Source organism: Neobacillus niacini, from assembly GCF_000759675.1.
In the GTDB taxonomy this organism is placed as follows: domain Bacteria; phylum Bacillota; class Bacilli; order Bacillales; family Cytobacillaceae; genus Neobacillus; species Neobacillus niacini_A.
This window is the reverse complement of sequence record NZ_BAWM01000003.1, coordinates 1-57,671: the sequence shown is the minus strand read 5'-3', so window position 1 is coordinate 57,671 and position 57,671 is coordinate 1. Positions and strand designations below refer to the sequence as shown.

Sequence of the window (57,671 nt, the reverse complement as noted above, 5' to 3'; positions counted from 1 at the left end):
GCGGCAGTATCTTCATACATTTTCTTTTCATCAATAAAGATGCCTTTTTTCGGATATCTTCCAAGCCAGATATTATCCATAACATTTTGCTGACGGACTTGGTTAAGTTCCTGATGGACCATCGAAACTCCATTTTCAAGTGCTTGCTTTGAATTCGCAAATGAAACCTCTTTCCCGTCCAACAGGATTTTTCCTTCATCCATGGAATATATCCCGAATAAGCACTTCATTAAGGTTGATTTTCCTGCACCATTCTCACCCATTAAGGCATGTACTGTCCCTGCCTTCACTTTTAGGGAAACGTTATTAAGAGCGATTACGCCAGGAAATCTTTTTGTTAAATTAATCATTTCAAGTAAATTGGTCGAACTAGCCTCTGACATGCTTAAACCTCCTTGCCTAACCATTTAACGTGCGTTTTTATATAGTAAGATTTTGATTTTATCAGTCCTGCTTCAAATGAAACCTTGAAACATTGCCCCGAACGAAGGAAAAGAATATCATCCTTTTCCTTCGTTCGAAGAGCGCCATAGGGGTCATCCCTGGACTTGGCGCTTCCACCTTGCTTACTGTCTGGCTCCAGGGCCTAGGGGCTCGGGGTCATAAGCTTGTCTAGTTTCGGCAATCCGCCAAGAAGGTTAAAGTGCAACCTTCTCGCCGGCTCGTCTTATGCCTGTCGCCCCTAGGAAAAATTGAACTGCATTTTTCCCTGTCCAAGGCGCTTCCGCTTTTCTTACTTGTCTAGCTACAGCGCCTAGGGGCTCGGGGTCATAAGCCAATCCGTCAAAAAGGTTAAAGAACAACCTTTCTGCCGGCTCGTCTTATGCCTGTCGCCCCTGTGCAAGGCGCTTCCGCTTTTCTATTTATAAGCGTCTTTACCAACTTGGATATTGTCTTTTGTGATTTCAACATAAGGAACACGAACTGCTTTTTTATCGTCTAGCTTCCATTCAGTTCCGTCTAATACATCCTTACCGTTCGCAGCATTTGCAGTTAGTTGAACGGTTGCTGCACCTTGGTTTTTTGCGTCGTTCAAGACTGTACCAACCATTTTTCCTTTTTCAATCATTTCAAGAGCTTCTGGAATCGCGTCTACCCCTACAACCGGCATAAATTTGTCACCAGAGAAATATCCTGCTTTTTCAAGAGAAGCAATCGCACCTAACGCCATACCATCGTTATTTGCAATAACAAATTCGATATCTTCATTGTATTTTGCAATCCAAGCATCCATTTTTTCGGTTGCTTTTGTCGCGTCCCACATACCAGTATCTAAAGCTAATTCTTCTACTTCAATTCCTTTTTCCTTTACTGTATCAACAGCAAACTTCGTACGAGCTTCAGCATCTGGGTGACCTGGTTCACCTTTTAATAGAACATATTGAAGCTTGCCATCACCGTTTTTATCATACTTATCTTTATTTGCTTCCCAAGCCTTGGCAATTAATTCACCTTGGATTACACCTGATTCGGATGAAGTGGTTCCAACATAGTAAGCTTTTTCATAGCCTTTTAATACACTTGCGTCTGGCTCTTTGTTAAAGAAGATAACCGTAATATCCTTCACTTTAGCTTTATCAATAATCGTTTGTGCTGCTTTAGGGTCTACAAGGTTGATTGCAAGCGATTTTGCTCCTTTTGCAATAAGGGTGTCGACTTGTTCAACCTGTTTTGCTTGGTCATTTTGAGAGTCATTCAGCATTAGGTTCACTTTTCCTTCTGCAGCCGTCTCCATAGCACGACGAACATAAGACATGAAGTTGTCATCAAATTTATAAATGGTAGCACCTACTGCTGGAAGGTCGCCGTCCTTGTCTTTTCCAGAATCTCCAGAACTGCTCGTTGTACCTCCACAGCCAGTTGCTAATAGAATGCTAGACGCAACTGTTAATGATAGAACTAACCCTTTTTTCTTTTTAAACATGTCATCCTTCTCCTTTTGCTAGTTAGTAAAGACTCTGGTAAACTCCGCTTACCTTCACCTATTCGAAAGCCCTTACAACTATGTTAGCATCGGGAGTTTTCGTTCAATAGTTCTAACCTATAGCACATATTTGCGATTTTCTAGACATTTTTGTACACAGAAAAAAGACCGATCCATTTACGAATCAGTCTTAAAAAATTTATTTCTATTAACTTACTGTTTCCCTGCGAAATTCGGTCGGTGATAAGCCTGTCTGTTTTTTAAACACACGGCTAAAATAATTCGGATCTTTATAGCCGACAGAATAGCATATTTCCTTTAAGCTCTTTGAAGCATCAATCATTTCTATTTTTGCCTGCTTGATCCTTATTTCAGTTACATAATCAATAAAGGTCATCCCAAATCGTTCTTTAAATAATTTACTTAAATAAAAGGGACTTAGTTCCACATAGTCTGCAACCTGTTCCAACGTAATGGAATCCGCATAATGGTTTTCAATATATTCCTTTGCCTTATGTAGCATTCCCTTGGCATGACTGTTTCTCCAAACTTGAATATGCTGAACGACGGACAGTAAATGGGATTTGCACATATCAAACATATCACTAGTATCCTTTGATTCTTTGATTTCTAAGGATTTTTCATAATGAATTCCTAAGTCATGAAGCATTCTCGAAATAAGGATGAACAATTCATCAAATGACTTTTTTACCATAGGAGCTTTTAAACCATCGTTGACTGCAAGCTTTGCTGAAAACGAATCAAAAATAAACATGACCTGATTTAGATCTCCTTGACGTACAGCATCTAGTAGTTTTTTCTCAACTTCTCGAACATCTGATGCTGTTGGTAATTCTGCTGCACCTTGTTTACTGGCAAATAAATATTTTCGATTAGGCGTTTTCAAGAGCAGATTTAGTGCGGATACTGCTTCATGATAGGACTTATTAAACTCATGTCCATGACTATATGGAAGACCCACCCCTATTCTTAATTCTGCATTTATATGACTCTTTTGGAATTGGGCAAGCAGATGGTCAATCACTCCCTGTGCAAGCGTCTTAAAATGTACTGTTTCTGGTGTCTGTTTGCATAAGAACAAAACAGGTACCTGGGTTTCCGTCATAGGTCCCATCAATACTTCCTGATTTTTAAAGTCGGATTTAAAAAAATTCTTTAGCCACCTATACCAGTTTTGCTTATCATTCAGTTGGAAATCGTCCTTTTCCAGCGGCAAGAGGGAAAGAATCATAATATAACCAGAGGTAATTTCGACCCCTAACAGCTGACTCCATTCATCAAACGTAATATCCTGAACTTGGTTCAAAATGAGTGATGATACCCATTCTTTTTGGGCAATTGAAACAGCACGTTCCAGGTTTTCTTTTAAGCTCTTCTGTTCTTCTATCTGTTTGCGTTCCTCTATAATTTCAGAAGAAACCCGTAGTAAGCTGTCAAAAATGTCTTGTTTCCTGCTAGGTTTTAAGATGTACTCTTTAACTCCCTGCTGCATAACCTCTTTGGCATATTCGAACGTATTAAAAGCAGACACCATGATAATTCGAATACCAGGGTCGCTTTTTTTAATTTCCTTAACCGCTTGAACACCATCAATTCCAGGCATTTTTATATCCATAAAAATGATATCAGGCTTATGTTCTCTGGCCATTTCTATCGCTTTTCTTCCATTCGGGGCTTCTCCGATTACCGTTACGTTCCCAAACGAGCTGTTAATCATTTTTGTCAATGCTTTTCGTTCTAGAACTTCATCATCCACAATTAGTATTTTCAACAAGCTCACTTCCCCCTTTTGCCGCGTCAGGTATCGTCAATCTAAACTTCGTTCCCTTGCCCAACTCTGATTCGATTTCAATAATGTCCATTCGGTTGTAAAAAAGCTGGAGCCTTCGAATCACATTTTTTACTCCGATCCCTGTTGAGTGACCATTTGATTTGTCAGGTTGAAAGGACTCTTCCATTTCTGTGCCTTTCATATAATTGAGCAATCTATTTTGAGTGATTTCATCCATTCCTTCACCATTATCCGCAATTTCCACATTTATTCTGTCATTATGTTTATATATATGGAGTCGGATCTCTGCATTTTCTTCATATGATTCCACTCCATGAATGAAGGCATTTTCGATTATTGGCTGCATCGTTAAACTAGGTATTTCAATATCTAAACATTCCTCGTTTATTTCTGTAAAAAATTCTATCCGATCCCCGAACCTTGTTTGTTGGATGAAAAAATATTCCTTAACAATGGAAACTTCATCCCGAAGTGTTACTGCTTTATTTAAATCGCCTAGGTTGTATCGTAGTAAAGCTGCCACAGATTCAATTAATCTTGAAGTATCCTCCGCTTCCTCAAGGTAAGCCATCTTTGAAACCGTATTCAAAGTATTGAATAGAAAATGTGGATTGATTTGATTTTGAAGACTCCTTAACTCTAATTCTTTTAAAAGTTTATCTAGTTCCGACTTTTGTTTAATCTCTTTTACTAATTGCCGTAGATTTGAACGCATTTGATTAAAGGTTTCTGTTAATAGCTTTAATTCATCTTTGGTCGTTATTTGAATATCGTCTCCTGAAAGATTACCTTTTGAAATTTGCTTAGCCGCCTGTGAAAGCAGCGTAATTGGTTTAGTAATTCCCCCAGAGATCCAAAGAGCAATCAATGTACTAAGGAAAAAAGCCGCAGAAAAAAGGGAAAGTGACAATAATTTATAATAATGAATTTGCCTATCCATTTGATCATAAAAATTTTGATAGTCTGTAAGTTTATTATTTAAAAGTTCAAGTGTACTTTCCTGAAGGAAACCTGCAATTTTTAGAACTTCATTAAAATGGGTTGAGTAGTCGTTAATATCGTCTCTATGAAAGGCAGCGACAGTTTCATCACATTCCTCTAGGTAGCTGTCTATCATATTTTTATAATTAATTACCGTTATATCATTAGAATTCATTTTTTTCAGAATAAGCCTTTGGTCATTCAGCAACTTGGCCTTTTCCCTGTTAAAATCTTTTAAGTAGGAGATTTCCTTATCTACTAGATACCCCTGTAGTTTTTCAGTTATCAGATTAGTTCTTTGAGAGATATCATTTAACAAAAGAAATCGTTCAAAACTGTCATCATATTCATTTACCAGGTTTTCACAACTTTTATAAAAAAATAACCCCACGGAAGTTAACAATACGACAAGGATAATGAAATACAGCAGTAATTTTGATCGGATTCGAAATAACATTATCGGTAAGCCTCCCACTCGTCCTGATTATTTTCAGGTAAATCTTCTGCTCTCATAATTCGAGTATCCGTATGAACAACGGGAGGAACCTTTTTTCCTTCAATCAGATCAATCATCATTTTTACCGCACGATATCCCATTTCGTACGGCTCCTGTACTACGGTTGCATTGATGGTACCTTTTCGAAGGTACTCAAGTGTCTCAGGTAAGGTATCAAATCCGATAATATACACGGGACCTGGCTTAATAACCTTATCTACCACTTGTGCAATTCCAATTCCATCAAGGGCACTGGTCCCAAAAAATGCATTGACCTCGGGGTGATCCTGTAAAATTTTGTATGCCTTTTCTGCTGCTCGGACTCTGCTTATTCCAGATTCTTCTACAGTGATAATCTTTATTCCTGTTTCGGCTTTTACTGCATCTTTAAAACCCTCTACACGCTGCAGCTGATGGTTAGCATAAAAGTTTCCTGTAATGATGGCAACATTGGCTTGTCCCTTTGTATCTGCGATCAAAGCCTTACCTGCCAAATAACCCGAATAATAATTGTCCGTTCCGATATAGGCCATACGGTTACTATTGGCAGCATCTGTATCAACTGTAATCACAGGGAGTTTCTCTACCACTCTATTAATGAGCGGAGTAAATTGCTCGTCACTCAAGCCTTGAGTCAAGATTCCATCCACTTTTGAAGCGAATGCCATTTCAATCGTTTTCAAATGCTCCTCAATATCAGCTTGCTTAGGACCCGAATACTCCAAGAAAACACCATACTCATTTGCTGCCGTCTGTGCCCCTTTCTCTACAAGCCGCCAATACGCATTGTCGAGTTCTTCCGTAACCAGCACAAAATGATAGTTATACTTTTCTACTGTTCTACCTTCTGCAGATAAATCATGAGTTAGGACCTTATAACCATAAAAAACCGAAAAAGCAAAGCTCACAAGAAAAAACAAACCCCCAACCACATACGCCAGCAAAGAAAGCCTTTTCATAAAACAACTCCATTGTCCTATCAGATTAGATAACAAATATTATACGTAAAACACCAAAATCCGACAATATAAATAGTGGTGCCTGTCACCATAAAAACACAAATGTCCGCCTGAGGTGGACATTTGTGTTTTATGTGATGTTTTTTTTAGGAGCTGCTGTCTCTTATGATGAGTTCGGTGGAGATGGTGATTTTTTTGGCTGTTTTTCTGCCTTCTATTCTTTCTGCCAGGGTGTTGACAGCTGTTTCTCCCATTAGTTCGGTATAGACTTTGACGGTGCTTAATGATGGAAAGACATATTTGGAGATGCTGATGTCGTTCACCCCAATGATGTTTACACGACCCGGAACGGAAATCCCTTCCTCCAATAATGCTCTAAGGGCGCCAACTGCCAGAGAATCATTTGCTGCAAAAAAAGCTGTCGGCAAGTTTTCTCCCTGTTCGCGAATCGCCTTTTTCATAAGTGAATGTCCATCAGCAACGGAGAATTGTCCTACGTACATTAACGCTTCATTCAAAAGCCCTTTCTCTGCTAAATAGGATTTGAAAGTCACCTCTCTAGGGTCCTCGATGGTCGATGTTTTATCTTTGAAGACCTCTCTGCCGCCAATATAACCAATATTCTCATGACCGTGCTCCAAATAATGATCGATGACTTTTTTAGTGGCTTTTTCAAAATCAATCACAATCGAGTCAAACTGTTCTTCATCAGGAGTGGTATCCACAAAAACAATATTATTTGTGATGGAGATCATATCTTGGATTTGCTTATCACTAAATTTTCCAATTGCAATAAGACCTTGGATTTCACCCTGTTTTAAATCCTCGTAATTGTCTTGAAAGTACTTTGAAACAGAAAAGCCCATTTGTCTGGATTGATTTTCGACACCCAAACGAATCGACATATAATATAAATCTTCTAGTTCTTCCTTTTCTGTATACCACTGTAAAAGCGCTATTTTCCCTGTCTCTAGTTTCCTAGCTGGTTTCTTTTTATAAGAAAGCTGCTCCGCCACCTCAAATATTCTCTTTTTTGTTTCATCACCAACAGATAAGGTACTATCATAATTCAATACTCGGGATACCGTTGCGATCGAAACTCCTGCTAATTCTGCAATATCCTTTATCGTAGCCATTTATCAAACTCCTATTGTATTAGAAAAAAAACGATACTTTGTTGTAGCACTGTATACTTCCTTTGGGTTTAAAACGATCGATGGAAAATTAGGCTGGTTAATGGCATCAGGCAGCCCTTGCGTTTCAAGGCACACACCCAAGTGGTTCCTCGCTCGAACACCAGATATGGAATAAGGACCTTCTAAATGATTCCCCGTATAAAGAACCACGCAGGGTTGATCGGTCGTAACTAACAATGTTCTTCCACTTTCTTTTTCACTTAACACCACTGTATTTTCTCCCTTTTTTGTAAAAAGAAGCGGGTGGTCGTAACCATTGCCAGCCAGTACATTTTGCGGATGGGAGGATTTCATTCCTGACTTCAACAAATGGCCATGCTTAAAATCAAAAGGCGTATTGCTAGAATCAATCATTTTTCCGGTAGGTATCTTATCTAATCCAAGCTCTAAAAAGCGTTCACTTTCTAATTGAAGAATGTGCTCAGAACAATCTCTTTTTAAATCTCCGCTTAAATTAAAATAAGAATGATTGGTTAAATTAACAATTGTTTTTTGATCCGTACGGGCTTCATAAGTAATGCTAAGCTCATTTTGATTATTTAATAAATAGATAATCGTCGTATCCAAATTTCCTGGATAGCCTTCTTCTCCATTTGGGCTGTGATAGAAAAATTTCAATCCAACTGCATTCTCAGCTTCAATACATTCCGTTTTCCAAATAACTGAATTAAAACCCTTCTTACCGCCATGCAGATGGTTAGGAACCTCATTCGCTGTTAGCCGGTATACTTCTCCATCTAGCTCAAACTCTGCATGCTTAATTCTTCCGGCCACCCGTCCGACAACTGATCCAAAATACGGAGACAAATCAAGGTAATCACCAAAGTTTTCAAAACCAAGCACGACATTTTCAATCTTTCCATTGCGGTCAGGGACCAAGATTTTTGTAATGGTACACCCGTAATTCAGACATGAAACGGACATCCCTGAATCATTAACAAGTGTATACTCAATCACAGACTCATCATTATAATGACCGAATAATTTATCTATTATTTTCATTTATTTACCACTCCATTACTTCATCTCAAAAAATATGAGCCATTCCGCCTTTCTCCATGCCATAAGCTTAAGGATTTATGATAGTGACAAGATAAAGCGGTTGAACCCTGCTTTGCCTTCTTCATTTCGCTTAAAAACACCTGCATCTTCTAATGTCTTTAAAAACTTTTTCCCTGTCTCTTCTCTAACTAGTGCTTCAACATTTGACGGTGTTACAACAGATTGATAGGCTGCTTTTAGGCTTTTAGCCCATTCCCTATGATAATCTGCAACTAAATCTGTTTTTCCAAGAATGAAATTTTCAACTTCTTCAAGTTCATTTTTTAATCGTGCCGGCAAAACGGCCAGCCCCATTACTTCGATTAGCCCGATGTTTTCCCTCTTAATATGATGAACATCTTGATGAGGGTGAAATATTCCAAGTGGATGTTCCTCGCTCGTCCGGTTGTTCCGAAGGACTAAATCTAATTCATAGAATTCCTGGTTTTTGCGTGCAATCGGTGTAATCGTATTGTGAGGGATATCGCCCGTTTTTGCACGGATTCCTACTGTTTCGTCACTGTAACTTTTCCATTTAGATAGAATATGCTCTCCAGCTTCGACAAGTTGTCTAATTTCTACTGAACGCAATCGTATGACAGACATTGGCCATTTGACGACGGAACCAACTACATTAGGGAACTCTGCTAATTCAAATGTCCAATCATCCTCTGCTTTTGCCATCGCAAAGTCATAATGACCACCTTGATAATGATCATGTGACAGGATTGAACCACCGACAATCGGTAAATCAGCATTAGACCCGACAAAATAATGGGGAAACTGCTCAACAAAACTCAATAACCGCTGGAACGTGACTGGTGAAATTTTCATATCCGTATGTTGCTCTGACAAAACAATACAATGTTCATTGTAATACACGTAGGGTGAATATTGTAATAGCCACTTCTTTTCTAAAAGGTTTAACCTAATCATACGGTGATTAGACCGTGCAGGGTGACCTATTCTTCCCGCATAGCCTTCATTTTCAACACAAAGCAAGCATTTAGGATAATCTGTTTTTTCTACAGCACGTTCGCGTTCAATACTTCTAGGATCCTTTTCTGGCTTTGATAAATTAATGGTAATATCAAGTTCACCATATCCCGTACTAACCTTATACTCGATATTATTACGAATTCGCTTCATCTGAATATAGTTGCTATTTTTGCTTAACTCATAAAAGTACTCTGTGGCTGCTTGTGGATTCTGATTATACTTATCGTAAAATATCTGATTAACGGTTGATGGACGTGCCATAAAGCAGTTCATGATCTTACTTGAAAAAATCTCTTTTTCATCAAAAATATCCTCAATAATACCTTGTTCACAAGCGTACTCAACAATCTGCTCAAGTAAATCAGGTATCTCTAAATCACGCTCTACCTCACATTCCTTAAAATCGATTAAATGTAAGAGTGAGAGAATTTGATTGCGGGAATAGATTTCATCCTCAGGCTCGATTAATTGAGCTGCAATGGCTTGATTAATTAATTGTTGGATTCGTTGATTGATCATACCCTTCACCTCTCATATCCATTTGGATGATGTTGATGCCAGTTCCATGCGTCGCTAATGATTCGTTGAATTGAGGTCCTTGTTGGATTCCAGCCCAGCACACTTCTGGCTTTTTCTGATGAAGCAATTAATGTACTAGGGTCCCCAGCACGACGCTCGCCGAATTGGACAGGAATATCAATCCCCGTTACTTCTTTTGCCGTCTCGATAATTTCTTTTACTGAAAACCCCTTGCTGCTTCCAAGATTGAAAACATTACTCTCTCCGCCATTTTGCAAAAACGCGAGTGCTAGAAGGTGAGCATCAATCAAATCCTCAACATGGATATAATCACGAACACAGGTCCCGTCTGTAGTATCATAATCTTGTCCAAAGACCGTCACAGCTGGTCTTTTTCCTAAAGCAGCTTCCAATACAACAGGAATCAAGTGGGTTTCAGGATTATGGTCCTCGCCAATCTGCCCATCACTCCTTGCTGAGGCGACGTTAAAATAACGGAGCGATACATAGTTAATATCGAATGCCATTTCACACCAGGCAATCATTTTTTCCATCGTGAGCTTTGTTTCACCATAGGTGTTTGTCGGTACTGTTGCCGCATTTTCCTTAATCGGCATCACCTTCTGTTCGCCATATACTGCTGCTGTCGATGAAAAGACGATGTGCTTAACGTTATATTCCTTCATCATTTCGAGGACAATTTGTGTCCCGTACACATTGTTATCAAAGTATTTTAGGGGCTCCGTCATTGATTCACCTACAAGAGAGTTGGCTGCAAAATGGAGAATTGCTTCAATGTTTTCTTTTTCAAAAACTGAACGCATAAACTCACGGCTGCGGATATCACCTTTATAGAATTGAGCCTTGTGATGTATTGCGTCGCGATGACCTGTTTGCAAATTATCAATAACCACAACTTCAGAACCCTGATCAATTAACTGGTAAACGGCATGCGAACCAACATAACCCGCTCCGCCTAAAACTAGTATACTCATTCAAACGCCTCCATTTGGATTTCTTTTGCACCATCACCAATACTTGCAACATAGAAATCTGCTTGATAGCCAATTTTGCCCTGATAAACTGCACCAACATTGGCTATAAAGCTCTCAACCTCTTCATTTTCAACAACTGCAATCGCGCAGCCCCCGAATCCCGCTCCGGTCATACGAGCACCTATGACCCCTGGCTGGTTCCATGCTGCATCTACTAAACTATCAAGTTCGACTCCTGTTACTTCATAATCGTCTCGTAACGAGATGTGTGATTGATTCATAAGCTGCCCAAACGCCTCTAGGTTCCCTGCCTTTAGTTCTTGAAGGGCTTTTAGCGTTCTCCTATTTTCATAGACAGCATGCTTTGCACGCTTACGGACGGTTTCATTAGCTATTAAGGTTTGATTTTCATCAAACTCCGCTTCGGTAAGCTGTCCAAGCGCTTCAATCGGAAGTTTTTGCTGGAGCTGAGATAATGCTTCTTCACATTCTCCCCGGCGCTCATTATATTTCGAATCTGCCAGCTCCCTGCGTTTGTTCGTGTTCATAATTAATATTTTGTAGCCCTCAAGCTGAATCGGTGCGTATTCATATTTTAATGTTTGGCAATCCAGTAAAATCCCTGCATCCTTTTTACCCATTCCGATGGCAAACTGGTCCATAATACCACTGTTGACACCAATGAACTCATTTTCAACTTTTTTACCAAGCTTAATCATATCAAGGCGAGGAATTCCTAATTCAAATATTCCGTTCAGCAACACTCCTGTTAATAACTCTATGGATGCTGAAGAGGAGAGCCCGGCACCATTTGGAATATTCCCTTCAATTAAGCACTCAAATCCAGATGGAATAACAAATCCAGCCTCCTTAATGTAACGGATCATCCCCTTCGGATAATTAGCCCAATTATGTTTTTTTTCATAATCCAACTGTGTCAAGTCAAATTCGATGATTCCCTTATCCGGAAAGTTTACCGAGTAAAGCCTGATTAAATTGTCCTCTCTTTTCCTTGCGACCGCATATGTACCATATGTAATTGCACATGGAAAAACATGACCACCGTTGTAATCCGTATGTTCGCCAATCAAATTAATTCTCCCTGGAGCAAAGAATGCTCGCTCGGGCTGGGTGTCAAATATTTCTCTGAATGCATTAGTTAACTTTGTGATATTCATTGTCGTCCCTCCAACTATTTATGCTATATGTTTAGTTTAATCCATTCAGTAAAAGAAATCTATTAGTTTTTACTAAAAGTTTTACTAAAAAAAATAAAAAGCAGTGTATACCTATACACACTGCTTTTTTACGAGCTTAGTTCACATTTTCATTCGTACATTTTAAATAAAATATGTTAGATTGGAAGTCGCCTCTTCGTTTCGACGATTTCAAGTTTACTCCGTTAAACTCTGTTGGAAGCTGAAGTCCCACTTGCATTAGCTCATCGCCATAATAGGTTCGCCCATCCAATACATATGCTTTATCTTCTGATAGTCCACTCAGACGTAATGTTTGCTGTTTTTGAGAGTTTGGCGTTGCCAATACCTTATAGTAAATCAGTTTCTCCCTTTATCCATTTACGCATGATTGTGAACATGGCTGCTGTAGAAGGAGCAGCCCCGAAAACAAACAAACCAACGCTCATAAAAAACAGCCATAAGAGGTTAATATAAGCTAGTCGGGTAATCCATTGGCAAATACCTAATAATTTTCCCATCCAATCAGTTGATTCCATAACTGGTTTTCTCCCCCTTGTTACTACATGTTCCTATATTTTAATAGAAAAATTTTTATTTGTTTAAACACTTTTTTGACCACATTGGCAATAATCTTTACATATTTTTTTGTGGGTATAAAAAAAGAACAGCTTCCGCTTTGGAAGCTGCCTTCAAATTCAATAAATATCATGTATTTTGCATTTCTCGTAAAATCTAGTTTTTCCTATTTCAAGTAACCTTGCCGCTTCCTGCTTATTTCCATTGGTAACGGAAAGGGCATTTAAGATTGCTTGTTTTTCCACTTGTGCAAGTGTTTCTTTTAACGACTGAACAGGCATGTCAGCAATGTTTACTGACTCATTCTCATTTGACTTTTCAGGAATAATTACTGCCTCATAATCTCGTAAATATAATGGAAGATGCGCTAATTCTATTGTATCTCCGTCTAAAACATTGATAGACCTCTCAAGAACATTCTCGAGCTCTCGAATATTCCCTTGCCATTTATGCTGATTGAGTCTCTCTACTACTTCAGCAGATAGCTTAATACCTTTACGATAGAATTTTCTTTCTAATTTTTCTAATAAATTAATGGCTATTAACTCGACATCGCCATTACGCTCTCTAAGTGGGGGAATTTCTATTTTAATCACATTTAACCGGTAATATAAATCTTGACGAAATGTTCCTTCTTCCACCATTTTCTCTAAATTCCGATGTGTAGCTGCAATGATGCGAACGTCCACTGCAATTGACTTTTGACCGCCGACTGGCAGTATTTCACGCTCCTGCAAGACTCTTAGCAGCTTACTTTGCATCGCAAGCGGCATATCACCAATTTCATCAAGAAAAATAGTTCCACGATTGGCTCTTTGAAAATGTCCTTTCTTTCCGCCCTTTTTGGCACCAGTAAAGGCGCCATCATCATAACCAAACAATTCCGACTCAAGTAAATGCTCCGGAATAGACGCACAATTTATTGGCACGAAAGGGAAAGATGCACGGGTGCTGTTATTGTGAATGGCAGAAGCAAACAATTCCTTACCCGTACCAGATTCACCAAGTAATAAAACGGCTGATTGACTGCTGGAAACTCTTTCAGCTAATTTTTTTACTGCAGTGAAGGAAGGACTATTCCCAATTAGGTTACTGAAGTAATATTTACTCTTAACATCTTTTTCAGCTTTTGTTTTATAATATTTCACTTCTTCAACCAGATGCTGAATTTTATTTTTGTATACCATCCAATCCTCGGGATTGCGAAACATCACAGTTCCGACTGCTCCTACTAGTTCACCATCAATGATAAGAGGATATCGGTTTGCAATCATATCACTTCCGTTAATGGGCTGCAGGGCGGCCAGCTCTTTTTGTCCGGTTTTGGCGACGATATGCATCCTTGAATTCTCAATTACATCTTGAACAGGCTTTCCTATAGCTTTTTCAACAGTGGTGCCTAGAAATTCACAATAAGCTGCATTGATATAAAGAATAGTACCCTCACGATCAACAACAACAATCCGTTCACCCGCAAGATTAATAATTTCTTCTATCCAATGATGTGGGATTTTTTCCATTCCTAGTTTCATATCTTTTCACCCTAATAGATTTGTTTACGTTCATTATATCAAAGAGGTTTGGGGTTAATCACCATGGTAGAGCTTTCCAGTAATAAAAGAATCCTGTTCGGGTAACCCGAGCAGGATCTCTTTACTATTGAATAGTGTAACCGCCATCAAGAATAACGGCTTGACCTGTGATTCCTCTAGCTTTATCACTAGCCAAGAAAGCAGCGTAATCGGCGATTTCCGATACCGCTAACAGCCTCTTTTGAGGTACAAGCGAAAGTAGTACATCATCGATTACACGTTCCAAGCTGACATTCCTTGTAATAGACAAGTCTTTGAGCTGGTTTCTAACTAGTGGTGTATCAACATAACCTGGGCATAGAGCATTTACAGTGATCCCATGTGTAGCGCCCTCTAATGCAGCAACCTTTGTTAGTCCAATCACTCCATGCTTCGCACTATTGTAGGCTGCCTTTCCAGCAAAACCAATAACACCGTTAATCGATGCCATATTGATGACTCTTCCAAAGCCCTGTTCTTTCATGATAGGGAATACATGTTTAATCCCAATAAACGGAGCCGTGAGCATAACTTTTACTAAGAACTCAAACTTTTCAGTAGGGAAATCCTCAATTGGAGAAACATACTGCAGTCCAGCATTATTTACTAAAATATCGATTCTTCCAAATCTGCTATGTGCAGATTCTATAGCATTCTTGAATGCTTCCTCATCAGTGACATCACAAGGAGCAGAAAATGCTTCATACCCTTGCTCTCTTAGTTCACTCGCAACAATTTCACTTTTTTCTTTATTCAAATCAGAAATAACCACTTTTGCTCCCTCTTGTGCAAAAGTCTTTGCGATTTCTAAACCTATTCCACTTGCAGATCCAGTAATAAATGCTACTTTACCTACTAACATATTGACCCTCCTAAAATATCTATTTATTAATCTAACGTATGTTTCTAAATTTTATACAAGACCTAAGAAAGTATAGATGGCAATAACGAAGAAAACAGCTATTGTTTTGATAATTGTAATCGCAAAAATATCACGATAGGATTGTTTATGAGTTAATCCTGTAACGGCTAAAAGTGTAATAACCGCACCATTGTGAGGAAGTGTATCCATACCGCCTGACGCCATCGCAACAACACGGTGCATAACTTCAGGTGGAATATTTGCTGCTGCAATTGCCTGATTGTATTTATCAGCCATTGCCCCTAATGCTATCCCCATACCACCAGATGCCGAACCAGTAACACCTGCAAGAGTACTAGTTGTAACAGCACCGTTTACAAGTGGATTTGTAAATGTTGTCGAAATTCCATCACTAATTTTTGCAAAGCCAGGAAGTGCAGCAATAACTCCGCCAAATCCATATTCAGCACCAGTATTCATGGTAGCTAGTAATGAACCGCCGATACTTTGGTTGAGTCCTTCTTTAAAATTATGAGTTACCCGCTTCCAGTCATATAGAAGGGATGTGACAATCCCGACAACCAATGCCATTTCAATAGCCCAGATAGCAGCACTCGCTGCGACGTCTACTGTGTATGGTAAACCTATCGCTTTAAAGTCAAATCCATTTGGATACCATTTTGGTATAAACGTAATGAATAGTTTATTGGTAACACCTACAAGAATAAGTGGAACAAATGCTAAAACTTGTCTTAAAACAGATTGATTAGAAGTTAAATCAGGTGCTCCCTCTTCTTTTTCTTCAATTAAGTCTTTTGCTAAAGCAGCTGCATTCTCAGCACCGAAGCCATAATAGCCTTCTCCAGCCTTTTCTGCCTTTTTCCTTCTCATTTCCAAGTACAATAAGCCAAGCGTTAAGACGAAAATAGCTCCTATGATACCTAGTATAGGTGCAGCATAAATATCGGTTTTAAAGAAAGCAATTGGAATAACGTTTTGAATTTGTGGCGTTCCTGGTAAGGCATCCATGGTGAATGTGAAAGCACCAAGCGCAATTGTACCGGGAATAAGTCTTTTAGGAATATTGGCTTCTCTAAACATTTGAGCTGCAAACGGATAAATGGCGAATACAGCAACGAATAAACTTACACCGCTATATGTTAAGATAGCGCCCAGTAAAACAATGGTAAGCATGGCACGTTTCGCACCTAATATGCGAACAATGGTCTTCGCAATAGATTCCGCAATTCCTGACATTTCAACTACCTTCCCGAAGATAGCTCCTAATAAGAAGACTGGGAAGTAGGATTTGATGAATCCAACCATTTTTTCCATAAATACTCCAGAGAAAAACGGTAAAACTTGACTCGGATCAATAAATAAAACAGCTAAAATTGCACATAATGGAGCGAATAAAATTACAGAAAAACCACGGTAGGCGGCGAACATAAGCAGTCCAAGCGCCAGAAGAATAACAATTAAATCCATTTAAATCCCCCTATACCTTTTTTTGCAAGCTTCAAACAAAATACCCCTTAGTAAACGTTTTCATCTAATGCCTACGTTTATATTAATGCAAGTTCTATGCCAAGTTTACTTAATGTCTAAATAATCGTAAAATTCTCTCTTATTATACTAATATCTAGGTATTTAATATAATAAAACTAGCAAACATTCTTCGGTGGTTTTTCCGGAAATACGGAATTTTGATGATTGTTGATTCCGCAATTCCGGAATTTTCCGTTTTTACGGAATCAACTTTCTTATCAATTATTTTTCCATTTCTACAATTGTTGCTATTCCTTGACCGCCGCCGATACATAAGGCTGCCAATCCATAACGGGAACCCTGACGTTTCATTTCATGCAGCAAAGTTACCAGAACACGGGCTCCGCTTGCACCGATAGGATGTCCCAATGCCACTGCTCCACCATTAACATTTAGTTTGTCATTTGGAATCTGAAGATCACGTCCCACTGCAAGTGATTGGGCAGCAAATGCTTCATTTGCCTCAATTAAATCCATATCTTCAATCGAAAGCCCGGCTTTCTCTAGTGCCTTTTTAGTTGCTGGAACAGGCCCAATGCCCATTATTTCCGGGTCTACTCCTGCTGTTCCATTTGCACGGATTACCGCAATTGGTTTGATCCCAAGTTCAGCTGCTTTCTCCCTGCTCATAAGCACTAATGCAGCTGCGCCATCATTTATACCTGAGGCATTCCCAGCCGTAACAGTTCCGTCCTTTTTAAATGCAGGTTTCAGTTTTCCAAGTTTTTCTGCCGTTACTCCTGCTCGTGGAAACTCATCGGTATCAAATATAATAGGGTCACCTTTACGCTGCGGTATTTCCACAGGCACGATTTCTTCCTTGAACTTTCCTTCTTTTATTGCGTTCTCAGCTTTTTGCTGGCTCCATGCTGCAAACTCATCCTGTTCTTCCCTCGTTAATCCATATTGTTCAGCAATATTCTCTGCCGTAACACCCATATGGTATGAGTTCAAGGCACATTGCAAACCATCCTGTATCATGCTGTCGATAACCTTTCCATCTCCCATTCGGTAGCCAGTGCGTCCTTTTGGCAGCAGGTAAGGAGCTAAGCTCATGTTTTCCATTCCGCCTGCAACAACAATTTCAGCTTCCCCCGTCTGGATTGCCTGCGCTGCTAAGTGAACAGCCTTTAAGCCTGAACCGCAGAGCTTATTAATCGCCATCGATGATACTACATTTGGAAGATCTGCTTTTATCGCGGCCTGACGTGCTGGTCCCTGACCAATACCAGCCTGGAGAACGTTACCCATGATGACTTCATCTACTTGTTCACCTTTAACTCCCGCACGCTTTAAAGCTTCCTTAATCACAACTGCACCTAACACAGTTGCAGGTGTATCACATAAGGTCCCCATAAAATTCCCAATTGCTGTACGAACAGCACTAATAATTACAACTTCACGCATACTTTTGTCCTCCTAATCTTATCTACTGCTTTTCTATGAATCTTGTGAAAAATTGAGTGCAATTATACTCAGGAAACTAAGTCTAATACTACTTTCGGGCCAATTTTAAAGGAAGCTTCCGTTTTTTCCTTTACCGTTTCAAGGTCGACGCCATCTTGAAGTTCTTCTAAAACAAGTCCTTCTTCAGTTACACGAAAAACGGCTAGTTCCGTCACGATCAGGTCTACTACACCTTTTCCAGTCAAGGGCAAGCGGCACTCTTCTAAAATTTTTGAGGAGCCATTCTTCGCTGTATGTTCCATTGCAACGATTACTTTCTTTGCTCCGGTCACTAAATCCATCGCCCCCCCCATTCCAGGGACCATTTTCCCTGGGACCATCCAGTTAGCTAGGTTTCCCTTAGCATCTGCTTCAAGCCCTCCAAGGACGGTTACATCAACATGTCCTCCGCGAATTAACTCAAAGGAGAATACGCTGTCAAAGAATGCACCACCAGGAAGAATCCCAGAAGGCTGTCCTCCCGCATTGACCAAATCCGGATCAATCTCACCTTCTAAAGGACCAAGTCCGACATAGCCATTTTCGGATTGTAAAATAACATTTACATTATCAGGCAGATAGTTTGGCATCATTGTTGGTAAGCCGATACCAAGGTTAACCACATCTCCGTCTCTCATTTCCTTTGCCACACGTGCAGCGATAATTTGTTTTGGATTGACTAATGTTTGTACCATTATTTACTACCTCCCTGAACATAAATTTTATCCACGAGAATCCCTGGAGTCATAACTTCATCGGGATCAATTTCTCCTACTTCAACCAACTTTTCTACTTGAACAATTACATGATCAGCTGCTAACGCCATGAATGGATTGAAGTTACGGGCTGAGCGATGATAGACCAAATTCCCGGATTTGTCCGCTTTATATGCTTTAAGAAGAGCAACTTCCGCACGTAGTGGTTTTTCGAGCAAATATTCTCGTCCATCTACTGTCAGCTTTTCTTTTCCTTCTTCTACAACCGTTCCGACACCGGTTGGAGTTAAAATTCCACCAAGACCCGCTCCGCCTGCACGAACACGTTCTGCAAGTGTCCCTTGGGGTACCAATTCTACTTCCATTTCACCCGCAATCATTTGCCGTCCTGTTTCTGGATTCGTACCAATATGTGAAGCAATTACTTTCTTAACTCTATGGTTTACAATTAAAGGTCCTACTCCACTTTCAGTGAAAGCGGTATCATTCGCGATCAAAGTAATATCTTTCACGTCTGCTTCAAGTAAAGCGGATACAAGATCTTCTGGTGTCCCAACCCCCATAAAGCCACCTGCCATAATAGTCATTCCATCTTTAAAAAACGATGTAGCTTCATCCAAAGAAATAATTTTATTCACGTAACAGCACCTCCTAAAAAATAGGTGAGTTTATTGCTCACACCTTTTTAATATGCAAGAAGCGTGCCAAAAAGAAATGCGGAAGCGCCTTCGGAACAAGCACAGCTTGTTCCTGCGAGGATTATTCTAGGAATCATTCCTTAGTGCACAGGGGCGACAGGCATAAGACGAGCCGGCGAGAAGGTCGGTCTTTACCTTCTTGACGGATTGTCTGAAGTGTGGAGGCGACTGTTCTGGGACGAAGGAATAAGACGAACCATGCAAGAAGGCGCTTTTTACCTTCTTCATGTGGTGGCTTATTCCTCGAGTCCCAAGGAGCCGCAACTAGACAACCTTATGACCCCGAGCCCCTAGGCGCTGAAGCTAGACAAAAAAAAAGAGGAGCACTTCCCTTGCTGGGAAGTGCTTCTCTTTTTTAACTTGCCAATGGTAATTTAATTTCAACCAAAGTACCCTGTTGTTCTTTACTTTGATACGTAATACTTCCTTGGTGCTGTTTAATGATTTTATTACATATCATTAAACCCAGTCCGGTTCCCTTTTCCTTTAAACTATAGAAAGGTTCACCTAAACGCGGCAGAAGTTCTTCAGGTATTCCACAGCCTTCATCCTGGACTGAAAGAACACATTCACCGTTTTCACTTTTTTGAAGATTAATGTGTATATTACCTCCATCAGGCATTGCCTCGATTGCATTCTTGAGAATATTAAGGAATACCTGCTTTAATTGATTCTTCTCCCCTGTAATAAAAAATGATGATTCCTCCACACATAGTTTGAATTGAATATTCTCCAAATGTGCTTGCGGTGAGAGAAGTTCAAGGGTATTTTCTACTAGTTCCTGTAAATTCGTCCGATGATGCTGAACAGCCTGTGGTTTTCCTAAAGAAAGCATTTCGCTTGTTATCGTTTCAATACGTGCAAGTTCACTCAGGAGCAATTCATTTATTTCATTTGCTCCATTTTCCCACTGATAAAGCTGTAAAAAGCCTTTAATCGTGGTAAGGGGATTCCGGATTTCATGCGCTACGCCTGCAGCTAGCTCCCCAACAATTGATAGTTTCTCAGATTGTAATAGAATTTCCTCTGCCTTTTTACGTTCAGAAATATCACGACTTATGATGACAATATGCTCGATTTCATCATTTTCACCATTTACAGGCACACAGCGGGATTCAAATTCAATCCATTGACCTTGTTTATGTTTGAGGCGAAATTCAATCAATAGTGATTCTTTATTTTCAAACATCCTATCTAATGTACTTTTAAACATTTCAACATCATTAGGATGGATAAACCTGCATAATTTAACCTCTTCCAATTCACTCCCTTGATACCCTAAAACGATTTCATGGGAAGGCGAGAAGTAAGTAAGGGTATGCTCTTTATCCATCACCATAATAAGATCAGATGTATTTTCAGCGATTAGCCTGTATTTAGATTCACTCGCTTCTACCATTCTGTACATGTCCGATAATCTGTTATTTAATCTGTGGAGCTTTACATAGGACTCAATTAGTAATAGACCTAGAATAACTCCTAACATCACAAACAGGATATATTGAACATGAAAGAATGGTTTATCTCTAAATACGTTAAAAATGATCGGTACAGTTATAACATAAATGATCATATAAGAACCACATAAAATAATAGATTTCATTAATGGTGTAAATCTTTTAACATAATAATTTATGATTGTAAACCAAATCATCAGAGCTGCCCAGCCGGTAATAGCTATATCCCAATGACCGCCAGAGAACAATCTTGCGAGTAATCCAATTGATCCGGTGATAATTCCTGCGAATGGTCCAAGGTAGGCAAAAATCAGAATAACTGGAGCATAGCGAATGTCGTAAGGATACCCCTGCTCATGTATGGATAGCATGATGAGAATGATTGAAACAATTCCTCCATAGACACCAATCCAAAGACGAGCATGTTTTATGGGCTTATGATTAAAAAACGAGCGGATGACTAGAGGAGTACTAACCAAAAGTAAAAAAATTGACAGATTTACTATATAATCTATTAAAAACAATAAACTCCCACCCAAAAAAAATCATACTTTTCACTCTATCATAAACTAGAATATTCACTATTACCATATTTAATACTTTATTTTAATAGGAGTTACATCCATTAAAAAAGAAGCAGCAAAGATATAAATCTTTGACACTTCTTTTTTAAAAAATTAATATTATTGAACGTTCTTTTCTACTTCTGGTTTATCTTTTTCAAATAATACGATTAATGCCGGTAAAAGGATTCCTCGAATGAGGAAGGTATCTAATAAAATACCCACTGCAACGATGAAGCCAAATACGAACAATAATTGGATTGGCTGGGTCATCAACACTGCAAAGGTTGCCGCTAGAATGATTCCTGCAGATGAAATCACACCGCCAGTATTGGCAACAGCAATCCCTACTGCCTTTTTCACAGAGTGTTTTTTCCTTTCTTCCATAAATCTTGAAATTAAAATGATATTGTAATCAATACCAAGTGCGACTAAAAAGACAAATGAATAGAGCGGAACACGGTTGCTTATGGTGTCAATATCAAAGAATAGACTGCTTAAGAACATTCCTAGACCGACTGCCGCCAGGAAGGAAATTAGGATGGTTCCCATCATATAGATCGGCATTTTAAATGATTTTGTCATGATTATCAACATGGCAAAAATCAAGAGTGATTCGAGTAGAACAATAACGATTAAATCCCTGTCATTCGTTGCGCGGTCATCCACTTTTTTGGCCGTTTCTCCTGCAAAATAAAGCTCTCCATCCAGATTACTTTCTGCCACTAGTTGATCTGCATTGTCACGCATTTTCTCCAATGCATCCATTGTTTCTACTGCGTATGGACTTTCCTTAAATGTGAGACTATATTGGATCACTTTTTTATCTGATGTGCTGCCATTTAAACGAACATTACTGACAAGATTTTGATCCTGAAGCTTTTCAAGCATTGCTGCTTGCTGTTCAGGTGTAACCTCTTCTTTCGCTTCTAACAATACAGTCGTTTGAGCTAGATCACCTTTTTCAAACTTCTCTTCTAAAATTTCATAGCCTTGCCTTGACGGCATATCCTTCGGAAACGACTTCATCGTATCGAATTCATAATTCAGATTCAGCATGTTAAGGGCTGATGCTAGAAGGATGAACCCTATAACGGAAGCTGAAACCACTGGTTTTTTCACGACAAATTGACCAATTTTACTCCATGCCGAACTGGATTGAACGGTTTCCTCACCCACTCTTGGAATCTTAGGCCAGAAGGACTTTCTTCCAAACAAAGTAAACAAGGCAGGTACAAGTGTAATGGAAGCCAGCATGATAACAAGCATGGCTGCAGCGAAAACTGGGGCAAAATTACGATAATCTCCAAACTCAGCAAAAAACAGGACCAGCATTGCCGCTAAAACAGTTCCCCCTGAGAAGAAAACAGGCATTCCAGTTTCTCTCATCGCCTGTTTCATCGCGTCAAATTTGCTGTCAAATCTCTTCAACTCCTCACGGTAACGCGAGAAGACAAATAAGGAGTAATCGATGACTGCTGCAAACAAAAGAATCGTCATAATTGAAAATGTTTGATTGCTTATCACCAATCCAGCCATCCCCATCAAGCCTAGTACCTGGTTCACTACCTCATAAACAAATGCAGCAGCTAACAGTGGGATCAGAGCTAATAATGGGGAACGGTATATCACAATTAATAAGATTAAGATTAATCCAACTGTTGAAAATAACAAGACAAAATCAGCACGGGAAAAGAGATTAAGAGAATCGACCGCAATTCCTGCCGGACCAGTAGTATATAATGTTAAGTCTGTGTTTTTCTCAACTATATCATCAATTTGCTCTAGCGAGGTCCTGATTTCCTTTGACTCTAAAGAAGATTCAAAGGTTATGGGAAGGATCAGTGTACTTTGATCTTTGGAGAAGAAATTTGTAGTCGCTTGTGGGGGTATGTTTGTTAACGGAACATATTCCTTTATCCCCTCTATCTGATCCATTTTTTCAAGTAATGGTTTCAAGTCTGATACGTCTACTTTATTACCTTCGTTTTGAAAAACCAGTATGGCTGGTATTCCTTCATTATTTTTAAAATAGTCATCTTGCTTTTTCTGGGCAATGGTAGATTTAGCATCTGCAGGAATAGAGTCAATACTTGATACCTCGTATTCCTTAGCACTTGGGGCAAGAACAGCCAACAGCATGGTTACTAATAGCCAGATTCCAAGCGTAATCCACATTCCCTTTTTTGAGGTAACTCGATCAGTTACCGACTGTAAGAATGAATTCATACTTTTGCACTCCTTTTTTCATCATATAAGTGACACAAATGTAACTTTGGACAAAAAAAATAACTGACACCAATACACTTTTATTATCTTTCAAAGTGACACTTGTGTCAATTATTGTTCATGAACATTCCCTGGCTAATAATTTCTTTAATTGAATGAATCCATTCTGCTTTCGGTATCCCAAAATGATTGGGAATCGCAACTGTTTGAAGAATAAATCCAATAATTAATCCATCTGGGAGATGTTGTTTTAATTTTCCTTCTTCCTTACCTAGTAGGATAAAGCTTTGCAAAAAGTTGTACATATCTAATGGCAGCTTTTCCAGCTTGTTTTTATTTGTAATGGCATCCTCCATTCGTTCCATAACTTGTTGGGCAGCTCTAATTAATTCGTGTACTTCTGTCTTTTTAAAAATAAGATCGATCAGAAAGTCGAATTGCTGTTCAAACCCTTCAAGTTTTTCAATTTCTTTTAATTCATGAAGAAATTCTTCCATTTCGTAAATCATAAAGTCTGTAATTAACTTTTCTTTATTGTCGTAATATTTATATAGAGCTGCCCTCGATATTTCCATCCGGTCAGCCAAAAGACTGAAGGTAAATCCGTCATATCCATGCTGAAGGAGCAGCTGCTTCGCCTCATGAAATAGCTCTACTGTATTAAATTTCCGTTCCCGTGCCATTCATTCACCCCCCCGAGTTACTATGTGAGAATAGTATATCATATTGGATAGAAATTTTTAGCAAAGTCCAGTATGAAGCCTATTGACCTAAGGTATATCTTTGTTATAATTGAAGTGAGTAATCACTCATTTTTAGAGGGGATTGATTAACGATGTTATCAACGATAGTTATAAATGAAGTGAGTAAAAGCTTTGGAAAAAAGTTAGTCCTGAATCAGATCAACTTAACCGTGGAATCCGGACAAATTTATGGGCTAATCGGTCCTTCTGGTTCAGGTAAAACAACCTTGGTAAAGATTATCGTGGGCATGGATTCTCCCAACCAAGGTAATGTTCAGGTATTGAATACAGTAGTTCCTAATTTAAAACTTTTGCAGAAAATAGGCTATATGGCGCAAGCTGACGCCTTATACTCCGATTTAACTGGAGAGGAAAATCTCTCTTTCTTTGCCTCCCTTTTTAAACTTAAAAAAGATGTCCAAAAAGAACGGATTGCCTATGCAGCAGATTTAGTGAATCTAACAGCTGATTTAAAAAAGAAGGTCCAAAACTATTCTGGAGGTATGAAGCGTCGGTTATCACTAGCTGTTGCCTTAATACAAGACCCAGATGTGCTTATTCTAGATGAGCCGACGGTTGGAATTGATCCAGAGTTAAGACAGTCGATATGGGCTGAGCTATTTCGCTTAAAAAAGACAGGGAAAACGATTTTAGTGACTACTCATGTCATGGATGAAGCTGAGAAATGTGATCGCCTTTCTATGGTACGTGATGGAGAAATCATCACAAGCGGATCCCCGGCAGAATTGAAGAATCAGTATGGAATTACAAGTTTAGAAGAGGTATTTTTAAAAGCAGGAGGTAAACAGCAATGAGAATACTAGCCCTGGTAAAACGGATATTTCATCAAATGTTACGAGATAAACGGGCCTTGGCATTAATGATGGTTGCTCCCTTGCTCGTTTTAACCCTCCTGAATTATCTGCTTTCTGGAAATACTGTTGATCCCAGACTTGGTGTAATCAAAGCAGATGATAACCTGGTAGAAAGATTAAAAGATAACGACATTACTGTGTTACAAGTTGAAGAAAACACAAAAGACCTTTTACTCGATAAAGACTTAGATGGAGTTCTTCAATTTGATGGTGAAAATATCTCTTTGACCCTTACAAACGACCAGCCCAATGCAGCAAAGGCTTTACAGGTAAAAGTTCAACAGGCCATTGCCGCAGAAAAAGCTAAAGAGCAGGCAGCTACTTTGTCCGCATTTATGGAAAGTATTCAAAGTAAACTGCCAGGAATTCCAGTTAAGATGGAGCAAGTAAAAGCTCCTGAAATAAATACTTCTTATCTATATGGAAATAAAGATACAATCTTTTTTGATCAGTTAAGCCCCATCCTAGTTGGATTCTTTGTATTCTTCTTCGTATTCTTAATATCAGGGATTGCTTTGCTGCGGGAACGTACCACTGGTACCCTCGAACGATTACTGGCGACCCCTATCCTTAGAAGAGATATTGTTTTTGGCTATTTGATGGGTTATGGATTATTTGCAGTGGTTCAAACCATTATTGTGGTTACGTATGCTGTAAAAGTATTAGATATTACGCTGGTAGGTTCATTCTGGAATGTTGTCATCATTAATTTAACTCTTGCTTTAGTTGCATTATCACTCGGTATTCTTTTATCAGCATTCGCCAATTCCGAGTTCCAGATGATGCAATTTATTCCGATTGCCATCATCCCTCAGGTCTTTTTTGCTGGTATTTTCCCGTTTGAATCTATGGCTGGCTGGATGCAGATTCTTGCTAAATGTATGCCGATGTATTATGGCGGCAACGCCTTAGTGGAGGTCATGTATAAAGGGTCAGGATTAAGTGAAATCACGAACGACCTTTTGGTGTTGTTGGGCTTTGCTCTTGTCTTCATTGTTTTAAATGTAGTAGCATTGAAGAAATATAGGAAGATTTAATGAGGAGTTGCCACAATCTATTCGCTCTTGGCGAGTAAATTAGTAAAACCCGCGAGTAAATGCTATTTTTTCGCGAGTAAATTCTGTTATTCCGCGAGTAAAAGGAGTTAACAATGACTGAAGAAGAATTAATGCTCCAGCAGTTATTTGATGAAGATAAATTAACCGATAAGCAAAAGAAAATCATTGTAGCCGCTATTGAAACCTTTTCTGAAAAAGGCTATGCCGCTTCTTCTACAAGTGAGATCGCCAAAAAGGCGGGTGTAGCTGAAGGAACAATCTTTCGGCATTATAAAACGAAGAAGGAATTGTTGGTTTCCATTGTTGCCCCGCTGATGACAAAGTTCATTGCTCCGTTAGTGGTAAAGGACTTTAATAAAGTACTCGACCGAGAATTTGAAACTGTCGAAGAGTTTTTGCGAGCAATGATAGAAAATAGAAGAGACCTTCTCATCCGGATGTTACCTGTAGTGAAAATCATGTTTCAAGAAATTCCTTTCCAGCCGGAATTGCGTGAACAATTTCTTGAACTGGTTGTAAAAAATATTTTTAATCGTGTAGAAAAAGTAATCAAGGGCTATCAGGAAAAAGGGCTATTAATTGATATGCCTCCAGAAAGTATAGCAAGGTTAACGATTACTAATATTCTCGGCTTCTTATTTTCCCGCTATATCCTATTCCCTCATTTGGAGTGGGATGATGAACTTGAAATTGAGCGGACTATTCAATTTATCATGCACGGAGTCGGAAAAAAGGATTAATTAGTAAGGTAGCCCCCTCAATGAACAGGTCATTGAGGAGGCTACTTTTTTAATGAAATATTGGAGGTTTACCCTTTCAATAAAAATTCATTACCGTCTTCATCACTGAACTGGACAAAGGTTCCCCATTGCATTTCCTGTGGCTCACCCTTGAAATTCACACCGTTTGCTTTCATTTTTTCATAGGCTTCTAACACATTATCACATGCAAAAACAATCGACGCCTTCATGTTTTCATGTCCCAGCATCACTGATTTAGGATAAATGACGAGATGTGACTGTGCATTTTGTGGTCCTACTTCAAGCCATGATGCATTTGGTCCCATAGGAAACTCCGCATATACCTCAAAACCCACCTTGTTTGTCCAAAAATCCTTTGCCTTTTGCTGATCATCCACATATACCGCTACAGTTGCAACATTTGTAATCATTTGTATATCCTCCCTTGAATTCTTTACAACTATAATTATAATTTACCTTTATAAATCAAGGCTTCAACCTCTTTTAATCAAACGCTTAATTAGTTTATCACCCGATTTAATCAAACGTTTGATTAGTTTGTACCCATGAAAGTAATCTCAAACAAAATCCACTAATATCAAGGGTTCAATCCTATTTAATCAAACGTTTGATTAGTTTGACAGCCGAACTAATCAAACGTTTAATTAGTTTTTCCTTAGATGTTTTCCTTTAAAAATTGTACGATTTGTCTTTTGTGGTAGTTATCGTGATCAATAAACTCCTTAATAATATGTAGAAGAGAATATGGTGTTCCTGTATGTGGGCAATGAGTTACACCATTCGCTGTTAATGGTTTATTTAACTTTTCAATCGGCATTTCATAAAGTTCTTTTACAAGTAGTTCCCTTGTATCTTTTGCTTCTTCAAAAAGTTTTGATTGTGATATTCCTGATTTTGCGTGTTCAGAAGCCTTTTTATTATAGGTATCAAAATCAGGAAACTCCATCCCCTTTTCCTCTCGTACTGATGGAAGAACTTCTGATAAAAGATGTTTATCCCAATTGGTGATATGGGCAATTATCTCACTTATAGACCATCTATCTTGGGCAATTGGTTTAAACCATAATGTTTCGCCCATATATTCTATTGTGCTTAACCACGACGAATATTGTTTAAAATTACTGATTACATTATTTACCTCACTCAATTTAATCCCTCACTTAAGTGCATTTAAGAATAGTATAACACAAAAACAAACATACGTTCTATATAATTTTGTTGATTTAACCAAAACAAAAAAACTGGATAGCCGATTTCGACTATCCAGTAAATTCCAAAGTGTCCATACCACATGGACTGTGTCCACGAGTGGTGCCTGTCACCATATTTCAACTATTTTTATGCTTCTACAATATTTGGTTGTTGATATACTTCTTTTTCGAATTCACCTGTTGCTTTGCTTGTTAGGACTCCGGATGTCATGGATCCACTTACGTTTAGAGCTGTACGTCCCATGTCAATTAAAGGCTCTACTGAGATCAGGAGACCCACAATTGCAATTGGAAGGTTCATGACAGATAGAACGATTAGGGCTGCGAACGTCGCACCGCCACCAACACCTGCTACTCCGAATGAACTAATGGCAACTACAAGAATCAATGAAATAATAAATCCTGGGCTAAGTGGGTCAATACCAGCTGCTGGTGCTACCATAACCGCTAGCATCGCTGGATACACACCTGCACATCCGTTTTGACCGATTGTAAGTCCAAAGGAACCTGCAAAGTTAGCAATCCCTTCGGAAACACCTAAGTCTTTCGTTTGTGTTTTTATCGTTAAAGGTAATGTTCCTGCACTTGAACGAGAAGTAAAGGCAAATGTTAAGGTTGGTAAAGCTTTTTTCACATAATTAACTGGGTTGATTTTTGCGATTGATAATAATAATAAATGAACGATAAACACAAGGATAAGTGCTACGTAAGAAGCAATAACAAACTTTCCTAATTTTACAATCGCTTCATAGTTACTTGTTGCAGCAACCTTAGTGATAATTGCTAAAATACCATATGGTGTTAAACGAAGAATCAGTGTAACAACCCTCATAATTACTGCGTATAAAGAATCAATAATTTTTGCAAATAGTTCAGCGTGATCAGGATCTTTACGCTTAACACCAAGGTAAGCAATCCCAATAAATGCCGCAAAAATTACTACGGCAATCGTAGATGTTGCACGTGCACCTGTTAAATCTAAAAACGGATTAGCTGGGAATAATTCTAGAATTTGCTGTGGTGCAGTCATTGCTTCAACACCAGCTGCTCTTTCTTCCAATGCAGCATTACGGGCTGCTTCTGCCTCACCCTCTGTTAATTCAATACCATCAAGACCAAATCCTAAAGCAGTTCCAATACCAATCGCTGCAGAAATAGCAGTTGTTCCTAGTAACAAACCAATTACGAGGACACTGATTTTCCCGATGTTTTTTGTTAGTTTTAACTTTGTAAAAGCCCCTACAATGGAAATGAATACAAGCGGCATAACCACCATTTGTAATAGCTTAACGTAACCTGATCCTACAATGTTAAACCACTCGATTGTATTTGTAGTAACCTCAGAATCAGTACCATAAATTAAATGAATAATAAAACCAAAGATAAGTCCTAAACCTAAACCAGTGAATACACGTTTTGAGAATGACACATGTTTCTTTGCCATCATGCGCAAACCGACAATGAGTAAAAGCAATACTGCAACATTCACAATAATAAGAAATGCATTCATCTTATTTCCCCCCTTATGTTAAATATATTTCGCGTTGCGTAAATTAGTCTATGAAAATATTATTATATATATTCCTATCAGTCAAGTAGGAATAATGCGTTTTTTATTCTAAAAATTTGAATAAAATGTTTTTCTCAAGTAGTTATTATAAACCCAGCTGGTTTGACCATCGGTCCGAGGACACCACTGCTTTTAGTGCCATCTATTATTTAATTGCCAGCCTATTCTACGTATGGATAGCGAAACATCATTGGAAGGTTAAATGGTTGAAATATATTTTTTGCTTTCCTTCTAACCCATCTCACTATTAGAACTAAAGCGACTAGTCCAATAATGAGAAATAATAGAAGTCCAAACCAAGAAAATTCTCCTCCGTGATGTGGACCATTCATAAACTGGTGAGGCCCCATACCGCCATGATGGCGTCTTCCTTCTGGGCGAAAGCCGTAAACCACAACCACTTTGTTATGAAATCCTCCTAAAAGATGTAGTGAAAAGTTAATCACAAGCAATATAGAAGTGATGATTACAGCCCAGATAATCGCTAGTTTGACTCTAGTATTCATCGCTATCTTTCCTCCTTTCATTCTTGATAGTTAGAAGTTTAGAGGACATTGGTGAAAACTTGGTGAAAGAAGGACAAGAACTAAAATATTTTTAAAAGTAATTGTTCCTTCTCACCTCTGTAAAAGTAGTTATTCTAATCTATTAACAATTAGATTATTATAGTGATTGGATGAAAATTACTTTAAATGATTGAGAGGCCAGCTTATGTGGAAAAACAGAAATGTTTGGATTATTTTAACGGGGGAATTTATCGCTGGTCTTGGGTTATGGCTTGGAATTATTGGAAATTTAGAGTTCATGCAGGAGAAGGTACCTTCTGATTTCTTAAAATCACTCCTTATGGCTACTGGGCTAGTAGCAGGTATTGTCGTTGGACCTAACGCAGGCAAAATAACTGACCAAAAAAGCAAAAAAACGGTCATGCTATGGTCAGGGTTATTGCGTACTGTAAGTGTCGTCTTCATGCTGATTGCGATAGCCACAGGTTCAGTTTGGTGGATGGTCGTATTTTTCGTTACCATTCAGATTTCTGCTGCTTTCTACTTTCCAGCCTTGCAAGCCACGATACCTCTTATTGTCAAAGATAAGGACTTGCTCCAGCTAAATGGAGTTCATATGAATGTTGCCACCCTTTCACGGATCATCGGTACGGCTGTTGCAGGGATACTCTTGGTGATCCTTCCCTTATCCATGCTGTATTACGGTTCATTCGTTGCCTACCTTGGATTACTCATCCTAACTTGGTTCCTCAACTTTGAAGAAAATGAGAATAAAACATCAGCAAGAAAAGGTACCAATGAGAAAACTAGTTTTAAAGATGTATTGCCAGTTGTAAAGGGGATTCCAATTGTTTTTATGACACTATTGATGACCCTTGTTCCACTTTTATTTTTGGGAGGCTTCAATCTTTTAGTGATCAATATTAGTGAATTACAGGATAGTTCCGCCATAAAAGGATGGATTTACACGGCTGAAGGAGTTTCCTTTATGTTAGGAGCCTTTTTTATTAAAAAAATCAGTGAAAATTTCTCTCCTAACAAGATTTTATTTTGCAGCTCGCTCCTCGTTGGTTTGTCTCAACTTCTGCTTTATTTTGCGGATGTTACTGTTGTAACCATAGCAGCATTCCTAGTTTTTGGTTTCTCGGTCGGCTGCTTCTTTCCAACGGCATCGACGATTTTTCAAACAAAAGTACCAAAGGATTTTCACGGAAGATTTTTCTCATTCCGAAATATGCTTGACCGGATTAGCTTCCAAATCGTGCTGCTCATCACTGGGTTCCTCCTAGACTTTATTGGTCTGCAGCTAATGTGCGTCATTTATGGGGTGCTAACCATTTTTACAACTATCATTTTTTATGTAAAAAACAATCATATGCGTACCTCTAAACTGGAGATTTAACAAAGGCACCATCCATTATTGGATGATGCCTTTGTTTATTTAACGTTTTTTAGATTAGCTTTTCGGAAGCCCTGGTAAATATCTATTGCGGCGAATAATAGGAAGGTAAATATCGCTGCCCAAAAAATCCAGGAACCAAAATCACCAGTGATACTAAATAGGTCAGTCATATAGGTAACGAATGATGGATTAAATAACTGATTGTTACTAATGATGAAGATAAATACAATGGAAGATACACCATGCATGACTGTGTTGAGAGCTGCAATCTTCCTGGTCCATTCCCCTTTAAGCAATTTATATGAGGCAACAGCAATCTCCAGCCCAATTACCATGATCACCAATGGCCAATAGGAATACAGAACGTCTTGATTGAAAGTTGGCATTACAAATTCAAGACCATTACTTCCTTTTTCATAGACTCCTAGAAGACTAGCCGCATTGAAATAGACACTTGCCCAGATAGCTGTCCAAAGCAAACCGAGAAGCACTTCCACCTTTGGAATAGCTTTTTCCTTTGGAATGTAAGGAATATTATTTAAATCTTCTGGCGTCCACTCTTTAAAACATGCTGTTAATGGAGTCTGATTTTTCCGATGATCTGTACGCTCTATGATAGCAAACACCACCGTTAACCAGAAAAACACTTGAACACCAGTGCTCAATATCCTCCAAATTCCAAAACCAACAGCGTTTAAGATAATGTTTAAAACAGCTTCCTCTCCAGAATAGGAAATAATCGTATCAGCAATAAAAGAAATCAGGGAAATTACAGCGGCTATGGGGAGAATCATTTTTAACAGATTAATATAGATATCAAAGTAACGAGGACCAATCAAATGCATGGGGCGGTCTAGGTATCCGCTGGCCAAGATAGCGGGATTCCCCATTTTTTCAAGGACGGACTTAACCTCTTTCTCTGTATAATTATCCGGAAGCATATCCTCAATCGTTGAGCGCAGCTCAAGTGCAATATCTTCTCGACTTTTTTCAGGGAGCCTGCGAGTAACCTCTTGAATATAAAGTTCAATCATTCTCATCAGTTTCATCTCCTTTTAATAATAGGGAAAGCTCTTGTGAAGTCTTTTCCCATTCTTTCTTTAGTTGCTGGAATATCTCTATTCCATATGGTGTTAACACATAATACCTGCGTGGTCTGTTTTCAGTTGTATCCCAGCTGCTTGTGACTAACTCTTGTTTTTCCAGTCGGCGAAGCAATGGATATAGTGTACTCTGTTCGATTGAAATCCCACATTGCTCTAATAATTGGACAAGGGAATATCCATATTGCGGAGTTCGCAGCTGGCTTAATACCGCCAATGTTAATGTCCCTCTCCTTAGCTCAGTAGTTAATGAGTTTAATAAGGTACTCATCCATCCACCTCCTTTGTTTTCTATGCTGTACGTCATACACTATGTTCTATACTATGCATCATACACTATTATTGTTCACACAACAATTCACAATCAATAATATTTTTTCATTGCCGCTTAGAAGGAATATTTTTCATAAAGGTGAATATAAACAGTATTGAATGTTCATTTGAGGAGCGTGGTTGATATTAATGTAAAGGTTATAGAGAGTCTAACGGCAACGAGGAATAGGCTGGTAAATGAAATTTCTGGTCTAAGCTATGAAAATCTGAATAAAAAGCCTGACACCGATACATGGAGCGTAGCTCAGGTGTGCCATCATTTGTACTTAACCGAAAGTGTCTTCACACAGGCAATCATTTACGGACTTAATAAAGTCAATGGAAGAAAAGCTGAGACAAAGCCGATTCAGCTGACAGCTGACCGCACTCAGAAGGCAAAAGCACCTGATATGGTTGTGCCTGGCATTGAACCGTTGGAGTTTCAGCAAATTACAGAGCTTTTGAATCATTCAAGAAACCTATTTTTCGAGTTTTATAATCAGCTAGAAGACAAGTCGATCCTAAAAGAAAAATCTACAAAGCACCCACTCTTCGGTTATTTGCCGCTAGACCAATGGGTGGAATTGATTTATCTCCATGAAGAGCGGCATATCGAGCAAATCAAGGAAATTAAATCTCGACTATAAAAAAAGGTGCCTGTCACCAAACCTTGGTAACAGGCAAAGAGATGTTTATTTCTTTTAATAAAATTCCTTAATTTAGCATCATCACAAAACTGTCCACCAGAGGCGTACAAATGTACATTAGCAGTGCCTGTCACCGTCATATACATAAACCACCCAATGTGCTCCTTCGTCTTCTTCCATCCTTACAGCTTGCCAGCCTTGGGAGATTATACGTTTTTGAACTTCTATATCTCCCATCTTTATTCGGGTGCTTTCCTGGAAAAGTGTTGCTTTCTCTTCGGTTTCTTCGAGGTCTTTGACAAAGATATAACGCAAGCTGCCACCGTATTTTTCTTTTAGACCCGCTATTCTCATTCCTTGGGCAAACTTATCCTTTAGGCTTGGAATGTTAAATGGGGCAACCGTGCAGCAAATATAACGGAAATGTTGAATATCCTTTCCTAACTCTTCCATAATTCTTGCTGCTAGAATCTTTTGCAAATGGTTCCCTCGATAGTCAGGAAGTACATTTGAAATCTCCTGATAAAGAACCTTTCGCAGTTCATTTTCTGCTAAACCAATATCCCTTCCTAAGTGTTCTTCATCGATTGGTGGAATGAGGAGTGCTCGAAAGGCTATTAGGTCATTGCCCACAAATGCACCAATCATCAAGCCCTTCCCTTCTAAGATATACTGATACTCTTCCTTCGTAAGAGGCTGAAGTATTCCTGGACCTTCCATCGCTTGTACAACTTGCTTCTGCACCTCTAAAATTTCTTCTAAGTCTTCAGCATCCAATTTTCGCACCTTAAAGGGTAAATTTCCGTTTCTAAGTATTCCTTCATAAATCCAATTCAAGAACATTTCCTCCTTTATTGAACACTCCCCTGAAACACAGTTAACTCCATTAGCGTTTCCTCGTTAACTTCTACCCCTAACCCCGGCTTCTCTGTCAACCGGATAAATGGCACATCATATGCTAAATTGCCAACATCCTTAGAAAATTTCAATGGCCCTGTCAGCTCGACGCTTGTAATGATTTTCTTTGAAAAAGCAACATGGAAACCTGCTGCTGAACCTACTGAGGATTCAACCATCGAACCAATCTGGCACTCCATACCCGCTAATTCCGCTTGGTGCGCAAGCTTCACAGCCGGATATATACCGCCGCATTTCATTAGTTTTATGTTCACTTTATCCGCGGCGCGCTTTTGTATGATCTCCCGCATATCCCGCGTTCCCTTTAAACCCTCATCAATCATCATGGGAATCGTCGTTTTCGATTTCACTTCAACCATTCCGTCAATGTCATCGGCAACAACAGGCTGCTCCAGCCAATCAATGCCCAAATTACGCAATTGCTCTACTGCAGTTATTGTAGTGGCGCTATTTATCCATCCTTGATTCACATCTACACGGATGGCAATGTCCTCGCCTACTTGAGAACGAACCGCTTTTATTCGCTCAACATCTTTGCTTACTTTTGTCCCAACTTTCATTTTAAAAGATTGATAACCTATTTCCTTCATAAGAGCGGCCTCAGCAGCCATTTCTTCAGGTTCGGAGATACTAAGGACGTGGGTAATCGGAAATTCAGCATGATATCGACCACCAATAAGCTGATAAACTGGTTGCTGCAACTTTTTCCCCATTATATCAAAACAAGCAATATCAATAGCTGCCTTTGCAGTTGGGGCTCCATATATTGCCTTGTTCATCAATTCGTGAATCCGCTCAATTTCCATCGGGTTTTGCCCTATCAGGACGGGTCCTAAGGTATTCTTAATAATTTCGAATGTCCCTTCCCAAGTTTCTCCTGTCACATGTTCATCAGGCACGCCTTCACCATAGCCGACAATTCCCTCGTTCGTTGTCACTTTCACAATAATAGACGGCATATGGTTATAGGTGTGGTAGCTAACGATAAATGGTTCTTTTAAAGGCAAGTGGATAGCAAAAAGTTCAATTGACATAATTTTCATAATAATCATTCCTCTCCAAACAATAGTATGTTATAGTTGTCGTAAAATAGACGTTTTAGGGATGTGTTTAACTTGGCCACGAAAATTGCTGTCATAGGCTCAAGGGAGTTTTTTAAAAAAATCCATACCGTTGCCGCTCAAGTTCCTGATATTACAATTGAACCCTATATTTATCAACAGCCACAGGAAGCTGCTGAACTTATTAGAAATTTAAAGCCTTGTGATGTGGTCTTTTTCTCAGGAGCCCTTCCTTACTATTTTTCAAAAAAGCACCTTGAGAACCTTACTCTACCAACGCTAATTCTAACCCAAGACGAAATAGCCGTTGCAGCTTCTTTACTTGCCATCACTCATAAAAGCAAAATACCATTTGAGCGGATTTCTATTGATTTGTTTGATGCTTCAAACATCAACCATGTTCTTTCGGAAAGTGAAATCAGGATTGAATCCTTAAAGATTATGGATTTTAAACAACAAATGCTTCAAGACAGTTTCAATTTAGAAAGTATCGTCCAATTTCACTTCAATCTTTGGGAACAGGGTGTAACCGAAACTGCTTTAACGAGTGTACATGCGGTTTATCACCACCTTCAATCTCTTGGTGTTCCTGCCATTAGAATGGCGGATCCGGAAATTTCCTTGCTGCGCGGTTTGCAAACAGCTAAAGATCAAGCAGATCTTTTTAAAAGTAAAGCCGCTCAAGTGGCTGTTGGTTACCTTTCAATTCAAGACCCGCAGCAAGAACAAATTGATAACCTTGTCCATTTGCTTAATGCATATATTCAGCCATTAAACGAAAACCTGTCTGTTCTTTATAGTACCCGTGGTGAAATGGATAAAAATCGCCTTAATGACTTTTTAGAAAAATGGCCAGGACCTATTATAGTTGGTTTTGGCTACGGTTCAACGATGAAAGAAGCAGACCAACACGCTAAGATTGCACTGCGTTTTGCTGAAAAAGAATTGTCCTCAAAATGCGGTTACATTCTGACCGAAGACAAGGAAATGGTTGGTCCCTTCCCATACGAGCATAAACAGTACAGTTTGAAAAATGACCATCCTGAGCTTTTACAAGTGGCAAAAGAAACGAAACTAAGTCCTTCCAATCTTTCTAAAATTCTTGAGTTCAGCAGATCAAGGCAGTCACTTCAATTTACGTCTGCAGATCTCACAGACTATCTCCAGGTTACCCGCCGCTCTACAGAACGGATTATTAAAAAACTTGTGGATCACGGTTATGTAAAGGTCGTCGGCGAAGAGATGGTGTATCACCAAGGACGTCCAAGAGCAATATATGAACTTACCATGTCTACTTATCTATAAAGGAAAAGGAAAGTTCCCATAGTGGTGAACTTTCCATATTTTTTTAAGCTGAAATTGTTGCTTCCTCTTCTTTTTTCAAAAGAAGCATTTCTTCAGGTGTCAATTTGGTAATGGTAATACCTGTTAACGCATAAAAGACTGAAATGATCGGCACAATGAAGTTCAATATTGCATATGGACCATAATCGATTGCATGTACTCCGAGAGTACCCAAGATAAATACGCCGCAGGTATTCCAAGGAATAAACACGGAAGTAAGTGTACCTCCATCTTCAAGTGCCCTCGATAAATTTTTTGAATGAAGGCCTTTATCACGATATGCCTTCGCATACATCCGTGATGGAATAACGATTGAAATATATTGCTCTGAACAAGTTGCATTTGTGGCGAAACAAGAAACCACCGTTGAAGCTACAACACCTCTTGCTGACTTAGCTAATTTAAGTATTTGATTAACAATTGCTTGAAGCATTCCTGAATTCTCTAGAATTCCTCCAAATGTCATTGCGACAATGGTCATTGATACTGTGTACATCATTGAGTCAAGACCGCCGCGGTTAAACAGGTTGTCCACCATTTCATTGCCAGTATCAATCACAAACCCACTTTGAAGCGCAGCAACTGCTGAGGACATCGTGCCGCCCTGGATCAAAACTTGAGAGAGGAATCCAAGCGTAATACCAATAATTAATGCAGGTATTGCGGGTACTTTTTTTGCTACCAAAACAATAACCAATAATGGAACAATTAATAAAAATGGCGAGATGACAAAGCTATCCTGGAGGACCCCTAAGGTTTTATCGATACTAGCTGTATCCATTCCTTCATTTCCAAACTTCCTGCCCATAAAACCATATATTACTAGGGTGATTATGATACCTGGAACGGTTGTATAAAGCATATGGCGGATATGAACAAACAAATCAGTTCCTGTCAGCCCTGAAGCAAGATTTGTCGTATCCGAAAGTGGTGACATTTTATCGCCAAAATAAGATCCTGAAATAATGGCACCAGCAATCATCGGTGCTGGAATTCCCATACTTAAGCCAATACCCATACCAGCTACGCCGATTGTTCCCATCGTTGACCATGAGCTTCCGATTGCCAGTGAAACAATCATACAAATAACTGTAATCGACACAAGGAAGAGGGATGGGGTAATAATCTTTAATCCATAATAAATCATTGTTGCAACAATACCGCCGCCAATCCAGGCACCGATCGTTAAGCCAACGAGAATGATGATAACAATAGCAGGTAATGCCAATCGAATCCCCTTATACATCATTTCTTCAATTTCTGACCATTTGTAGCCACAGCGCCAAGCAACAATTGCTGCAATTGATGTTCCAAAAATTAATGGAATATGTGGACCTTGTTCGAAAACAATGATCGTAATCCCCATTACCACTATCATGACTAAAAGTGGTATTATCGCCATTTTAAAAGTCATCTCTTTTTTCATACACATCCCCCACCCAAATTATATAGTAAATATTGACAGCGCTTACTTTTTTGAAAATTATTAATTGTCGTTAAATAGTCGGTAATTATATTTTAAACACTTGATAAATTCCCGTCAACGTAAATTTTTCACAATTCAGAAAAAAATGCGATGCATGATTGCATCGCACTCCTTCTTTATGCTTTTAACAGCGTTTCAGCAAGTATACGTGCCCCAAGGTCAAGGGCAGATGGGTTAAAGGTCATTTTAGGATGATGTAACCCTGGTTGTAGGTCAGCTCCCACACCAATCATCGCTGCTTTCAATTTTGGATTCTTGATAGTATAAAAATGAAAATCATCACTTCCGGAAGTGATTACTGACGGTGAAAGCGCCTCTTGGCCCGCAACACTTAGAATCGCTTCTTCGGCAATCGCTTCGGCTTCTGCAGAAACCTCTGCTCCAGGTGTAAAATCGCTCCATTTCCATTCGATATCGACCCCATAAAGGTCTATTAAGCTGTTAATTCCGTGATCGATTTTGTCCTTGAGTTTTTCTAGGTCTTCATTTTTTTGCGCACGAACATCAATAGCAAATTCCGCAGAACCTGGGATAATGTTTAAGCTCTCACCACCAGCAATAACTTTTGTAAGTTTTGCAGAATAGGCTTCGAACGGTGATAGATAAATAGATTTGACGAACTGTTGCAGTCCAACAATCACGTCTAGAGCATTTTTGCCTTGGTGCGGCCTGGCACCGTGTGCGTCTTCACCGAGGACTTTACCTTCTAGAAAGATAGCCGCTCCGTGATGAATAGATGGAGAAATTCGACCCATAGGAAGTTCTTCTATTGGACGAAGGTGAATACCGAATAAGTGACTCACCTTATCAATGGCTCCCCTCTCAATCATCGCTATCGAACCGTTTCCTTTTTCCTCAGCTGGCTGAAAAATAAAACGCACCTTTTTCGTGAGAGGCTTGTCTTTCAAATAATGAAGTGCACCAAGTACCATTGAGATAATGGCGTCGTGACCACAGGAGTGGTTCCCCTGCCAAACTCCGTCCACCTCCTGCCATAAAGCATCTATTTCCGCTCGGACAGCTATCACTTCTTCTCCCTCGCCGATTTCCGCTATAAGTCCGGTTACATCAGAAAAACGACGATATTCTATGCCAAGATTATCCAAAATATCTGCAATTGCTTGTGTTGTATTAACCTCTTTCCAGCTAACCTCGGGGTGATCATGGAAATGTTCAAACCAAGCCAAAATCTGTCTTTCGAAATTTTCTGTCATTTTTACACACTCCTATTCATTCAAAAACAACTAAAGTCATAGTACAACAAAAGAACTCGTTCCTACAATGTTTTTTAAAAAGGTGACAGGCACCACAGAAAGACACTGTCCACCTCAGGCGGACATTTCTCACTCATTTACAAAAAATTAATCTAAGTCATTACTGTCCGAAAAAAGCCTTATTAAGGCAAGTAAACTCGTATTGGACAACATTATTGGCTGCCTGTCCCATTACTCCTGCACAAGAATAATTTTTATTCCATAAAATAATATTAAGAATTGTTAGAGTAATTAATCATAACGAAAGGAAAGATGTGGTGTTCTAAATGAAAAATTATCAGGTTTTTGATTATTCGTTTCAGAATCTTCGAGAAAAAAGTATGTCGTTTGAACAGGTTTTCGAACACATTATAAAATTTATGAATTTAGCACCCAGCGGGAATTATCGCTTAATGGTCGGAACGGATTCACAGGTTCATAAACGACATACCATTTTTATTACGGGTATTGTCATTCAAAATGAGGGTAAAGGTGTTTGGGCTTGTATTAGGAAGATTGTGATCCCGAGAAAAATGACGCATCTGCATGAGCGGATTTCCTTTGAGCTCTCATTAACAGAGGACATCGTTGCTTTATTTACTGAGGAAAGAAAGACTCGGTTAATCAATATCGTACTTCCCTTTGTCTATCAAGGGGCAACGTTCACTATGGAAGGTCATATTGATATTGGAGCCGGAAAACGCAACAAAACGAGGGAATTTGTGAAAGAAATGGTAGCACGAATGGAATCCATGGGGGTTGAGCCAAAAATTAAGCCAAATGCCTTTGTTGCCTCAAGCTATGCCAATCGGTACACAAAATAGGGACCTGAGCCATGTTGCGTTCACTAAAAAACGCACCAGGGCTCAGGTCTTTACTTTATTATAGTGAGGGCAAGCGCTAATTCCCTTCAAACTATACAAAGTCTTTACACACTTTTAACACTAGGTTAAGAAAAAATTCAAATTTTTCAGATAAAATTAATTAAACGCTATTATTTGGAGGGATATGATGAAGATTACAGTTGCAGGAGCAGGAAATGTTGGGTTAGTTACAGCAGTTGGTTTCGCTGAAGCTGGTCATCAAGTTACCTGCTTAGACACTCAAAAGGAGAAAATAGAAATACTCGAAAAAGGACACACACCATTCTTTGAACCTGGACTGGAACCTTTATTAGAAAAGAACCTCTCGAACGGACAACTCTGCTTTACTACGAACCCGAACCAAGCTTACTCAGATGCCGACATCATTTTTATTGCAGTTGGAACACCTGAAAAAAGAGATGGTGCAGTTGATCTATCTTATATTTATGCTGCTGCATATACCATTGCTAATACAATAAAGAAAGACGTAATTGTCTGTACTAAAAGCACTGTTCCCGTTGGAACAAATGATATCATCAAACAAATTTTTCTTCAGCGCAAGCCCCGTCACCTCAAGGTTGATGTTGTTGCCAATCCGGAATTTCTTCGCGAAGGGTCAGCAATAACAGATTTCTTTTTAGGTGATCGAATCGTAATTGGCGCTGATAACCATGAAGCTGCATCAATTATGGAACAGCTCTATCTGCCATTAAAAATACCGATCGTTGTCACTGATATTAGGAGTGCAGAGATGATTAAATATGCCTCCAATGCCTTTCTTGCAACGAAAATAAGCTTTATCAATGAAATTGCCAATCTTTGCGAGAGGGTTGGCGCAAATATTGAAGAAGTTTCTTATGGAATGGGAATGGATAAACGAATTGGGACTTCTAATCTTCAAGCGGGAATTGGATATGGAGGTTCATGCTTTCCAAAGGACACAAAAGCACTCGTTCAGCTGGCGGGAAATGTCCATCATCCCTTTAAATTGCTTGAGTCCGTCATAAAGGTAAATCAGCATCAGCACTCACTTCCAGTATTGAAGGTAAAAGAAATGTTCGGATCATTAAAAGGAAAAAAAGCAGCCTTGCTTGGGCTTGCTTTTAAACCAGAAACAGATGATATCCGTGAAGCTGTTTCCTTAACCATTATTAAAGAATTACTTGAAGAAGGTTCAATAGTCACTGCTTTTGATCCAATTGCGATTCCCAATGCATATAAACTATTAGGCAATTCAATTGAGTACACAACGAGTATTCGCCAAGCGCTTAAAGGGGCTGACTTTGCTGTTATTGCAACTGAGTGGGACCAAATAAAGCACCTTCCATTGGATACGTACGTTGCCTATATGAATGAACCTATTGTTTTCGATGGACGAAATTGCTATTCCCTGAAAGATATGGGGCGGTACCCGATTACCTATGTATCCATTGGAAGACCAACTGTTACGAATCTAAAGCCAGCCCAACGACTTTAACATTGAGGGAGACACAATCATGATGAGAATAATCCAATCCTTTTATCACTTCGAATGCAGAGTATTTCAAGAGATCAATAGCCATTTTGATAAAAAATTTATTAATCTCTTTTTTCGTACGATTACTCAAATAGGAGGAGCATTCTTTATAAGTGTAACGACACTATTACTCATGATTTTATTAACGAGTCAAACTAGGCTTGCAGCGATTTCAAGCGCAGTAGCCTTGGCTCTAAGTCATATACCCGTTCAAGTGGTAAAGAAGCTTTTCCCTCGTAAAAGGCCTTATCTATTATTTGAAACAACAAAGATTTTACCTAATCCTTTGAAGGATCATTCTTTTCCATCTGGTCATACAACAGCCGTATTCTCAGTAATTGTCCCATTTGTTATTCTAAACCCTATTCTAGCAACTGTACTTATCCCTTTAGGACTATGTGTAGGAATTTCGAGAATCTATTTAGGTCTGCATTATCCATCGGACGTTATTGCAGGTGGAATTCTTGGATCATGCTTCGGCAGTCTCTGTTATTATTTTGTATCCTAAAAATGATTTAGAAATTGTCTAGGAGGGGTTTATATGAAAATCGCTATTTTCTCTGACACCTTTTATCCGGATGTAAACGGGGTTGCCAAAACCCTCAAAAAATTTACGCACTATCTTGAGGGTCAACATATTACCTATAAAGTCTTTGCACCTAATCCTGGTTCAAATGAATATGTTTCAGACCATATTCACCGGTTAAAAAGCCTATCCTTTTTCCTGTATCCGGAATGCCGCTTAGCTTTCCCAAACTTTATTCAAGTTAAGTCAGAAATAGAGCAATTCTCTCCAGATCTGATTCATGTAGCAACTCCGTTTACGGTTGGTCTTTGTGGTCTTTATTTTGCAAAAAAATTTAATATCCCAGTTGTCGGCTCCTATCACACCGATTTCAATGACTATTTACAGTTTTATGACCTTGAATTCCTTTCTAATCCTCTTTGGAAATACATGAAATGGTTTCATAGTCCATTAAAAAAACTCTTTGTCCCTTCTATTGACACACTTGAAAAACTGAAATGCCGTGGTTTTAGTAACCTAGAAATTTTTCCAAGAGGTGTTGATTGCCAGCTTTATCATCCAAATTATCAGAAAGAAGTTGTTCTTAACCGATACGAGATTCCCAAAAAATTTCTCCTTACCTTTGTTGGCAGGCTGGCACCCGAAAAAGATTTAAAAACTCTCATGAAAATCGCTAACTCTTTACCTCCTGAATTAAATAAACAGGTACATTGGTTAATTGCTGGGGATGGTCCCTTACTTGAGGAACTCAAAATGGCTGCACAGTCAAATATGACCTTTACAGGCTATTTGAAAGGAGTTGGATTAGCGGAGGTCTATTCAGCTACAGACCTATTTGTTTTTCCATCACCCACTGAAACCTTTGGAAACGTTGTCCTTGAGGCTCTTGCAAGTGGAACTCCGGTAATCGGGGCGAATGCTGGCGGTGTGAAGAATATTATTTCGAACGGCGTTACCGGACATTTGTGTGAGCCAGGTGATGCAGAGGATTTTGTTAACCGAATTGTTCAGTTGTTAGGCAATGGCCCTTTCCGACGTCAAATGGCGTTAAATGCTAGGAAGTATGCACTTACACAAAAGTGGGACCAGATATTTGAAAACTTGCTTAATCATTATTCTACCGTTATCGATGAACCCTCAAAGAAAATATATGCCTAAAGTAATCTCGGTAAGGAGGAATATGAATGGATACAGGTTCTCACATAATGATCGGCTTCGGTCTAGGTGCTCTCGCTCAAATAGATCCAGTAATTTCAAACAACAGCGCCTTATCAACAGCTGTCCTTATCGGGACAGTTGTGGGCTCTAATGCACCTGACTTTGATTTTATCTATCGATTGAAGGGGAAAAGTAGTTATTACCGAAATCATCGGGGATGGTCACATTCACTGCCTGCAATCCCTATTTGGGGCTTACTTACTGCCTCCCTCATTCATCTTTTCTTTCTAGGAACCTCATTTTCTCACTTATTGTTATGGACGCTGCTGGCTGTGATCATCCATGTTCTTACTGATTTGTTTAATGTAAATGGTACACAAGCTTTACGCCCATTTTCTCAAAAATGGCTTTCATTAGATTTCCTCCCCTTAATCGACCCATATATCATCATGCTCCATATTCTTGGGTTTAGCCTGCTTCCTTTTTTTGAAAATGGAAGGATCTTTACTTTCATTTATTTAGCTATGGTTTTTTACCTGATATTTCGGTTATTTTCATCAAATTTTATAAAATGGAAGATTACACAGCATTTTCAAAATGCACTCTTGGTAAAAATCATTCCTAAAACATCCCCATTCCACTGGAATATTATCATTAAAACAAATCAGGACTTTTTATTTGGTTCGTACTCAAAGGGGGAATTATGGATAGAGCATACTTTTTCAAAGAAAATAGACTACCCTAGGTTAGTAATGGATAGCAGTCAGAACCCTCAGGTTGAAAGCTTTATTAGAAGTAACCCTTTCGCCTACCCTTTTGTTCAAAAGAGAAAAAATGGCTATTTCATTTATTGGAAAGACCTTCGTTTCCGGTCAAAGAAGTTTTTTCCTCAGCTTGCTATCATGCTCATCTCTTTAGATTATCAAAACCAAGTATCCTATACTGGTAAATTAACCTCTATTAAACATTATAAAAAGGTAATTAAAAAGTTGGAAACCTCAATAAAATAAAGTCATGAGCCCCCTTGTAATTACCTAGACTCAAGGGGGCTCATGACTTTCTATTATTATGGGAGTTCTGGTTTTGTGAAAATTGGCGGCTCTCCGCCCAAGGTTTTTAAAAAGGCTAGTAAATCTTCCTTTTCCTGGTCAGTTAAACCAATAGGACTCATAAATTTTTTGATAAAAAAGCTCTTATTGGGGTGGCTATCCCCGCCACGGTCATAATAATCGATTACTTCCTCAATGGTTGCAAGACTGCCATCCCGCATGTATGGTGCAGTATGGGTAATTCCATATAATCCAGGGGTGCGAATTCTACCTAAATCCCCTTCTTGTCCCGTTACTGCTTCCCGTCCTTTATCCTCTGTATTGAGACCTATATTGTAATAATTGTTATCAGAAAGGTTCGGCCCATTGTGACAGGTCACGCAAAAGGCTTTTCCTGTAAACAATCGGAGCCCGCTGACTTCTTGTTTCGTTAATGCCTCTGTATCCCCTTCAAGGAACCTGTCATAAGGAGTATCCTTTACAACAATTTGTCTTTGAAAAGCGGCAAGGGCTTTTGCAATATTTTGTTCTGTTATTCCGTCATTAAAAGCAGCTTGAAAACGTTCTTGGTAGCCTTTTATGGCTGATAACTCTTTAATAAGTTCATCAAGTGGCTGATTCATCTCATCAGGATTTTGAATAGGTCCCAGCGCCTGTTCCTCGAGAGAAGCCGCACGACCATCCCAAAAGTTGGACGTGTAATAGCCTGAATTAATCACAGTCGGGCTATTCCTTGCTCCATTGCCGCCTGCAAATTTATCAAAAGTCGGTTTCGCGTCGCCATAACCCAAGTTCGGGTCATGACAAGTTGCGCAGCTAACTTGATTGTTTCCTGAAAGTCTCGGATCAAAAAATAACGCTTGACCCAGTTCAAGTACTTCCGAATTCATCGGATTATCCTCAGGAATCGGTACATCCCCTATTGGAATAAGTGTTGTATGTTTCCTAAGGCTGGTTAGAAGCTCCTCAGGAGTTATCTCACTCGCTTGTCCTTCCTCCTGCCTCTCAGTTGGAAGATTAGTTGGAGCTGGAGCCTTAACCTTCTCCTTCTCTCCACACGCCGACAATCCCACGCATAATAAAAAAGTTATAACTGCGCCCTTCACTAGTTTATTCATAAATAGAGTGCTCCTCTGAATTTTTATCCCACCACCATTATAAAATTGGTTTAATTAAAAAAGAGCACCCGAATGTGAAGAATTTAGCAAACGTTACATTTAGAATAATCAACTGTCCGCCTGAGGTGGAAAGTGTCCACGAGCGGTGCCTGTCACCATGGTGTGCCACCACGGTGACAGGCACCGAACAAGCACCGATAAGTAGTCATTTAAGGATATCGAAGATGATTTTGGCGTGGTCGGTGTTGTCGATTTGTCCTTTGAAGCGCTCACTTCCTGGTCCGTAGGCGTAGACGTTTACGTCTTCACCGGTGTGTCCACCTGTTGTCCAGCCTGTGAAGGAGCGGAGGTTAATGATTTCTTCGATGGCATTGTCGATGTTTTTGGCTTTTTGTGTTCTTGCTGCTCTTTCAACTAATCTTATTTCGTTTTTTGTTAATGGAAGATCGATATATTTCGTTAAGGTTTCTATAACACCTGCTCCCTTGACTATTTTCACTGCCAAATAATCAGGTGTTCGCTTCACTTTTTTTATTTCAGAACTAAACCAATTGTATTGCCCTTGTGCACCTATCGTGAAACCTCCAGTTGAATGGTCAGCTGTTGCGATAACCAATGTGTGTCCATCCTTTTTCGCAAAATCAATAGCGACTTTAAACGCCTTCTCGAAATCTTCCATTTCACTCATTGCACCCACGATATCATTGTCATGAGCTGCCCAGTCAATCTGACTTCCTTCCACCATCAAAAAGAAGCCGTTCTCGTTCTTATTTAGCCGCTCGATTGCCGAAGCTGCCATGTCTGCAAGGGATGGAATATCGTTTGGACGATCAATCATTTTCGGCAGCCCACCTTTTGCAAATAGACCTAACACCTGAGTACGTTCGTCGTTTTTCATCTCTTTAAGGTTAGTTACATAGCTGTAGCCGTCTTTAACAAACTCTTCCACTAGGTTCCTATCTTTACGGATAAACCAATCTGAACCCCCGCCAAGTAATACATCTATTTTATGCCTCCCATTTACTAAATCCTGATAATAATCATCGGCAATCACGCTCATGCTTTTTCGCTGGGCAACATGTGCACCAAATGCTGCAGGAGTACCATGAGTAATTTGCGCTGTGGCAACAAGTCCAGTTCCTTTCCCTTTTTCCTTAGCCGCCTCAAGGACTGATTTCAATTTCGAGTGATCATTTCCGACACCAATTGCCCCATTATAGGTTTTCACACCAGTTGCCATCGCTGTTGCCGAAGCAGCAGAATCCGTTACATTATGCCTTGGATCATTCGGAAAGGTGGTCTGTTGACCAACAAGGTACGGACCAAACTCTGTTGATTCTAGTTCTAAAGTGGCTGGGTTATCTTTAAAATAACGATACCCCGATGTGAATGAAACACCCATACCATCACCAATCAGAAAAATAATATTTCTAATATCCCCATTACCTTCATTACCAGTGGCTCCACAGGTTCCCAAAAAACTTGTTAACGTAATGGATAAGCTGTTAGCCATGGTAAATATCCACTTTGCCAGCTGATTCATATGCTATTTTCCTCCAGATGTATTAAATGGTATTTATTATGGATCGAGGATGAGAAAATTATCCATTTCAAAAAGATTCTACTCTAATTACCCAATCACAATGATAGAAGTAGGAAGCGTTCCAAAATAATCAACACAAAATAATATATCTATAGAAAATCCCTAGGAACATGATTCCTAGGGATTTTTTTACCGATTAAATACATTTAAATCCAAAAAGGAAGGATCATCCTTAAGATTGCGATTTTCATCGGGAACGGTAACTTTTGATCTTTTTTGACGGTCAATTGTTTCCAATACAACCTCTGCGGACCTGCAAGACTTACGGCAATCTTCTATCTATTGGTGCCTGTCACCGCTCGTGGACACTGTCCGTCTGGTATGGACACTACTTATTCCTTCGATTCATCTGTCTTCATTTATCACTTTTGCCTGATTGTTGTATTATTAATATGGAGGAGGCTTTAATTATGAATATTAGCTGGGATGAGATTACTGAAGATAACTTAAGTTACATTGATAAGGTTTTTAATTTATATGATATAGTATTTCCACTAGTCGTGAGAGAACCTCATACTATTTTTTTAAATGGTTTACATTATGCACGGTATCGTAAGCCCAATAATTTTCGTTTCGTAATAGGTTTTGAAGGAGAAGAACTTATCTCCTTTGCAACAGGGCACTATTTAGAGGAAGTCAATTCAGGGTTTATTGTTTATATCGCAACAAATCCTCTAGTAAGAAGCAAAGGAATAGGTTCCAGAACATTAGCAAAAATGGAAGAGTTATTTAACAAAGACGCAATTGCAGCAGGAAACACTTCACTAAACGCAATCATTCTAGAAACAGAAACACAAGATTTGGTCCATACGAAAGAAGAAAAAGATAATTGCGAGAAGAGAAATGAATTTTATAAAAGGAATGCTTTTACAAAGTCTCAAGGAATCCCCTACCTTCAACCACCATTACATAATGAAGATGAGGCAATTCCACTTAATCTTTTTATAAAAAATCTGCAAAAGAATGAAAACAGCATAGAAGATATTAAAAAAATAATCCAAGCAATTTATAAAGAAAAATATTATTTTGTAAATGGGATTGATAAAAAGGTACTTAACAACTGTCTTTTGAAAATGGAGATGAATCAGAAATTAATATAAAGTTTCCAAAAAACAAGCCTGGTCCAAGTTGAACCAGGCTTTGTTCAGTATTATTTTTCCAATAAAGCATTGGATAGGAGGCTTGATGCCCCTTGACCGACCGCAATATACTTGCCACCTGCGTTCACAAAATCCGTAACGGAAACATCCTAGGAACCTTTGATTCTCTGTTATTTAAGGCGGCAGTTTTTGCAAACTTTGATTGTTTGGTTTGTTTCTGTTCTATACGGATATAAAAGCTTTATTCTTGTCCTCCCACACAAAGGACATGTCCCGCGGCCTCTTGATGGCAGGTAGTTAATTGTTTTCCCTCTGTTCCTCTTCGCCATTTTCAATCCATCCCTATCCATAATTGTCTTGTCTCTTTATCTAATGATGGACTGGCATAAAGATTGATAGGCATTTAATTGTTTTTTAACAAAATATTAAATACATTCAAATTCGATTTTTACGGTAGTTCCTTTTCCTTGCTGACTGTCTATTTTCATCGTACCGTTGTGTTCTTGCACTATCTTATTACTTACTGTTAAACCTAGACCGATTCCCTTGTCTTTTGTTGTATAAAATGGTGTACCTAAATACTTTAAGACTTCTTTATCAATACCAGGACCTTCATCCTTAAAAGCAATAACGACTCTCTTATTCTTCAATTTTCGAACTCCAATCGATACATTCCCTCCATGGGGCATGGATTCAATTGCATTTTTCAATAAATTTACAAAGACTTGTATGAGTTGATTAGGAGAACATAGGAGTTCAAGATTATCTTCTTTCGGATATTTAACCGTAACTTGGACATTATCAAGCATCGCTTGTGGACGTAGCACATTAATCGTACTATCTATGATTGAAATCAAATTCCCTCGCTCAAATTGAATAGCCTGGGGTTTGGCCAATGACATAAATTCATTGACGATCATATCAATACGATCTAGCTCATCTGACATAATCGATAGGTACTCATTTTGCTTTTCAGGAGAATTGGATGATTTCAATAGTTTTGAAAACCCTTTTAATGATGTCAAGGGATTTCTGATCTCGTGTGCAACCCCTGCTGCTAATTGACCAATAATAGAGAGGCGGTCTAAATTACGAAGTGCCGTATCATTTTCAATGCGTTCAGTAATATTTCGACTAACCGTAACATAGGAGTCAATCTCCATATTTCCATTGTAGACAGGGGATATAGTTGATTCTGAATAAAAAACTTTATTATCCTTTGTTTTCAATTTTAATTGTAATAGTTGAGGTTCTCCGGAATCATAAAGGTTCTTTGCCATCCTTTTCAATGACTCATGGTCCTCATCTTGGATAACATCTAATACATGCATACCCAGTAATTGTTCTGGTAAAAATCCCAATGCCTTTTCGTGAGAAGGTGAAGCATATAAAATCGTTTTATCCCTTGAATAAACCTTAATTAAATCCGATGCATTTTCCGTGATTAATTTGTATAATTCACGTGTTCTTTTTAATTCTCTTTCCATACTAATTTCTTTTGTGATATCACGATAGATTGCTGTTATCGCAATAATTTCTTCATTTTTATTTCGTAATGGAGAGTACGATACCGCAATGTCTAGGATGTGGCCATCTTTATGTTGACGCTGTGTGATCAAATTGGTAAAGGCTTTACCATTTTTCACTTGTGATAGGATTCCATTTAAACAAACTGGAATAGGAAGGTCACTCACTTTTCTTCCTATCACATCATCCTCGTTATAGCCAAAGATCCTAGTAAACATATGATTTATTCGAATAAACCTGTTCTCCATATCAATAATACAAATACCATCGACCGAACATCTTAGGAATAAATCAATCAACTCATCAGGATTAAATAAATCCGCAGTATCTTCACTGCCAAAAATCGGGTAACATTCCGCCATTACCATCTCTCCAAACACAACATTATTCTTTATTTCTCATTTTACAGAATTGAGAAACAAATGAAAGATATTTTTGAAAATGGGTGACAGGCACCGCCCGTGGACACTTTCCACCCCAGGTGGACAGTCAAAACTTTTTTTCACTGATTTTCTTCATTCATAGTGGACTTCCGTTGGTTCATATAATGGTCGATGGAGGTGGGGTTATGGTGAAGCGAGTGTTGACGGTGGTGGTGTTTGGCTTTTTGCTTGTTTTGGCTGGTTGTGGGGGACCTGTTCAGGATGACATTTTGAATTATATAAATGAGGAAATGAAGTCTGCACAGGATCTCGAGGATAAGGCGGTTTCTGCATATGAAGGTGTTGCTGGGGCCAATTATACAGATGACCAAACGATGTATGATGCCCTGGTAAACGAGGTCATTCCAAATTATGCTGAATTAATAACTGAACTAGAAACCGTAAGTATTGAAACAGAAGAGCTGAAAAAGGTCCATGAGATTTACCTTTCGGGTGCAAATCTCCAATTTAGTGCCTTTGAAAAAATTATTAAAGCGATTGAAAACCAAGATTCCAACATGATCGCTGAGGCCAATCAACTATTAGAAGAAGGACGTCTGCAAATCGAAGACTATAATGATAAGCTGGATGAACTGGCAAAAGAACATAACGTGGAAATCGAAAAAGAATAAACAGAAAAGGCTGACACGGTTCGATCACATCATGTGACCATTCGCGTCAGCCTCTCTCAATTTAATTTACCCTTTTACATAGTAAAGATCATGACTTGATTCAATGATATACTCAGGCTTTTCTGAACCAGCACCGCGCTTCGCCTTATGCCCGGCAATATGCTCTGGGCTCTTCTCCCAATTTTTCCAATCCTCTTCGGATTCCCATTGAACCATAACCATAACTTCCTCTTCACCACGGCGAACCTTTTTTACCAAAACCTGCTTTTCAAGGTATCCAGGCTGCTGAGCCATTAAACCACCTCGATTTGCAAAGCTCTCGACCACCTGGTCACTAAATCCCTCTTTCACTACAATTCTTCTTATTTGATAAAACATAAATATCCCTCCTCCTATAAATAAAGCCAGGTTTAATACCTGGCTCAAAATTTTTATATTGAAGCTTCGATCTCCTCAGCCATAAGTTTTACAGATTGTAATCCGCCGCCGCTAAGGTACCAAGCATCTGGATCAAGATAGATAATCTTATCTTCTTTAAAAGCTGTTGTCTTTTTAACAAGCTCATTTTCGATTACTTTTTCAGCACCAGCTTCGCCGCCTACTGCTGAGTTACGGTCAATGACAAACAATACGTCTGGATTTGTCTCCATAATGTATTCGAAGGTAATGCTTTGGCCATGCGTGGATACTTCAATTTTCTCATCCGCTGCTCCAAAACCAAACACATCATGAATCACACCAAAACGGGAGCTCGGTCCATAAGCACTTACTTTTCCTTCATTCGCTAAAACAATTAATCCTTTACTATCAAGTGCAGAAGCCTTTTTATTTAATTCATCAACACTTGCTTTGATCTCTTCTACAGCGCTAGCCACTTCAGCTTTCTTGTCAAAAATTTCACCTACAAGGTTCATATTTTTCTCGAAAGACTCCATGTATTTTGTATAATCTAATTCCACATACACTGTTGGAGCAATTTCTGCGAACTGTTCGTATAATTCAGCTTGGCGGGTAGTGATAAAAATTACATCAGGCTGCATAGCATGAATGGCTTCAAAATCTGGCTCTTTCAAGCTTCCAACGTTCGTATATTTCTCATCAGCATATTTTTCTAAGTACGCTGGAACGGCTGTTTGTGGAACTCCTGTTACCTCCACACCTAATTCATCTAATGTATCTAAAATACCAAAGTCAAAAACAACTACTTTTTCTGGATTTTTATCAATTTCTACTTCACCATACTTATGATCAATCGTTAACTTCTCTGCCGCTGCTGTTTTCGCTTCCGCTGGTTCTTCTTTACTTTCTTCCTTTGACCCACATGCTGCTAATACCAAAATCATTGAAAACAAAACAACTAAAAAACTCCACTTTTTCATTCTTAAATCTCTCCTTTTATTATGAACTGAAATAAACACAGATTCTGCAGCTACCTATTTCCTGGATTGGAATATCCATATCGTAAATTTCTTTTAATGCGTCTGACTGAATAATCTCTTCTGTCGGACCATCCTTCACGACCTTACCATCCTTCATCGCTACAATGCGATCAGAATAAACGGAAGCAAAATTGATATCATGAAGCACGATGACAACCGTTTTTCCCAGCTCATCCACAAGCCGGCGTAAGATTTTCATAATTTGAACAGAATGCTTCATATCTAAGTTGTTCAATGGTTCATCAAGCAATATATACTCTGTATCCTGTGCGATAACCATCGCAATAAAGGCGCGCTGTCGCTGACCTCCAGATAACTCATCTAAAAAGCTATCTTGCATTTCGGTTAGGTGCATATAGTCTAGAGATTGATCAACAATTCGTTCATCTTCCTCCGTTAACCGTCCCTTCGAGTAGGGAAAGCGTCCGAAGGATACTAGTTCTCTAATCGTAAGACGAACATTCATATAATTGGACTGTTTTAATATCGACACCTTCTTGGCGAACTCATTGGACTTCATTTTTTTTACATCAAATTTGTCAATCAGCACTTCACCTGTATCTGAATCAAGAAGACGGCTTACCATTGATAGTAAAGTTGATTTACCTGCCCCATTCGGACCGATAAAGCTCGTGATTTTCCGCGGCTGAATATCAACGGTTACATCCTCTACAACGGGCTTTTTACCATATAACTTTGACAAAGCTCGGACTTGAATCATGCAGCTTTCCTCTCCTTTAGCAGTAAATAGATGAAATACACTCCACCGATAAAGTTAATAATGACACTTAACGTTGTCGAAAAAGTAAAGATTCGTTCGACCACCCATTGCCCGCCTACGAGAGCGATGATGCTCATAAAGATCGCGCCTGTGATCAGTGTGGTGTGTTTGTATGTTTTGAAGAATTGATACGACAGATTGGCTACAATTAAGCCAAAAAAGGTAATGGGTCCTACTAAGGCAGTCGAGATCGAGATGAAGACTGCTACGATCACAAGCATTTTTTTAACGATTGAATCATATGGAACCCCTAAATTAATCGCTGTAGCACGGCCTAATGACAACACGTCTAAATACTTTAAAAAACGCCATGCATAAATCATCACAAGTGAGACGATGATAATCGCCAGCCAAACTAAATCTGAATTGATATTATTAAAGCTTGCAAACATGCGGTCTTGAACAATCTGAAACTCATTTGGGTCAATCAATACCTGAAAAAACGTTGAGATACTTGAGAAAAATGTTCCTACTATGATTCCGACAAGTAATAAAAAGTAGATAGGCTGATTGCCGTTTTTAAATAGAAACTTGTATAAAAGTAGTGCAAATACGATCATAACCACTACTGAGATTAAAAAATTCACCTGTTTATTGACCATAATCATGTGGCCGGAGCCTAAAAAGAAGATAATCAACGTTTGCAACAATAGATATAGTGAATCCAATCCCATAATGCTTGGTGTTAAGATTTTATTATGAGTTATGGTTTGGAAAACAACCGTTGCATAAGCAATCGTGACTCCCGTTAAGACCATTGCTAGAACTTTTATCGTTCGTTTTGGAAGGGCATATCCAAAGCTTCCGTTTAATTCATGAAATAAATAGATGGCACAAAAGCCGGCAGCAATGAAGGCTAGGACAAGTAATTTGACTGAGTTACGCATATGCCTTCCTCCGGAACAGTAAGTATAAGAAAATTCCGCTTCCAATTACCCCAACCATAAGACTGATTGAAATTTCGTAAGGGTAAATGAGCACCCTGCCCAAAATATCACAAATCAGAAGGAAGATGGCTCCAAGGATGGCCGTATGCGGCAATGTTTTTTGCAAATGATCACCTTTAAAAATCGATATGATATTTGGAATAATTAAGCCTAAAAACGGGATGATTCCTACTGTCAAAACAACTGTTGTCGTAACCAGAGCTACCAGTATGAGCCCGATATTTACAACACGCCGATAGGCAAGCCCGAGATTTTTTGAAAAGTCCTCACCCATTCCAGCTACTGTAAAGCGGTTAGCGTAGAAATAAGCAATAATTAAAATCGGAATACTTATGTAAAGCAATTCATATCTGCCCTTCATAATCATTGAAAAATCTCCCTGCAGCCAAGCAGACATATTTTGAATGACGTCAGCTCGATACGCAAAAAAAGTTGTCACAGAGGACAGTATATTTCCGAACATTAAACCGACAAGCGGTATGAAAATGGTATCCTTAAACTTAATTCGATCTAGAATTTGCATAAAAACAAACGTACCAGCAAGCGCGAAAGCAAAGGCTACTGCCATTTTTTCAAGCATGGATGCATTTGCAAACAACAGCATAGAGACAAGGATACCAAGCCGGGTTGCGTCTAGTGTTCCTGCGGTAGTCGGTGAAACAAATTTGTTCCTGCTGAGCTGCTGCATAATCAAACCAGCAATACTCATTCCAGCTCCTGCGAGCAATATTGCAACGAGCCTTGGCAGTCTGCTGATAAGGAAAATTTGGGTCTCCTCGGATCGGACATCCAACAAGTCCAATGGTGATATACTGCTAACGCCAACAAACAAAGACGCAGCAGATAAGACTATTAATGCTAGTAGTAAATATCTTTTCTTCATGGCAGTCCCCAACATTTCTATTTTTCTATCATTATCAATCTAATTGAGAATAATTATCACCGATTAATAAAATAAATGACAATGAAAATCATTATCAATGTCTTATACATTTGATTATAACAGTGTATTTTGTCTAGTCAATAAACAAATGCGAACTATTTTCACTGATTTCTGAATAATTTGTGACATAAAGATGCTGTCAACCTCGTAAATCTCAAATAGGAAGATATTCATAATTCCTACGCTAAACCTTTGGAAGAGGAGAAATCTATTTTGGTGGAGAAGAGTAAATAAGTCCGAGAAATAGAAGAGTAATCAGAAAAAAAGGAGGGGCTTACATGAATAATCGTCAACAAAAAAAATAATATTGTTAAGCCTCCTATTAATCTTTCCAATTTACCATGCTTCCATTTCTCCCATAAAAACCAGTGCTGAATATAGAGCAGATTCCCATATGGACAGGACCTTAGTTGTATATCAAAAGGAACCCATAATGAAAGAAAGTATCCTTCTATCCGTTCCAAACTTCATGCAATTTCCTGAACTACCCCGAGGCTGTGAAGTGACAAGCTTGGCAATGTTATTAAATTATGCTGGTGTTTCAGTTGATAAGCTTACGCTGGCGAACGAGATTACAAAGGTTCCTTACCAACAAGACGGTTTTTATGGAAATCCACATAATGGTTTTGTCGGCAATATGTATACATATAATCACCCCGGATTATCGGTTTACAACGAAGCAGTGGAAGAACTTGCACATAAATATTTGCCAAACCAAATAGACAATTTTTCTGGAGAGGATTTTAACTCTGTCAAAAAGAAGCTAAACGAGGGTAAACCCGTTTGGGTGATAATTGGGAGCACCTATACCTTTTTACCAGAAGAACACTGGGAAACATGGAATACAAAAGAAGGTGAAATCAAAATTACCCGTAAAGTCCATTCTGTTCTTGTAACCGGCTATGATGAGAACAACGTATATTTTAATGATCCCTTTTTTCCTGACCAAAATAGATCCGCTCATTTAAAAGATTTTGTTACCAGCTGGACCCAATTTGGGAGCCAGGCCATATCCTATTAGATAGAAAAGCGGAAGTGCCTTGTCCAGGGAAAAATGCAGTTCAATTTTTCCTAGGGGCGACAGGCATAAGACGAGCCGGCGAGAAGGTTGGTCTTTACCTTCTTGACGGATTGTCAGAAATGTGGAGGCGACTGCCCTGGGACGAAGGCATAAGACGGACCCTGCAAGAAGGCGCTCTTTGCCTTCTTCAGGTGGTGGCTTATGACTCGAGTCCCAAGGAGCCGCAACTAGACAAGCTTATGACCCCGTGCCCCTAGGCTGCTTGCGCTAGACAATTCCCAAAGTTGGAAAATTAAAACTTTGTTATTTTTATAGATGGTGTTAGCATCCATCTTTTTGTCTAATTCATGCCGAAGTTGGAAATCCTACCGAAGGAAGCTATGTTTCAAAAAGAGGAGGATTTTTCATGGAAGTAACCTTGAAGGCTGGGGATACTGCCCCTGATTTTTCATTACCTGCAACAACAAAGGACCCCCTTTCTCTTGCTGATTATCGAGGAAAGATGAACGTAGTTGTAGCCTTTTATGGAATGGATTTTACTCCCGGCTGAATTAAAGAAATATCCTCTTGGAAAGAGGATTACAAAAGATTTGAACAGCTAGGTGCAGAAGTTATTGGAATCAGTGCGGATCATATTCATTCGCACAGAGTTTTTGCCGCCAGTATGGGGACATTGCCTTATCCACTAGCTTCCGATTGGCGCAAGCAGACAATCAAAGACTACAAGGTGTTTAACGAAAAAGGTGAAGTCGCTATCCGCTCGGTCTTTGTTGTCAATAAAGATGGAATCATTATCTATATGAACACCTCCTTTAAAGCAGACAAGAAAGAAGATTATGAAGCTGTTTTTTCAGAACTTGAGAAATTAACAAAAGCATGACATAAAAACATCTCCCGATTGTTCGGAGGGCACTGAAAAACTTACGTTTTTAGAAATGTAAGCATGGTCTAGACAAAAAAACGGCAATTTCTTGTTCGATTTTGAACA

At 38.9% G+C, this 57,671-nt stretch carries 54 protein-coding genes (1 of these 54 running past the window's edge); 15 read left to right on the top strand and 39 right to left on the bottom strand.

What is annotated here, in order from left to right; all coding sequences use genetic code 11:
- The 21 genes from mglA to TR08_RS00815 all read right to left on the bottom strand — a co-directional run.
- Positions 1 to 383, bottom strand: the beginning of a protein-coding gene (gene mglA / locus TR08_RS00920) for a galactose/methyl galactoside ABC transporter ATP-binding protein MglA (RefSeq protein WP_152597309.1). 1,120 nt of this gene lie to the left of the window's left edge; only the first 383 of its 1,503 coding nucleotides appear in the window; its start codon is at positions 381 to 383; its stop codon lies beyond the left edge, outside the window.
- 476 nt (positions 384 to 859) lie between these two features.
- Positions 860 to 1,924, bottom strand: a complete 1,065-nt coding sequence (gene mglB / locus TR08_RS00915; protein ID WP_045515004.1) for a galactose/glucose ABC transporter substrate-binding protein MglB — start codon at positions 1,922 to 1,924, stop codon at positions 860 to 862.
- A gap of 208 nt (positions 1,925 to 2,132) precedes the next feature.
- Positions 2,133 to 3,725, bottom strand: coding sequence for a response regulator transcription factor (locus TR08_RS00910; RefSeq protein WP_238579047.1), 1,593 nt, complete (start codon positions 3,723 to 3,725; stop codon positions 2,133 to 2,135).
- Positions 3,694 to 5,175, bottom strand: a complete 1,482-nt coding sequence (locus TR08_RS00905) for a sensor histidine kinase (protein WP_045515002.1) — start codon at positions 5,173 to 5,175, stop codon at positions 3,694 to 3,696. The genes TR08_RS00910 and TR08_RS00905 overlap by 32 nt, the downstream gene beginning before the upstream one ends.
- On the bottom strand, positions 5,175 to 6,173 hold the full coding sequence (locus TR08_RS00900; protein WP_045515000.1) for a sugar-binding protein: 999 nt from the start codon (positions 6,171 to 6,173) through the stop codon (positions 5,175 to 5,177). Before TR08_RS00900 ends, TR08_RS00905 begins: the two co-directional genes overlap by 1 nt.
- A 146-nt stretch (positions 6,174 to 6,319) precedes the next feature.
- A complete protein-coding gene (locus TR08_RS00895; protein WP_045514998.1) occupies positions 6,320 to 7,309 on the bottom strand; it encodes a LacI family DNA-binding transcriptional regulator in 990 nt (329 codons plus the stop codon).
- 3 nt (positions 7,310 to 7,312) lie between these two features.
- A complete protein-coding gene (locus TR08_RS00890) occupies positions 7,313 to 8,371 on the bottom strand; it encodes an aldose epimerase family protein (RefSeq protein ID WP_045514995.1) in 1,059 nt (352 codons plus the stop codon).
- A 75-nt stretch (positions 8,372 to 8,446) separates the two neighbouring features.
- Positions 8,447 to 9,928: a UDP-glucose--hexose-1-phosphate uridylyltransferase gene (gene galT, locus TR08_RS00885; protein WP_045514985.1), complete on the bottom strand. Its 1,482-nt coding sequence runs from the start codon at positions 9,926 to 9,928 to the stop codon at positions 8,447 to 8,449.
- Between the two features lie 5 nt (positions 9,929 to 9,933).
- On the bottom strand, positions 9,934 to 10,923 hold the full coding sequence (galE, locus tag TR08_RS00880; protein ID WP_045514984.1) for a UDP-glucose 4-epimerase GalE: 990 nt from the start codon (positions 10,921 to 10,923) through the stop codon (positions 9,934 to 9,936).
- Positions 10,920 to 12,101: a galactokinase gene (locus tag TR08_RS00875; protein ID WP_045514982.1), complete on the bottom strand. Its 1,182-nt coding sequence runs from the start codon at positions 12,099 to 12,101 to the stop codon at positions 10,920 to 10,922. Before TR08_RS00875 ends, galE begins: the two co-directional genes overlap by 4 nt.
- A gap of 136 nt (positions 12,102 to 12,237) precedes the next feature.
- The gene (locus TR08_RS00870) at positions 12,238 to 12,465 is read right to left on the bottom strand and encodes a GH36 C-terminal domain-containing protein (protein ID WP_045514980.1); all 228 of its coding nucleotides are present in this window, start codon (positions 12,463 to 12,465) and stop codon (positions 12,238 to 12,240) included.
- A 4-nt stretch (positions 12,466 to 12,469) separates the two neighbouring features.
- A complete protein-coding gene (locus tag TR08_RS00865) occupies positions 12,470 to 12,658 on the bottom strand; it encodes a DUF624 domain-containing protein (RefSeq protein ID WP_045514978.1) in 189 nt (62 codons plus the stop codon).
- 159 nt (positions 12,659 to 12,817) lie between these two features.
- Entirely contained in the window at positions 12,818 to 14,230 is a 1,413-nt protein-coding gene (locus TR08_RS00860) for a sigma-54 interaction domain-containing protein (RefSeq protein WP_045514976.1), read from the bottom strand.
- 124 nt (positions 14,231 to 14,354) lie between these two features.
- A complete protein-coding gene (locus TR08_RS00855) occupies positions 14,355 to 15,131 on the bottom strand; it encodes a 3-hydroxybutyrate dehydrogenase (RefSeq protein ID WP_045514974.1) in 777 nt (258 codons plus the stop codon).
- Between the two features lie 51 nt (positions 15,132 to 15,182).
- Positions 15,183 to 16,619, bottom strand: a complete 1,437-nt coding sequence (locus TR08_RS00850) for a GntP family permease (RefSeq protein ID WP_045514973.1) — start codon at positions 16,617 to 16,619, stop codon at positions 15,183 to 15,185.
- 282 nt (positions 16,620 to 16,901) lie between these two features.
- Entirely contained in the window at positions 16,902 to 18,086 is a 1,185-nt protein-coding gene (locus TR08_RS00845; protein WP_045514972.1) for an acetyl-CoA C-acetyltransferase, read from the bottom strand.
- Between the two features lie 68 nt (positions 18,087 to 18,154).
- Positions 18,155 to 18,820 carry a 3-oxoacid CoA-transferase subunit B gene (locus TR08_RS00840; RefSeq protein ID WP_045514970.1) on the bottom strand — a complete coding sequence of 222 codons (666 nt, stop codon included), beginning with the start codon at positions 18,818 to 18,820 and terminating at the stop codon, positions 18,155 to 18,157.
- Positions 18,820 to 19,479 (bottom strand): acetate CoA-transferase subunit alpha, encoded by a 660-nt coding sequence (gene atoD / locus TR08_RS00835; RefSeq protein ID WP_081954306.1) that lies wholly within the window; start codon positions 19,477 to 19,479, stop codon positions 18,820 to 18,822. Before atoD ends, TR08_RS00840 begins: the two co-directional genes overlap by 1 nt.
- Before the next feature lie 415 nt (positions 19,480 to 19,894).
- The gene (locus tag TR08_RS00825) at positions 19,895 to 21,520 is read right to left on the bottom strand and encodes an ATP-binding protein (RefSeq protein WP_045514966.1); all 1,626 of its coding nucleotides are present in this window, start codon (positions 21,518 to 21,520) and stop codon (positions 19,895 to 19,897) included.
- Positions 21,521 to 21,679: 159 nt separating this feature from the next.
- A complete protein-coding gene (locus tag TR08_RS00820; RefSeq protein ID WP_045514964.1) occupies positions 21,680 to 23,788 on the bottom strand; it encodes an MMPL family transporter in 2,109 nt (702 codons plus the stop codon).
- A 107-nt stretch (positions 23,789 to 23,895) separates the two neighbouring features.
- Positions 23,896 to 24,471, bottom strand: a complete 576-nt coding sequence (locus TR08_RS00815; protein ID WP_045514962.1) for a TetR/AcrR family transcriptional regulator — start codon at positions 24,469 to 24,471, stop codon at positions 23,896 to 23,898.
- A gap of 152 nt (positions 24,472 to 24,623) precedes the next feature.
- Here TR08_RS00815 and TR08_RS00810 point away from each other — a divergent pair, with 152 nt between their 5' ends.
- The 3 genes from TR08_RS00810 to TR08_RS00800 all read left to right on the top strand — a co-directional run bounded on the left by TR08_RS00810 (position 24,624) and on the right by TR08_RS00800 (position 27,204).
- Positions 24,624 to 25,346: an ABC transporter ATP-binding protein gene (locus TR08_RS00810; protein ID WP_045514961.1), complete on the top strand. Its 723-nt coding sequence runs from the start codon at positions 24,624 to 24,626 to the stop codon at positions 25,344 to 25,346.
- Positions 25,343 to 26,443, top strand: a complete 1,101-nt coding sequence (locus TR08_RS00805) for an ABC transporter permease (RefSeq protein WP_045514959.1) — start codon at positions 25,343 to 25,345, stop codon at positions 26,441 to 26,443. Before TR08_RS00810 ends, TR08_RS00805 begins: the two co-directional genes overlap by 4 nt.
- Before the next feature lie 113 nt (positions 26,444 to 26,556).
- Positions 26,557 to 27,204: a TetR/AcrR family transcriptional regulator gene (locus tag TR08_RS00800; RefSeq protein ID WP_045514957.1), complete on the top strand. Its 648-nt coding sequence runs from the start codon at positions 26,557 to 26,559 to the stop codon at positions 27,202 to 27,204.
- A gap of 68 nt (positions 27,205 to 27,272) precedes the next feature.
- On the opposite strand, the gene TR08_RS00795 is transcribed toward TR08_RS00800, so the two are convergent.
- The 4 genes from TR08_RS00795 to TR08_RS00780 form a co-directional block, all read right to left on the bottom strand.
- On the bottom strand, positions 27,273 to 27,635 hold the full coding sequence (locus TR08_RS00795) for a VOC family protein (protein ID WP_045514955.1): 363 nt from the start codon (positions 27,633 to 27,635) through the stop codon (positions 27,273 to 27,275).
- Between the two features lie 245 nt (positions 27,636 to 27,880).
- The gene (locus TR08_RS00790; protein WP_045514953.1) at positions 27,881 to 28,372 is read right to left on the bottom strand and encodes a DinB family protein; all 492 of its coding nucleotides are present in this window, start codon (positions 28,370 to 28,372) and stop codon (positions 27,881 to 27,883) included.
- A 191-nt stretch (positions 28,373 to 28,563) separates the two neighbouring features.
- A complete protein-coding gene (locus tag TR08_RS00785) occupies positions 28,564 to 29,946 on the bottom strand; it encodes an L-cystine transporter (protein ID WP_045514951.1) in 1,383 nt (460 codons plus the stop codon).
- Between the two features lie 221 nt (positions 29,947 to 30,167).
- Entirely contained in the window at positions 30,168 to 30,512 is a 345-nt protein-coding gene (locus TR08_RS00780) for a hypothetical protein (protein WP_045514949.1), read from the bottom strand.
- A gap of 205 nt (positions 30,513 to 30,717) precedes the next feature.
- Between TR08_RS00780 and TR08_RS00775 the strand changes: the two genes are divergently transcribed.
- Entirely contained in the window at positions 30,718 to 31,914 is a 1,197-nt protein-coding gene (locus TR08_RS00775; RefSeq protein WP_045514948.1) for an MFS transporter, read from the top strand.
- A 35-nt stretch (positions 31,915 to 31,949) separates the two neighbouring features.
- On the opposite strand, the gene TR08_RS00770 is transcribed toward TR08_RS00775, so the two are convergent.
- Together TR08_RS00770 and TR08_RS00765 are read right to left on the bottom strand one after the other, a co-directional pair.
- Positions 31,950 to 32,954 carry an HAAS signaling domain-containing protein gene (locus TR08_RS00770; RefSeq protein ID WP_045514946.1) on the bottom strand — a complete coding sequence of 335 codons (1,005 nt, stop codon included), beginning with the start codon at positions 32,952 to 32,954 and terminating at the stop codon, positions 31,950 to 31,952.
- Positions 32,941 to 33,288 carry a PadR family transcriptional regulator gene (locus tag TR08_RS00765; RefSeq protein WP_045514944.1) on the bottom strand — a complete coding sequence of 116 codons (348 nt, stop codon included), beginning with the start codon at positions 33,286 to 33,288 and terminating at the stop codon, positions 32,941 to 32,943. Before TR08_RS00765 ends, TR08_RS00770 begins: the two co-directional genes overlap by 14 nt.
- A 187-nt stretch (positions 33,289 to 33,475) precedes the next feature.
- On the opposite strand from TR08_RS00765, the gene TR08_RS00760 reads away from it, so the two are divergent.
- A complete protein-coding gene (locus TR08_RS00760; RefSeq protein ID WP_045515079.1) occupies positions 33,476 to 33,976 on the top strand; it encodes a DinB family protein in 501 nt (166 codons plus the stop codon).
- A gap of 117 nt (positions 33,977 to 34,093) precedes the next feature.
- Here the strand turns inward: TR08_RS00760 and TR08_RS00755 are convergent, their stop codons facing one another.
- Positions 34,094 to 34,813: a GNAT family N-acetyltransferase gene (locus tag TR08_RS00755; RefSeq protein WP_152597308.1), complete on the bottom strand. Its 720-nt coding sequence runs from the start codon at positions 34,811 to 34,813 to the stop codon at positions 34,094 to 34,096.
- A 14-nt stretch (positions 34,814 to 34,827) separates the two neighbouring features.
- A complete protein-coding gene (locus tag TR08_RS00750) occupies positions 34,828 to 35,937 on the bottom strand; it encodes a mandelate racemase/muconate lactonizing enzyme family protein (RefSeq protein ID WP_045514939.1) in 1,110 nt (369 codons plus the stop codon).
- 72 nt (positions 35,938 to 36,009) lie between these two features.
- On the opposite strand from TR08_RS00750, the gene TR08_RS00745 reads away from it, so the two are divergent.
- A complete protein-coding gene (locus TR08_RS00745; protein WP_045514937.1) occupies positions 36,010 to 37,260 on the top strand; it encodes a transcriptional regulator in 1,251 nt (416 codons plus the stop codon).
- Between the two features lie 43 nt (positions 37,261 to 37,303).
- Here TR08_RS00745 and nhaC read toward each other — a convergent pair whose 3' ends face one another.
- The gene (gene nhaC / locus TR08_RS00740; RefSeq protein WP_045514935.1) at positions 37,304 to 38,725 is read right to left on the bottom strand and encodes a Na+/H+ antiporter NhaC; all 1,422 of its coding nucleotides are present in this window, start codon (positions 38,723 to 38,725) and stop codon (positions 37,304 to 37,306) included.
- 176 nt (positions 38,726 to 38,901) lie between these two features.
- Positions 38,902 to 39,999 (bottom strand): amidohydrolase, encoded by a 1,098-nt coding sequence (locus TR08_RS00735; RefSeq protein ID WP_045514933.1) that lies wholly within the window; start codon positions 39,997 to 39,999, stop codon positions 38,902 to 38,904.
- Positions 40,000 to 40,325: 326 nt separating this feature from the next.
- Here TR08_RS00735 and TR08_RS00730 point away from each other — a divergent pair, with 326 nt between their 5' ends.
- The 5 genes from TR08_RS00730 (at position 40,326) to TR08_RS00710 (ending at position 45,111) form a co-directional block, all read left to right on the top strand.
- A complete protein-coding gene (locus TR08_RS00730) occupies positions 40,326 to 40,862 on the top strand; it encodes a ribonuclease H-like YkuK family protein (protein WP_045514930.1) in 537 nt (178 codons plus the stop codon).
- A 187-nt stretch (positions 40,863 to 41,049) separates the two neighbouring features.
- Positions 41,050 to 42,378, top strand: coding sequence for a UDP-glucose dehydrogenase family protein (locus TR08_RS00725; RefSeq protein WP_045514928.1), 1,329 nt, complete (start codon positions 41,050 to 41,052; stop codon positions 42,376 to 42,378).
- Between the two features lie 19 nt (positions 42,379 to 42,397).
- On the top strand, positions 42,398 to 42,925 hold the full coding sequence (locus TR08_RS00720; RefSeq protein WP_081954305.1) for a phosphatase PAP2 family protein: 528 nt from the start codon (positions 42,398 to 42,400) through the stop codon (positions 42,923 to 42,925).
- Between the two features lie 33 nt (positions 42,926 to 42,958).
- Positions 42,959 to 44,101, top strand: a complete 1,143-nt coding sequence (locus tag TR08_RS00715; protein WP_045514926.1) for a glycosyltransferase family 4 protein — start codon at positions 42,959 to 42,961, stop codon at positions 44,099 to 44,101.
- A gap of 26 nt (positions 44,102 to 44,127) precedes the next feature.
- Positions 44,128 to 45,111, top strand: a complete 984-nt coding sequence (locus tag TR08_RS00710; protein WP_045514924.1) for a metal-dependent hydrolase — start codon at positions 44,128 to 44,130, stop codon at positions 45,109 to 45,111.
- A gap of 56 nt (positions 45,112 to 45,167) precedes the next feature.
- On the opposite strand, the gene TR08_RS00705 is transcribed toward TR08_RS00710, so the two are convergent.
- Both TR08_RS00705 and TR08_RS00700 read right to left on the bottom strand, forming a co-directional pair.
- Positions 45,168 to 46,268: a cytochrome-c peroxidase gene (locus tag TR08_RS00705; protein ID WP_052427316.1), complete on the bottom strand. Its 1,101-nt coding sequence runs from the start codon at positions 46,266 to 46,268 to the stop codon at positions 45,168 to 45,170.
- 205 nt (positions 46,269 to 46,473) lie between these two features.
- Positions 46,474 to 47,811, bottom strand: coding sequence for an alkaline phosphatase (locus TR08_RS00700; RefSeq protein WP_052427315.1), 1,338 nt, complete (start codon positions 47,809 to 47,811; stop codon positions 46,474 to 46,476).
- 470 nt (positions 47,812 to 48,281) lie between these two features.
- On the opposite strand from TR08_RS00700, the gene TR08_RS00695 reads away from it, so the two are divergent.
- Positions 48,282 to 48,971: a GNAT family N-acetyltransferase gene (locus tag TR08_RS00695; protein ID WP_045514922.1), complete on the top strand. Its 690-nt coding sequence runs from the start codon at positions 48,282 to 48,284 to the stop codon at positions 48,969 to 48,971.
- A 425-nt stretch (positions 48,972 to 49,396) separates the two neighbouring features.
- On the opposite strand, the gene TR08_RS00690 is transcribed toward TR08_RS00695, so the two are convergent.
- Positions 49,397 to 50,860: a PAS domain-containing sensor histidine kinase gene (locus TR08_RS00690; protein WP_045514920.1), complete on the bottom strand. Its 1,464-nt coding sequence runs from the start codon at positions 50,858 to 50,860 to the stop codon at positions 49,397 to 49,399.
- A gap of 206 nt (positions 50,861 to 51,066) precedes the next feature.
- On the opposite strand from TR08_RS00690, the gene TR08_RS00685 reads away from it, so the two are divergent.
- On the top strand, positions 51,067 to 51,552 hold the full coding sequence (locus TR08_RS00685) for a hypothetical protein (protein ID WP_238579046.1): 486 nt from the start codon (positions 51,067 to 51,069) through the stop codon (positions 51,550 to 51,552).
- Between the two features lie 66 nt (positions 51,553 to 51,618).
- On the opposite strand, the gene TR08_RS00680 is transcribed toward TR08_RS00685, so the two are convergent.
- Genes TR08_RS00680 through TR08_RS00660 form a run of 5 tightly spaced genes read right to left on the bottom strand, consistent with a single transcriptional unit; the run spans position 51,619 to position 55,602 of the window.
- Positions 51,619 to 51,930: an antibiotic biosynthesis monooxygenase family protein gene (locus TR08_RS00680; protein WP_045514918.1), complete on the bottom strand. Its 312-nt coding sequence runs from the start codon at positions 51,928 to 51,930 to the stop codon at positions 51,619 to 51,621.
- A gap of 53 nt (positions 51,931 to 51,983) precedes the next feature.
- Positions 51,984 to 52,931, bottom strand: coding sequence for a siderophore ABC transporter substrate-binding protein (locus tag TR08_RS00675; protein ID WP_045514915.1), 948 nt, complete (start codon positions 52,929 to 52,931; stop codon positions 51,984 to 51,986).
- 19 nt (positions 52,932 to 52,950) lie between these two features.
- Entirely contained in the window at positions 52,951 to 53,712 is a 762-nt protein-coding gene (locus TR08_RS00670) for an iron ABC transporter ATP-binding protein (RefSeq protein WP_045514913.1), read from the bottom strand.
- Positions 53,709 to 54,659: an iron chelate uptake ABC transporter family permease subunit gene (locus TR08_RS00665; protein ID WP_045514911.1), complete on the bottom strand. Its 951-nt coding sequence runs from the start codon at positions 54,657 to 54,659 to the stop codon at positions 53,709 to 53,711. The genes TR08_RS00670 and TR08_RS00665 overlap by 4 nt, the downstream gene beginning before the upstream one ends.
- Positions 54,652 to 55,602 carry an ABC transporter permease gene (locus TR08_RS00660; protein WP_045514908.1) on the bottom strand — a complete coding sequence of 317 codons (951 nt, stop codon included), beginning with the start codon at positions 55,600 to 55,602 and terminating at the stop codon, positions 54,652 to 54,654. Before TR08_RS00660 ends, TR08_RS00665 begins: the two co-directional genes overlap by 8 nt.
- Before the next feature lie 454 nt (positions 55,603 to 56,056).
- Between TR08_RS00660 and TR08_RS00655 the strand changes: the two genes are divergently transcribed.
- Entirely contained in the window at positions 56,057 to 56,683 is a 627-nt protein-coding gene (locus TR08_RS00655; RefSeq protein ID WP_045515062.1) for a C39 family peptidase, read from the top strand.
- A gap of 406 nt (positions 56,684 to 57,089) precedes the next feature.
- Positions 57,090 to 57,563 carry a peroxiredoxin family protein gene (locus TR08_RS30640; protein WP_238579045.1) on the top strand — a complete coding sequence of 158 codons (474 nt, stop codon included), beginning with the start codon at positions 57,090 to 57,092 and terminating at the stop codon, positions 57,561 to 57,563.
- Positions 57,564 to 57,671 lie beyond the last annotated feature (108 nt).

What these genes read in the sequence shown, in the direction of transcription:
- mglB (WP_045515004.1), bottom strand. Translation starts at nt 1,924, where the DNA reads ATGTTTAAAAAGAAAAAAGGGTTAGTTCTATCATTAACAGTTGCGTCT.
- TR08_RS00905 (WP_045515002.1), bottom strand. Translation starts at nt 5,175, where the DNA reads ATGTTATTTCGAATCCGATCAAAATTACTGCTGTATTTCATTATCCTT.
- TR08_RS00900 (WP_045515000.1), bottom strand. Translation starts at nt 6,173, where the DNA reads ATGAAAAGGCTTTCTTTGCTGGCGTATGTGGTTGGGGGTTTGTTTTTT.
- TR08_RS00895 (WP_045514998.1), bottom strand. Translation starts at nt 7,309, where the DNA reads ATGGCTACGATAAAGGATATTGCAGAATTAGCAGGAGTTTCGATCGCA.
- TR08_RS00890 (WP_045514995.1), bottom strand. Translation starts at nt 8,371, where the DNA reads ATGAAAATAATAGATAAATTATTCGGTCATTATAATGATGAGTCTGTG.
- galT (WP_045514985.1), bottom strand. Translation starts at nt 9,928, where the DNA reads ATGATCAATCAACGAATCCAACAATTAATTAATCAAGCCATTGCAGCT.
- galE (WP_045514984.1), bottom strand. Translation starts at nt 10,923, where the DNA reads ATGAGTATACTAGTTTTAGGCGGAGCGGGTTATGTTGGTTCGCATGCC.
- TR08_RS00875 (WP_045514982.1), bottom strand. Translation starts at nt 12,101, where the DNA reads ATGAATATCACAAAGTTAACTAATGCATTCAGAGAAATATTTGACACC.
- TR08_RS00865 (WP_045514978.1), bottom strand. Translation starts at nt 12,658, where the DNA reads ATGGAATCAACTGATTGGATGGGAAAATTATTAGGTATTTGCCAATGG.
- TR08_RS00860 (WP_045514976.1), bottom strand. Translation starts at nt 14,230, where the DNA reads ATGAAACTAGGAATGGAAAAAATCCCACATCATTGGATAGAAGAAATT.
- TR08_RS00855 (WP_045514974.1), bottom strand. Translation starts at nt 15,131, where the DNA reads ATGTTAGTAGGTAAAGTAGCATTTATTACTGGATCTGCAAGTGGAATA.
- TR08_RS00850 (WP_045514973.1), bottom strand. Translation starts at nt 16,619, where the DNA reads ATGGATTTAATTGTTATTCTTCTGGCGCTTGGACTGCTTATGTTCGCC.
- TR08_RS00845 (WP_045514972.1), bottom strand. Translation starts at nt 18,086, where the DNA reads ATGCGTGAAGTTGTAATTATTAGTGCTGTTCGTACAGCAATTGGGAAT.
- TR08_RS00840 (WP_045514970.1), bottom strand. Translation starts at nt 18,820, where the DNA reads ATGGTACAAACATTAGTCAATCCAAAACAAATTATCGCTGCACGTGTG.
- TR08_RS00820 (WP_045514964.1), bottom strand. Translation starts at nt 23,788, where the DNA reads ATGAATTCATTCTTACAGTCGGTAACTGATCGAGTTACCTCAAAAAAG.
- TR08_RS00815 (WP_045514962.1), bottom strand. Translation starts at nt 24,471, where the DNA reads ATGGCACGGGAACGGAAATTTAATACAGTAGAGCTATTTCATGAGGCG.
- TR08_RS00810 (WP_045514961.1), top strand. Translation starts at nt 24,624, where the DNA reads ATGTTATCAACGATAGTTATAAATGAAGTGAGTAAAAGCTTTGGAAAA.
- TR08_RS00805 (WP_045514959.1), top strand. Translation starts at nt 25,343, where the DNA reads ATGAGAATACTAGCCCTGGTAAAACGGATATTTCATCAAATGTTACGA.
- TR08_RS00800 (WP_045514957.1), top strand. Translation starts at nt 26,557, where the DNA reads ATGACTGAAGAAGAATTAATGCTCCAGCAGTTATTTGATGAAGATAAA.
- TR08_RS00795 (WP_045514955.1), bottom strand. Translation starts at nt 27,635, where the DNA reads ATGATTACAAATGTTGCAACTGTAGCGGTATATGTGGATGATCAGCAA.
- TR08_RS00785 (WP_045514951.1), bottom strand. Translation starts at nt 29,946, where the DNA reads ATGAATGCATTTCTTATTATTGTGAATGTTGCAGTATTGCTTTTACTC.
- TR08_RS00780 (WP_045514949.1), bottom strand. Translation starts at nt 30,512, where the DNA reads ATGAATACTAGAGTCAAACTAGCGATTATCTGGGCTGTAATCATCACT.
- TR08_RS00775 (WP_045514948.1), top strand. Translation starts at nt 30,718, where the DNA reads ATGTGGAAAAACAGAAATGTTTGGATTATTTTAACGGGGGAATTTATC.
- TR08_RS00770 (WP_045514946.1), bottom strand. Translation starts at nt 32,954, where the DNA reads ATGAGAATGATTGAACTTTATATTCAAGAGGTTACTCGCAGGCTCCCT.
- TR08_RS00765 (WP_045514944.1), bottom strand. Translation starts at nt 33,288, where the DNA reads ATGAGTACCTTATTAAACTCATTAACTACTGAGCTAAGGAGAGGGACA.
- TR08_RS00750 (WP_045514939.1), bottom strand. Translation starts at nt 35,937, where the DNA reads ATGAAAATTATGTCAATTGAACTTTTTGCTATCCACTTGCCTTTAAAA.
- nhaC (WP_045514935.1), bottom strand. Translation starts at nt 38,725, where the DNA reads ATGAAAAAAGAGATGACTTTTAAAATGGCGATAATACCACTTTTAGTC.
- TR08_RS00735 (WP_045514933.1), bottom strand. Translation starts at nt 39,999, where the DNA reads ATGACAGAAAATTTCGAAAGACAGATTTTGGCTTGGTTTGAACATTTC.
- TR08_RS00730 (WP_045514930.1), top strand. Translation starts at nt 40,326, where the DNA reads ATGAAAAATTATCAGGTTTTTGATTATTCGTTTCAGAATCTTCGAGAA.
- TR08_RS00725 (WP_045514928.1), top strand. Translation starts at nt 41,050, where the DNA reads ATGAAGATTACAGTTGCAGGAGCAGGAAATGTTGGGTTAGTTACAGCA.
- TR08_RS00720 (WP_081954305.1), top strand. Translation starts at nt 42,398, where the DNA reads ATGATGAGAATAATCCAATCCTTTTATCACTTCGAATGCAGAGTATTT.
- TR08_RS00715 (WP_045514926.1), top strand. Translation starts at nt 42,959, where the DNA reads ATGAAAATCGCTATTTTCTCTGACACCTTTTATCCGGATGTAAACGGG.
- TR08_RS00710 (WP_045514924.1), top strand. Translation starts at nt 44,128, where the DNA reads ATGGATACAGGTTCTCACATAATGATCGGCTTCGGTCTAGGTGCTCTC.
- TR08_RS00705 (WP_052427316.1), bottom strand. Translation starts at nt 46,268, where the DNA reads ATGAATAAACTAGTGAAGGGCGCAGTTATAACTTTTTTATTATGCGTG.
- TR08_RS00700 (WP_052427315.1), bottom strand. Translation starts at nt 47,811, where the DNA reads ATGAATCAGCTGGCAAAGTGGATATTTACCATGGCTAACAGCTTATCC.
- TR08_RS00695 (WP_045514922.1), top strand. Translation starts at nt 48,282, where the DNA reads ATGAATATTAGCTGGGATGAGATTACTGAAGATAACTTAAGTTACATT.
- TR08_RS00690 (WP_045514920.1), bottom strand. Translation starts at nt 50,860, where the DNA reads ATGGCGGAATGTTACCCGATTTTTGGCAGTGAAGATACTGCGGATTTA.
- TR08_RS00685 (WP_238579046.1), top strand. Translation starts at nt 51,067, where the DNA reads ATGGTGAAGCGAGTGTTGACGGTGGTGGTGTTTGGCTTTTTGCTTGTT.
- TR08_RS00680 (WP_045514918.1), bottom strand. Translation starts at nt 51,930, where the DNA reads ATGTTTTATCAAATAAGAAGAATTGTAGTGAAAGAGGGATTTAGTGAC.
- TR08_RS00675 (WP_045514915.1), bottom strand. Translation starts at nt 52,931, where the DNA reads ATGAAAAAGTGGAGTTTTTTAGTTGTTTTGTTTTCAATGATTTTGGTA.
- TR08_RS00670 (WP_045514913.1), bottom strand. Translation starts at nt 53,712, where the DNA reads ATGATTCAAGTCCGAGCTTTGTCAAAGTTATATGGTAAAAAGCCCGTT.
- TR08_RS00665 (WP_045514911.1), bottom strand. Translation starts at nt 54,659, where the DNA reads ATGCGTAACTCAGTCAAATTACTTGTCCTAGCCTTCATTGCTGCCGGC.
- TR08_RS00660 (WP_045514908.1), bottom strand. Translation starts at nt 55,602, where the DNA reads ATGAAGAAAAGATATTTACTACTAGCATTAATAGTCTTATCTGCTGCG.
- TR08_RS00655 (WP_045515062.1), top strand. Translation starts at nt 56,057, where the DNA reads ATGGACAGGACCTTAGTTGTATATCAAAAGGAACCCATAATGAAAGAA.